The following is a 54779-nucleotide window of genomic DNA, read 5'->3' as shown; positions in this document are numbered from 1 at the left end:
TTGTCGTACTGGACGCGGGTGATCGCCGGCCCGTAGGTCTCCCCCGGGGTGATGTGCGTCAGCACGGTCCGTACGGCCGCGACGAACTCGTCGTGGATCCGCGCGTCGACCAGCAGCCGGGTACCCGCCATGCAGGACTGGCCGCCGTTGGGCAGGAACGCCTCGACGGCTCCCTGGGCGGCCCTGGCGAGGTCGGCGTCCGCGAACACGACGTTGGCCGACTTGCCGCCCAGCTCCAGCGTGAGCGGGATGACGCGGTCCGCGGCGATCCGGCCGATCTCGCGGGCGGCGCGGACCGACCCGGTGAACGCCACCTTGCGGACCCCGGGATGGCCGACGACCGCCGCCCCCACGGTGTCTCCCGTGCCGGTGACGACGTTCAGGACGCCGTCGGGCAGACCGCATTCGGTGGCGATCCGGGCCAGCCGGAGCGTGGTGGCCGAGGTGAACTCGGACGGCTTGGCCACCACGGCGTTGCCGGCCGCGAGGGCCGGGGCGATGGAGCGGGCCGCCTGGTTCAGGGGCGCGTTCCACGGAGTGATGACACCGACCACGCCGAGCGGCTCGCGCCGGGTGTACGCGTGGAAGCCCGGCCCTATGTTCACCACCTCGCCGCCTGGCAGGTTGACCAGCCCGGCGTAGAACTCGAAGTAGCGGGCGGCGCCCTCCACCTCCAGCGGGGACTGCCAGGCGGGCTTGCCGGTCTCGGCCGACTCCAGCTCCGCCAGAACGGCGGCCTCGTCGCGCAGCCGCTCCGCGACGGCGGCCAGCACCCGCCCCCGTTCGACCGGCTGCCGGTTCCACCAGCCGTCGACCGCCCCGGCCGCCGCCGAGACGGCCCGCGCCACGTCGGTGGCGTCGCCGAGGGCGATCTCGTGCACGACCTCGTCCTGTCCGGGAGAGGTGGACGGCAGCCAGTGACCGGATGCCGGGTCGACTTCCACGCCTGCGATCCAGTGGCCGTAGCGCTTCATCGGCGCGCTCCTCATAACGAGTGATGGAATGGACAACGGAGTGAATGAATTTTCATTCACTCCGCACCCTACCCCTCCGCCTTGACAAGATCGAGTGACTGAACGAAGTTTCACTGGTGACCATGCCCCCCGCTGCGACGGCCGACGAGACGCCCCTGCGCGGCAAAGTGATGGACGCCGCACTGGAGTTGTTCGACGAGCGCACCTGGGACGGCACCAACGTGCCCGAGATCGCCGCCCGGGCCGGGGTCGCGGTGGGCACGATCTACCGCTACTTCCCCAACAAGCAGGCGCTGGGCGAGGCGGTCTTCACCGAGGCGAAGGCCGCGTTCGCCGACACCGTGGTGACCGACGCCGTGCGCGAGGCCGATCCGGTGACCGCGATCGGCCTCGTCTGGCAGCATCAGGTCGCGTTCGCCCTGGCCTATCCCCAGGCGTTCTCGTTCCTCGAACACCAGGTGCACGGCTCGTACCTGCGGCCGCAGGCGTACGAGGTCGTCGACCGGCTCAACGCCGAACTGGTGGAGATCCTGCGGGCGGCGCAGGCGGCCGGTGCCGTCCGCGCCGGTGATCCGCAGGTGCTGCTCTCGATGGCGTTCGGTGCGTTCGTCGGGGTCACCAAGCACTCACGCGCCTCGGGGGTCCCGCTGGGCGAGTACGACCTGGAGGGCGTCCGGGAGGCCGTGATGAGCCTGATCGGGCTCACCGGCCCCGGCTCCCCGGACCCCGCCTAGGGCCCCGGGGCCCGTGCCTCAGGGCAGGTGGCGCACGACGTTCGTGCGGGCCAGTTCGAGGAGTTCGTCACCGCGCCCGGACAGCACGGTACGGGCGGCGTAGAGAGCAAAGCCCCTGACCTGGTCGAACTTGACCGTGGGCGGGACGGACAGCTCCTGCCGGGCGGTCATCACCTCCACCAGGGCGGGGCCCGGGTGGGCGAACGCGGTGCGCAGCGCCTCGCCCAGGTCGGCCGGGTGCTCCACCCGGCGGCCGTGGATGCCCAGGGCGGTCGCGACGTCGGCGAAGTTCGGGTTGTCGAGGTCGGTCCCGAAGTTCACCATGCCCTCGGCCTTCATCTCCAGCTCCACGAAGCTCAGGGCTCCGTTGTTGAAGACCACGATCTTCACCGGGTGCCGCTGCTGTCTCAGGGTGATCAGGTCGCCGAGCAGCATGGCCAGTCCCCCGTCCCCGGAGAGCGCGATCACCTGCCGGTCCGGGAAGGCGGACTGGGCGCCGATCGCCTGGGGCAGCGCGTTCGCCATGCTGCCGTGCGTGAACGAACCGATCAGCCTGCGGCGGCCGTTCATGGTCAGATAGCGCGCCGACCAGATCACCGGCGAGCCCACGTCCGGTACGAACACCGCGTCGTCGTCTGCGAGTTCGTCGACGACCCGGGCCAGGTACTGCGGGTGGACCGGGGTCCGGTCGTGGTCGTCGACGGCGAGCCGGTCCAGGGCGGCGCGGGCGCCGGTGTAGTGCTCGCGTGCCGTGTCGAGGTGCCGGGAGCCGGTCCTGGGGGCGAGCTTCGGGAGCAGGGCCTCGGCGGTGTCCCGGACGGTGCCGACGAGCGGCAGGTCCACCCGGGTGCGTCTGCCGATCTGCTCGCCGCGCACGTCCACCTGCACGGTGGTGGCGTGCTCGGGCAGGAACTGCCGGTAGGGGAAGTCCGTGCCGAGCATCAGGAGCGTGTCGCACTGCTCCGTCGCACGGTAGCCGGAGGTGAAGCCGAGCAGCCCGGTCATGCCGACGTCGTACGGGTTGTCGTACTCGACGTGCTCCTTGCCGCGCATGGTGTGGACGACCGGAGCGTGCAACGCCCCGGCGAGGCGCACCAGTTGGTCGTGGGCGCCGGCGCAGCCCGCGCCGGCCAGGATCGTGATCCGTTCCGAGTCGTTCAGCAGGGCCGCGGCGCGCTCGATCTCCTCGTCGGCGGGACGCACCACCGGCTTGGCGGGCCGGACGGTGGCGGCCTTGCGCGGGTGGTCGAGCCGGTGCAGCAGCACGTCGCCCGGGACCACGAGGACGGACACCCCGCTGCGCTCGACGGCGGTGCGCAGGGCGATGTCGAGGAGGCGGGGGAACTGCTCGGGCGTGGCGGCCAGTTCGCAGAAGTCGCTGCACTCCCGGAACAGTTCCTGGGGGTGGGTCTCCTGGAAGTAGCCGGTGCCGATCTCCGAGCCGGGGATGTGCGCGGCGATCGCGAGCACCGGGAGGCGGCTGCGCTGGGCCTCGAACAGCCCGTTGACCAGGTGGAGGTTGCCCGGTCCGCAGCTGCCGGCGCAGACCGCGAGCGAGCCGGTGACCGCGGCCTCGCCCGCGGCGGCGAACGCCGCCGCCTCCTCGTGCCGGTAGTGCTCCCAGGTCACCGAGGGGTTCCTGCGCAGGGCGTCGGTCAGTCCGTTGAGCGAGTCGCCGGGCAGTCCGTGGATCCGGGAGACGCCCGCGTCCCGCAGGCCGTCGACTATGAGGTCGGCGATGGTGTGCATCAACTTCCTTTCGTTGCGGCGGTGGTGCGGTGGTGCGGGCGCTCCCGGTCCGGTCCGGCTACTCGCCCAGCAGGCGGACGTCCGTCACGGAGTAGGACATCGAGGCCCGGAAGCCGGTGCCGGTGCGCACCGGGGCCAGGTCCGCCAGCTCCTCACCACGCGCCGGGAACAGGCTGATGTCGCCGGAGCCGACCCAGACGTCGGCGAGCTGCCGGTCGTCGAACTCCGCCATGACCAGCTCGTGCACGGCGGGCTTGTCGTACTGGCCGGCGGTCAGCGTCGGGAAGTGCCGGAGGTTGACCGTGGGCCGGAACAGCGCCGCGGGGTCGCCCGCCGGCTGCTCCAGGGTGACCCGCGCCTCGGCGAGGGTGTGCCCGGCCGCCGACAGGGACGCGCCGAACCTCCCGCCGGCGGCGAGTGACGGCGAGGCCTGGCCGGGCGAGGCGAAGACGCGGGTCTGGGCCACCGAGCCCAGCTTCTTCGGGAAACCCTGCACCCAGCCGCGGGCCAGGGCGAGGTCGTTGTCGACGTAGATGTACGGGCACCAGGAGACCGGCTCGCCCCCGAACCTGGCGTCCACCAGCAGCATGAACTCGCGGTACTGGCTGCGCACCGGGTCGAGGTACTCGTCGTGTCCCGCGGAGAACTGCCAGTCGACGAAGAGCGCCACCACCCGCCCGCCGGACCCGGTGTCGGGTGTCAGGCCCTCCGGGAGGGTCGCCGCGGCGGCCGCCGGGTCGGTCCAGAACTCGACGCCGACGATGTCACCGGCGTAGTGCCAGGGCGGGGCGGAGGCGAGGTTCGCCTCTCCGCGCGGCGACAGCGGGTAGGTGTAGCCCTTCAGCATGGGGGCCTCCGGAGAAGGTGGGCGTGCCGGAAGAGACCATGCTGCGCACCGGCACCGCCCCCCGGCTTGGGTCAAACGACTGCTTCGCGGTAGCCCGCGGCGTCCGGGCAGCCGGGCGGCTCCTCGTACCCGGCACCGTTCCCGGCCGCAGGGCTCTTCGGGTGTGCGGAGTCCTCCCGGCGCGCCGCGCCGCGTTCGCAGGAGGAGGCGAGCGGGTCGGCCACCGACTGCATCTGCTCGGCCAGCCGCTGGACCAGGGCGGGGTCCAGCTGGTCCATGACGCGCCTGCGCGCGCTGGCGAGATGCGCCGGATAGGCGTCGGCCAGCCGCAGCCGGCCGGCCTCGGTCAGCTCGGCCACGTACCCGCGGGCGTCCGTGCAGTGGCGGCGCTTGGTCACCAGGCCGTGGTCCTGCAGGCTCTCCACCACCCGGGTGATGCGGCTCGCGGACAGCGCCGCCGCCGTGGCCAGTTCGGTCATCCGCAGACTGCCGCCGTCGGCCTCGGAGAGCTTGGCCAGGATCTGGTACTGCGTCATCGACAGTCCCGTCGCGCAGACCAGATCCTCGTCGAGTGCCCGCGGAAGAGCCACCATCATCCGCTGCAGCGCACGCCAGAGGCGCTCCTCGTCACTGTTCAGTGGGCACGTGGGCTCCGGCGACCGCGTTGACACGTGTTGACCTCCCTACCTCGTCCTGCCCCACCACTGAAGCACACGATTACTTGCTTGACAAAGCATTTCGATGCGGTCCAAGATACTTGCCAAGGCAAGCAACAGCGCCGCAGCGGACCAGCCGCGCGACGCCAACCGAGAGGCCAGAAGGGCATGAGCGTCGAACTGCCCCCCGCAGGGACCTACACGGTCGATCCGGAGCGGTCGTCCATCGGCTTCACCACGCGGCACATGTTCGGTCTGGGCAAGGTGAACGGCACCTTCCGGGTGGAGTCGGCGAGCATCACGATCGCCGAGCCGGTCACCCGGTCGACCGCGCACGCCGTGATCGAGGCGGGCAGTTTCCACACCGGGACGCCACGCCGTGACGAGCACGTGCGCTCCGCCGCGTTCCTGCACGCGGATCGCCACCCCGGGATCCGGTTCGAGTCGACCGGGGTGAGCCGCGGCACGGGCGGCGCCTGGGTCGTCGAGGGTCACCTCACGGTCCGCGGGCACCGCGCGCCGGTCGAGCTGACGGTGGACTCCCTGTCCGTCGAGGACGGCTCACTGAAGATCTCGGCCTCGGCGACCGTCGACCGGTACCGCCACGGGCTGACCGCGGCGAAGGGCCTCGCGGCGCGTCTGCTGCGGCTCACCCTGTCCGCCACCGCCCATCCTGCGGCGTCCGCCGCCCAGAAGACCGAGGCGGCGTCCGCCGTCCAGAGCGCAGAACAGCGAGAGGAACTCCCCATGTCTCCCAAGATCGCGGTCATCTACTACTCGTCGACCGGTACCGTCCACGAGCTGGCCGAGGCCGTGGCCGACGGCGCCCGCAAGGAGGGTGCGGAGGTACGGCTGCTGCGCGTGTCCGAACTCGCGCCCGAGGAGGCCATCGCGAGCAACGACGCCTGGTCGGCCCATGCCGCGGCCACCAAGGACATCCCGATCGCCACCCAGGCCGACATCGAGTGGGCCGACGCCGTCGTCTTCGGCAGCCCCACCCGGTTCGGCAACATCGCCAGCCAGCTGAAGCAGTTCATCGACACGCTCGGCGGGCTGTGGGCGCAGGGCAAGCTGGCCGACAAGGTCTACAGCGGCTTCACCGCCACGGCCAGCGCGCACGGCGGCCAGGAGTCCACGCTGCTCGCGCTCTACAACTCCGTCCACCACTTCGGCGGCATCCTCGTCACCCCGGGCTACACCGACCCGGTGAAGTTCGTGGACGGCAACCCCTACGGCACCAGCCACGTCAACGGACAGGGCGCGATCCCCGTCGACGACACCGCCCGCGCCGCCGCCGTCTACCAGGGCAAGCGGGTGGCCACCGTCACCGCCCGTTTCAAGGCCGCGTAACCGACGACCGACGAGGGCCGCGCAGCGGACGGCCCACCGGGGACGGCCGTGTGCCCGGCGGCAGGGGGCTGCCGCCGGGCACACGGTCATGAAGGCGTTGTCCCATGGGCAACTCGGTGCACTGAGCGCTCCACCGGACATGCCGCGACATGCCGTCGGTGGACTGCGGCGCCGTCGTGGCGGGTCGCTCCCCCGAGTTCTCGGCTTCGCTCGAACCCGGGGGACCCCCGTCGCTGCGGCAGCCGCACATTCGATGCGGCCCCGCGCCCCTTCAGGGCGCTGCCGAACCGCAGGGTCAGGAGTCGCCCCGCCGGGCCAGCCACTCCTTCTCCTCGCCCGGTTCGGGCAGGACCAGGCCGCCTTCCACGGCGGAGCGGGCGGGGCCGTCCTGGAGCACGACCATGACGTGGCTCTCCGGTACGCCGGTGACGCGGGCGGCGGCGGAGGACAGCTCCAGCGCCAGCCGGGTCGCCTCCTCCTGCGGGTGTCCCCGGCGGACCCAGCCGGAGACGATCAGCGGGGCTCCGGGCTCCCCGCCGACGAAGACGCTGTCCGGCGGCGGCTCGGAGAAGATCACGTTGACGTAGGCCGGCGGCACATGGTTGATCGCCACATGGATCCGGGTGATCTCGGAGGCCAGCGCGGCCTTCGACCCACCGGTCAGCGTTCCCTGCGCTGCGGTGCAGATGTAGACGGGCATTTCGGCTCCTCAGCGGAGAGCGGCGGAATCGGAATCGCGCACGGCGACGACGGAAGGGCGGCGAGGGCCGTGATGGAAGCGGTGGTCCTGGGTGTGGACCGGAAGATCGTGCTGGAGTCGAGGCCCGAGCCCGGACTCCGTCCCGACCAGGTGATCGTGCAGGTCGACCTGTGCGGCATCTGCGGCAGCGACCTGCACGCGCCGCACCTGCCACAGGTCTACCGCGGCGGTTTCGTGATGGGCCACGAACCCTCGGGCCGTATCACCCGCGTGGGCGATGAGGCCGGGGACTGGAAGGTGGGCCAGCGGGTCGCCGTCAACCCGAACGGCAACGTGTGCGGCCACTGCACGTACTGCCTCTCGGGACGGCCCAACTTCTGCCGGCAGGCGACCATGGAGACCGCGCTCGGGCTGCAGACGGACGGCGCCCTCGCCCGGCGGATGGCCGTCTTCCCGGGCACCCTGCGGGCGCTGCCCGCGTCGATGGGGCGCCTGGCGGCCGCCTGGGTCGAGCCGACGGCCACCGCGCTGCGGGCCGCGGTCCTGGCCGGTGACCTGGGGGGCGCCACCGTGGCGGTGTTCGGCGGCGGTCCGATCGGCCAGCTGGCCTGCCGTATCGCCGTCCACCGGGGCGCGGGCCGGGTCGTCCTGGTGGAGCCGGCCCCGGAGCGCCGCCGCTTCGGCCAGGCCTCCGGCGCCGAGCTGACCCTGAGCCCGGCCGAGTCGGGTGCCGAACTCGCCGAGTCCACGGTGGACGTCGTGTTCGAGTGCTCGGGCAGCGCGGGGGCCCGGGCGGAGGCCCTGCGACTGCTGGCGCCAGGCGGGGTGCTGGTCAACGTGGGGGCGGGGCCCGGCGGCGGCTTCGACCCCGATGCCGTCCTGCTCAAGGAGATCACCATCCGTGGGTCGTTCGTGTACGGCTCCGAGTTCGACGACGCCGTCGGTCTGCTCGCCCGCGGTGACATCCGCGTCGACGACCTCACCACGGAGATCGTCCCGGTCGGCGAGGCCCTGCGAGCCATCGACGCCCTGCGCTCCGCCGAGGTCATGAAGGTGTTCGTGGCACCCAACGGCTGACACCACACTCCGACGGCCCAAGGTGTCCCGGCTTCGGTCATCCGACTGACGCCGGAACCGGGGTGCACGGTCATCCGGCCGCGCGCGGCACGGACCCGTCGTTTCAGCAGACCCTTCAGTCATCGGACGGAAGGCATGGCAACCGCGCCCGGGTCAGGATGGGACGGATCATCCCGATATCGGGCCCGGCACGAGAGCTGGCAGGCCGCCATGACCGCACAAGCCACCGTCCGAAGCGTGACCTACGATCTGCTGCGTTCCCTCGGACTCACCACCGTCTTCGGGAATCCGGGGTCCACCGAACAGCCGTTCCTGCAGGAGTTCCCGGAGGACTTCACCTACGTACTCGCCCTGCAGGAGGCCTCCGTCATCGCGATGGCGGACACCTTCGCCCAGGTCACCGGTCGGCCCGCGCTGGTCAACGTGCACTCCTCGGCCGGTCTCGGCAACGCCGTCGGCAACCTGGTCGCCGCCTACCACGGCAACACCCCGCTGATCGTCACCTCCGGCCAGCAGCACCGGGAACTGCTGATCGGCGAGCCCTACCTGGGCAACCGGGAGGCCACCACGCTGCCCAAGCCGTGGGTCAAGTGGTCGTACGAGCCCGCCCGCGCCGAGGACGTGCCCGAGGCGTTCCTGCGGGCCTATGCGATGGCCCTGCAGCCGCCCGCCGGTCCCGTCTACCTGTCCGTGCCGATGGACGACTGGAAGCGCCCGCTCTCCGGCTTCAGCCGTATGCGGACCTTCAGCAACCGGGTGGTGCCCGACCCGGACCGGCTGCGCACGTTCGCCGACCGCATCTCGGCCAGCAGCAGTCCGGCGCTGGTCTTCGGGCCGGAGGTCGACAAGGCCGGCGGCTGGGACGCGGCCGTCGCGCTCGCGGAGAAACTGCGCGCGGCCGTCTACGGCTCCCCGCTCCTCGACCGCGCCTCCTTCCCCGAGGACCACCCGCTCTTCCGCGGCCCCCTCGGTATGTCGGTCAAGACCATCAGCGACCGCCTGGAGGGGCACGACCTGGTGGTCGTGATCGGTGCGGAGGTCTTCCGCTACTACCCCTATGTCCCGGGCCCCTACCTGCCCGACGGCACCGAGCTCCTGCAGATCACCGGCAACCCCGACGTGGCCGCCGCGGCCCGCGTGGGCGACAGCCTGCTGGGCGACCCCAGGACGGCGATCGAGCTGCTCCTGGCCACCGTCGAGGACGGATCGGCCCGGACCGCCCCGCAGCCGATGGAGCGTCCCCGGGTGCTCCCGGAGGCACCGAACAGCCCGCTGACCCCGCCGGAGGTGTATGCCGCCCTGAGCAGCGTCAAGCCGACCGACGCGGTCATCGTCAACGAGTCGACCTCCACCATGGCCCAGCAGATCGAGTGGCTGCCCACCACCCGGACCGGGTCCTTCTTCGCCACCGCCAGCGGTGGCATCGGATGGGGCGTGCCGGCGGCCGTCGGGGTGGCCCTCGCCGACCGGCAGCGGGGTGTGTCCCGGCCGGTCGTCGGGCTGATCGGCGACGGCTCCTTCCAGTACTCCGTGCAGTCCGTCTGGACGGCGGCGCAGCACCGGCTGCCGGTCGTCTACGTCGTGATGCGCAACCAGGAGTACTCGATCCTCAAGTCGTTCGCGGTCCTGGAGGAGACGCCGGGCGTGCCCGGCCTCGACCTGCCCGGTCTCGACATCGCCGGTGTGGCCCGCGGTTTCGGCTGCCGAGCGGTCGACGTGGACACGACCGAGGACCTGCAGCGCGAGTTCAAGGCGGCCCTGACCGCGGACACCACCACCGTCATCGTGGTGGCCACCCAGCCGCAGAAGGCCATGCTGTGACCGGACCACGGGAGTAGCGGGAGCGGATCGGGAACACGGGAGCAGAGATGGATCTCGGACTGAAGGACCGCGTCTACATCGTCACCGGCGGCACCCGTGGTCTGGGCCTGGCCGCCGCCCGCGAACTGACCTCCGGCGGTGCCAAGGTGGTGGTCAGCGGGCGCAGCACGCACTCGCTGGCCGCGGCCGAGGCGGAGCTGGGCGGCCCCGGGCAGGCCGTCGGGGTGGTCGCCGACAACGCCGACGCCGGGACACCCGACCGGTTGACGGCGGCGGCGCACGAGGCGTTCAAGGGGCTGGACGGCGTGCTGATCAGCGTCGGCGGCCCGCCGACGGGCACCACGGACAGCATCGACGACGAACAGTGGCGGGCCTCCTTCGAATCGGGCTTCCTCGGCGCGGTGCGGTTGTCGCGGGCCGTCGCCGCGCGGCTCGGCGAGGGCGGGGTGATCGGTTTCGTCCTGTCGACCTCGGTGTACGAGCCGATCCCCGGCCTCGCCGTCTCCAACGCCCTGCGGCCCGCACTGGCCGGCTACGCGAAGACCCTCGCCGGGGAGGTGGGCCCGCGGGGCATCCGGGTGGTCGGGCTGGTCCCGGCCCACATCGGGACCGACCGGGCGCTCGAACTCCAGTCGATCACCGGCGACGCCGACACCACGGCCGCCGGCATCCCGCTGCGCCGCCTCGGCACCCCGGAGGAGTTCGGCCGTACCGCCGCGTTCCTGCTGTCCCCGGCCGCGGCCTACGTCACGGGCGCGATGGTGACGGTCGACGGCGGAACACGGGCCAGCTTCTAGGAACTGCCGCTTCCGAACTCTCCTTGACAGTACCCAACTTGACCATAATGCTTGCCGAAGAAAGCAATATGTTCAAGCGGGAGACCTCGATGACCACACACACCCCGGGCGGCGAGGGCACCGCACTTCGGGCCGTACTGGAAGGGTCCGCGTTCCAGGCGGACCCGCACGCGGTGCTGCGGCGGCTGACGGAGTCGGGGGCCGCGCACCGCTGCGAACCGGCCGGTGCGCCACCGCAGTTGCTCGTCACGGGGTACGAGGCGGCACGCCAGGTGCTCACCGATCCGCGGGTGTCCAAGCGCAGCGAGCGCGCAGGCCTTGAGCCCGGCTGGCTGATGAGCGGGGTCCGGGACGAGGTCGGGGTCGACTACATGCTGACCATGGACCCGCCCGACCACACCCGGCTGCGCAAGGTGGTGGCGCGTGCCTTCACCCCGCAGCGGGTCGAGGCGCTCCGGCCGCGGACCCGGGAGATCGCGTCCCGGCTGGCGGACGACGTACTGGCCGCGGAGGCGCCGGACCTGGTCGACGGCTTCGCCGCCCGCGTCCCCATCTCGGTGATCTGCGAACTGATCGGTGTGCCGCTGGGCGACTGGGACCGGTTCCGCTGGGCCTCGGAGCAGATCGTGGCCCCGGTCGCCGGTTCGGACCGGGTGGAGGCCTACGTATGGATGAGCGGGTATCTGGCGGAGCTGATCGCCGGGAAGCGGGCCGAGCCCGGACCGGACCTGCTGAGCGCGCTGGCCACTGACACCGGCGACGACCGGCTCACCGACCCGGAGCTGGTCGGCATGGCCTTCCTGCTCCTGATCGCCGGGTACGAGACGACCGCGAACCTGATCGGCGCGGTGCTCCTCGGCCTCGCCCGGCAGCCGGAGCTCCTCAAGGCGCTGCGCGCAGATCCGGGGCTGATCCCGGGGGCGGTCGAGGAGTTCCTGCGGCTGGACGGGCCGGTGCTGACGGCGACCGAGCGTTTCGCCACCGAGGACCTGCGGGTGGGCGAGGTGCCGGTGCGGCGCGGCGACATGCTGCTGGTGTCGCTGGCCGCGGCCGACCGTGACCCGGCCCGGTTCGAGGACCCGGACGCCTTCCGCCCGGACCGTCCGGCCGGCGGCCATCTCGCCTTCGGCCACGGCGTCCACCACTGCCTGGGCGCCCCGCTGGCCCGGATGGAGGCCGAGGTCGCGGTCACCGCGTTCGTACGACGGGTGGCGGGCCTGAGCCTGGCCGTGGCCGAGGCCGACCTGGAGTGGGCACCGGGCCTTTTGATGCACGGGGTACGGCGGCTGCCCGTGTCGGTCGTGGCCGCCGGGGGCATCGAGAGCACCGTGAGTTCCGTCTGAGCGGGTCCGGCAAAGTCCGCTGCGGTTCGGCAGCGCCCCGTAAGGGGCGCGGGGCTGTGTCAGTATCCGGCTCCGCCGCGTGGGCGCGACCAGCCACGGCGGCGCCGCAGCCGACACACGGCATATCGCGGCACTTCCGGCGGAGCGCTCAGACAGGCGCCGCCGGCACCAGCCGGCCCCGGGAGATGAGGGATGCCGCCTTCTTGAGGGGGCGGGCCCGCATGCTGACGCTGTAGCCGTCGATGCCCGAGGTCGCGGCGACGCGCGTGGTCAGGTAGCGGTAGAAGTCGTCGGGGTCCCGGGCGACGACGCTGACCAGCAGGTTGTACTCGCCGGTGACGGCCCCGGCGAACGGGACCTCCTCGTGGCGGGCGAACTCCTCGCCGACCCGCTCCAGATGGGCGGGGGCCACCCGCAGCCAGACGGTGGCGTTGAGGGGGTAACCCAGGTGCTCCGGCAGCAGTTCGACCTCGTATTCGAGGGTGCCGGAGCTCTCCAGCGCCTCCAGCCGACGAGCCACCCGGGCCGACGACCAGCCGGTGCGGTCGGCAAGGCGGGTGTGGGTGGTACGGCCGTCCTCGGCGAGGGCGTCGAGCAGCGGGGCGTCCTCCTCCGCGGGAGGCGGCGGGGGCGCGGCGGCGGGCGGCGGCCGTTCCGCCGTGAGCAGCCGTACCTGCTCGGCGTCGAGGCTGTCCCCGTAGCCGGTCCACTCTGCGGTGCCGGGAGCGCCGTACTCGTGCAGGAGCAGGTCGACGCTGACGTTCAGGACCGAGGCGGACCTCGGCAGCTGCCGGAAGAGGGCGTCGTCGCGCTCCGTGTCGAGCGGCGAGCGGATCACGCAGAAGATCTCCGAACCGCCCGATGCCAGATGGGCATAGGAGATGTCGGGGCGCCGGGCCAGGGCGTCGGCCAGCGGGCCGACCCGGTCCGGGCGGCAGCGGACCCGGGCCACCCACTGCGCGGAGCCGTACACCCGGGGGTTGACGAGTCCCAGCACGCGCAGCGTGCCGCTGCGGCGCAGCGCCTGGTAGCGGCGGGCCGCGGTCTGCTCGGAGACACCGGCCACCTCGCCGATCCGGCGGAAGGGCAGCCGGGGCGCGCACTGCAGGGCACGGAGGATCTTTCTGTCCACGATGTCGAGCATGGCGGAAGTCTGTCACGCGGAGACGGGCGGGATGGAGGTTTTGACAGCCGGAGGGCCTCTTGGTTGGTGGTTGCGGGTGTGCAGACCGGATGCTGTGGCGGCGGGTTTCCCCTCGGACACCCGTACGACACAGGCCGCCGGACACGCCGGTGGCCTTCGACCGCGGTGCGGTGCGCCGCGAAGGAGTATCTCCGTGAACGTCACGACACCGGCGAGCGGGCCGGTCGAGCGACGGGCGGCCACCATCGTGATGGCCTGCCTGGGCGTCTTCGTCGCCTATCTTCCGGTCACCACCGTCTCCGTGAGCCTGCCCGCCCTGCAGGCCGCGCTGAACGCCTCGACCTCCCAGCTGTCGTGGGTGCAGGACGCGTTCGTGCTGCCGATGGCCGCGTTCATCCTGACCGCGGGCGTCTTCGGGGACGTCCACGGGCGCAAGAAGGTGTTCCAGGCGGGCCTGCTGTTCTCGGCGGCGGGCGCGGTCACCGCCCTGTGCGCGCACTCGATCGAGGTCGTCTGGGCCGGACAGGCCCTGGCCGGCGTCGGCGCGGCCGCGCTGCTGCCGACCACGCTGGCGCTGATCAGCCATGCGGTGCCGGACCACCGGGAGCGCGGCAAGTTCATCGGTGTCTGGGCCACCTGCCTGATGGCGGCCCTGGCCGTCGGTCCGCTGATCGCCGGTGTGGTCGTCCAGCACTTCTCCTGGCGCTGGGTCTACCTGCCGAGCGTTCCCGTCGCACTCCTGGCCGTCGCCGTCGCGGCCCGGCAGCTGCCCGACTCGCGGGCACCGCACGGGCGCCGCCTGGACTGGCCCGGCCAGCTCACCGCCACGCTCGCGGTCACCGCGCTGGTGTACGGCGTGATCGAGGGCGGAGCGGGCTCGTTCACCGACGTCAAGGTGATGGTGGCGCTGTTCACGGCCGTGGTCGCCGGTGCCGGGTTCGTGCTGGCGGAGCGGCGCAGCGACAGCCCGATGCTGGACCTGAGCCTGTTCCGCAGCCCCGCCTTCACCGCCACCACGCTGGTCGCGATGACCAGCTTCCTGGCGCTCATCGGGTTCTTCTTCGTGCTCAGCCTCTACTTCGGCATGGTGCAGCGGCTCGACACCATGGCGGCGGCGTGGCGGCTGCTGACGGTCACCGGGGCGGCCCTGCTGGTCGGCGGGCCGGCCGGGCGGCTGATGCACCGGATATCGGCACGGGTGATGATCACCGGCGGTCTGCTGCTGGTCGCCGCCGCCCAGTTCGCGCTGACCGGTCTCGCCGTCGACACCTCGTTCGGCTCGGCGGCCTGGCGGCTCGCGCTGCTGGGTGTCGGGATGGGCTTCGTGATGACGCCGATGACCGCGACCGCGGTGGCCTCCGTGCCGTACCACCTGGCCGGCATGGCCGCCGCGGGCAACAACGCCTTCCGGCAGGTCGGCGGCGCCCTCGGCCCGGCCGTCCTGGGTGCGCTGCTCACCACCCGGGCCCTCGACGCGCTGCCGGGTCACCTCACCGACGCGGGGGTCACCGGCGCGACGCAGGACCGGGTCGTCTCGGTCGCGCAGGCGGACGGTCTGGGCGCGGTCGCCGGGCTGGACCTGGGCGCGCGGACCGGGCAGACGATGGGCGCGCTCGGCGACTCCTTCCTGGACGGAATGCGCCTGTGCCTGATCACGGCGGGCAGTCTGACGCTGCTGGCCGCCCTGGTCGCGGTGGTCCTGCTGCGCACGCCCCGGCAGCAAGGGACGCTCAGGGCGGCCGGCCACACCACGGCCTCGGCCGAGCAGGTCGTCCCGGCGACGCGGGGCGCCTGACGGCTCACCGCACCAGGCAGGGCCGTTTGGCGTCGAAGCTCCAGCCCTCCACGAGGTACTGCATCCCGGCCGCGTCGTCCCGACCCGCGCCGAGGCCCTGCTCCTCGTGGAGGGCGTGGGCCGCGAGCAGCCGGTCCATGTCGAGGCGGACGCCGAGGCCGGGGGCATCGGTGACGGCGACCTCGCCGCCGGTGATCCTCGGCGGTTCCACGGTGAGGCGCTCCTGTCCCTCCTGCCAGATCCAGTGCGTGTCCAGGGCGTTGTACTCGCCGGGGGCCGCGGCACCGCAGTGGGCCATCATGGCCAGCGAGATGTCGAAGTGGTTGTTGGAGTGGCAGCCCCAGGTCAGCCCCGTCTCGTGGCAGAGCTGCGCCACCCGCACCGACCCCCGCATGGTCCAGAAGTGCGGGTCCGCGAGCGGGATCGACACCGACTGCAGGGCGAGGGCGTGGGTGAGCTGCCGCCAGTCGGTGGCGATCATGTTGGTCGCGGTGGGCAGCCCGGTGGCCCGGCGGAACTCGGCGAGGATCTCGCGCCCGGAGTAGCCGCCCTCGGCCCCGCAGGGGTCCTCGGCGTAGGCGAGCGTGCCCAGCAGCGGACGGCACAGCTCGACGGCCTCGCGCAGGGTCCAGGCGCCGTTGGGGTCGAGGGTGATCCGGGCCTCGGGGAAGCGTTGCTTCAGCGCCTGTACGGCCTTGACCTCCTCGGCGCCCGCCAGGACTCCGCCCTTGAGCTTGAAGTCACGGAAGCCGTAGCGGTCGTAGGCCGCCTCGGCCTGCCGGACGATCGACTCCGGGGTGAGGGCCGCCTCGCGGCGGATCCGGTACCAGGGCACGTCCGAACCGGGTTCGCGCAGGTAGTCCAGGTCGGTGCGGTCGGGGTCGCCGACGTAGAAGAGGTAGCCGAGGACGCGTACCGAGTCGCGCTGCCTGCCGTCGCCGAGCAGGGCGGCGACGGGCACCTCCAGGTGCTGGCCGAGCAGGTCGAGCAGGGCGGACTCGACGGCGGTGACGGCGTGCACGGTGGTGCGCAGGTCGTAGGTCTGCTCCCCGCGGCCACCGGCGTCCCGCCCGGCGAACTCCTCCCCCATGGCCCGCAGCACCCGCTGGTAGTCGCCCAGCCGGGAGCCGACGACCAGCGGCCCGGCATCCCGCAGGGTCCGGGTGATCGCCTCCCCGCCGGGCACCTCACCGAGCCCCGTACGGCCCTCGGAGTCCTCGACGACCACGACGTTGCGGGTGAAGTACGGGGCGTGCGCACCGGAGAGGTTGAGCAGCATCGAGTCCCGGCCTGCCACCGGATACACGGAGAAACGAGTGACGAAGGGCTGTCTCATACGGAGACAGTATCTACATATGAAGATGAGCACCAGAGACGCGGGCCGGCTGCCCAGGTCATCGGGGGTGCGGGAGCAGTCGCCCGGCCGCGCCCGGTTCCGCGGCGGCCGCCGGGCCGCGGCTGCCCTGCCGGACAGGGCCCTGTCTCAACGGGCGCCCGGAGTGACCAGTCCCGTCTCGTAGGCGACGACTACCGCCTGGGCGCGGTCGCGCAGGGAGAGTTTGCCGAGGACACGGGAGACGTGGGTCTTGACGGTGGCCTCGGAGAGGTGGAGGCGGGCGGCCATCTCGGCGTTGGACAGGCCCTGGGCGAGCAGCCGCAGGACGTCGAGTTCGCGGGGGGTGAGGTGGGCGAGGTCGCGGTGCAGGGCGGCGGTGTCGGCACCGGCCCGGGCGAACCGTTCGACGAGGCGGCGGGTGATGGCGGGCGCCAGCAGCGCGTCACCGGACCGGACCGTGCGGACGGCGGCCGTGAGGTGCTCGGGCGTCACGTCCTTCAGCAGAAAGCCGCTGGCCCCGGCGGACAGCGCCGCGTACACGTACCGGTCGAGGTCGAAGGTGGTCAGCATGAGGATGCGCGGCGGGTCGGGGGCGGCGAGGATCCGGCGGGTCGCCTCCAGGCCGTCCAGCTCGGGCATCCGGATGTCCATCAGGACGACGTCGGGCCGGGTGCGCCGTACCGCGGCCACCGCCTCGCTGCCGTCCGTGGCCTCGGCGACGACCTCGATGCCGTCGGCGGCGAGGATCAGCCGGAAGCCGGTGCGCACCAGGGCCTGGTCGTCGGCGACGACGACCCTCGGCGGACCCGTCGGCGAACTCACCCGCGCTCCAGGGGTATCAGGGCGCGGATCCGGTAACCGCCCAGCGGACGCGGCCCGTTGCTCAGGGTGCCGCCGTGCACGGCGAGCCGTTCGCGCAGCCCGACCAGTCCGCGCCCGTTGCCGGTGGCGGCGGCCGGTCCTGGGGTGCCGCCGGAGTCGGTGACCTCGACGCGCAGTTCGTGCTCGGCGTAGTCGACGCGTACGTCCGCCCGCGAACCGGCCGCGTGTTTCAGGGTGTTGGTGAGCGCTTCCTGCACGACGCGGTAGGCGGTCAGCTCGACCCCGCCGGGCAGCGGCCGGACCGTTCCGGAGACCGACAGCTCGACGGGGGTGCCGGTGCCGCGGGTCCGGTCGATCAGGGGGCCGAGCCGTTCCAGACCCGGCTGCGGCTCCAGCTCCGTCTCCTCCGGGTCGTCCATCGTGAGCAGCCCCATCACCTGCCGCAGCTCCCCCATCGCCGTACGGCCGCCCGCCTCCACCGCGAGCAGCGCCTCGCGCGCCTGCTCGGGCGAACTGTCCATGATCTTACGGGCGGCGCCGGCCTGGATGACCATCACGCTGACATTGTGTGTCACGACGTCGTGCAACTCCCGGGCGATCCGGGCCCGTTCGTGCTCCACGGCACTGCGCAGCGCCTCGGCCTGCCGGCGCTCCACCTCCGCCAGCCGCAGCCGGCTCTCGGCCGCCCGCACCTTCCAGCTGCGCAGCCCGACCGTGGCCACGACCAGCGGCGCGGAGATCATCAGCGGCACGTACTGGGTGGGCACGGTCGGATCGACGCCGAAGGGCGTGTGCGGTACCGACTTCCCGATCACGAAGGTGAGGAGCACGGCCAGCGCGAGCGTGGCCGTCGCCGCCGGCCGGTAGGGGCTGTAGGCGGCCGCGCTGTAGGCGGCGACGACGCAGGCGTAGAAGGTGAGCCGGCTGACGTCGGCAGGAGTGAGCGCGTTCGCCATCAGCACGATCCACAGCGCGGCCAGCGGGTAGCGGCGGCGCCAGACGAGCGGCACGGAGGCCAGGAACACCAGGCAGACCAGCCCCGCCATGCTGTGCCGGTGGGCCTGGTCGTCGAGGTCACCGGTCGTGTAGTCGAGGGAGGAGACCAGGAGGATCAGGGCGAGGGCCGCGTCGAAGAGCCGGCCGCGCACGGTGGGCACGGGTACGGCACCGCTCGGCTCGGCCAGCGCGCGCAGTCGTAGCCGCTGCCGCTCCCGGATCGGCTCCCCCGTCCGCGTGGTCGTCATCGCCCCATTCTCGGCGCGTACCGCTCCCAGGGCATCCCTCCCCCGGCTACATCTGAAGGATGACCCGGCGCCCCATACCTCCGGCGGGGTAGGGCGATTACCCCCGGCGCCCGTCGTGCCGGCCCGGGCCCGTTCCCTAGCGTCGGCGGCCACCGAGGGACGGAGGCCCACCGATGACGGCACCGCTGATCGAACTGCGGGACGTGACCCGGCGTTACGACGCCGGACCGCCCGCGCTGCTGGACGTGACCCTGACCGTGGCACCCGGGGAGGCGGTCGCCGTGCTGGGTCCTTCCGGCAGCGGGAAGTCGACGCTGCTGAACCTGATCGCGGGCCTGGACCGGCCGGACGAGGGCACGGTGACCGTGGACGGCGTCCGGGTGGACGGGTTGGGCGAGGCGGGCGCGGCCCGCTACCGGCGGGCGCGGGTCGGGATGGTGTTCCAGTTCTTCAACCTGCTGGACGACCTGACCGTCGCCGACAACGTGGCGCTGCCGGCCCAACTCGCCGGAACGGGACGCCGCGAGGCCGTCCGCCGGGCCGGTGAACTGCTCGAATCCCTGGGCATCGCCGCGCAGGCGACCGCCTACCCCGGTCGGCTCTCCGGCGGCCAACGGCAACGCGTGGCCGTGGCCCGGGCGTTGATGAACCGCCCGGCACTGCTGCTGGCCGACGAGCCGACCGGTGCCCTGGACTCCGCATCCGGCGCCGACGTCGCCCGCCTCCTCAAGGAGCTCAACTCCGACGGCCAGACCCTCGTCCTGGTCACCCACGACCACGACCTGGCCCGGGCCTGCACCCGGCGCACGGTCCGTCTCGCCGACGGCGGGATCACCACCGACGTCACGACGGAGGCGGTCCGATGAGCGCGCTGCTCCGGGTCGTCCGGTCGGGCATGACCCGCCGCCGTACGCAGACCCTCGTCATCACCCTGGCCACCCTGTTGGCGGTGACGGCGTCCGTGCTGGCCGGTGCGCTGCTGGCGGCCTCCCGGGCGCCCTTCGACCAGGCCTTCGCACGCCAGCGAGGCGCCCAGCTCGCCGCGCAGTTCGACGCGCGCCGGGCCACGACGGCCCAACTCGCCGCCTCCGCGCACGCCCCGGGGGTGACGGATTCGTCCGGCCCGTTCCCGACGGCGACCGCCACGCCGGACCACGCGGGCGCCTTGTCGGTCGTCGGCCGCGCGCATCCCGGCGGGGCGGTGGACCGGGTCACGCTGACCGAGGGCCGGTGGCCACGGCGGACCGGCGAGATCGTACTCGCGGCGGACTCGGACGGCCCGCCCGTACACCTCGGGGAGACACTGGAGTTCCCCGGCCTGCCCGGCGGCCCGGCACTCACCGTGGTCGGTACGGCCCGCTCGGTGAGCCGTACCGCCGACGCCTGGGTGGTGCCCGCGCAGATCCCGGCACTCACCGGGTCCGGCCGCCCCGCCGGCTATCAGATGCTGTACCGCTTCGCCCACGCGGCCACCGGCGCGCAAGTCGCGAAGGACCGTGCGGCGGTGGCGGCGGCCGCGCCGAAGGGAGCGCTCACCAGCGCCCGGTCCTGGCTCGCCACAAGGCAGTTCGCGACCCGCGACACCGCTCTGTACGTCCCGTTCCTGGTCGCCTTCGGGGTGCTGGGCCTGGTGCTGTCGGCGCTGGTCGTCGGGAACGTGGTCGCCGGTGCGGTGGGCACCGGGCTGCGTCGCATCGGCGTCCTCAAGGCGGTCGGCTGCACTCCGGGGCAGGTCGTCCGCGCCTACGTCGCGCAGGCGCTCGGGCCGGCCGCGATCGGCACCGGACTGGGCGTGGCCGGCGGGCAGGCGGTCGCGGCGCCGCTGCTGGCGGACACCGCGGCCGTGTACGGCTCGGTCGGACTCGGGGTCTCCGCCGGCGTCGATCTGGCCGTCGCGGGCGGGGTGCTGGGCGTGGTCGCGGGCACGGCGTGGGTGAGCGCCTGGCGGGCGGGGCGGCTGCGCACGGTCGACGCACTGGCCGTGGGCCGCACCCCGGCACCGGGCCGCGGCCGCGTGGCCGCCCGGTTGGCCGCACGGCTGCCGGGGCCGCGGGCGGTGGGCCTCGGGCTGGCGCGGCCCTTCCACCGGCCGGCCCGGGCCGCCTCCATGGTCGCGGCGGTCGTCTTCGGCACGGCGGCGGTCACCTTCGCCGTCGGGATGGCCGCGTCCCTGGGGGAGGTGATCACGGCCAAGAACCACAACGCGGCGGACGTGACCGTGAGCGCCGAGCGGACGCAGCGCCCGGTACCCGTCGGGCCGGGCGCTCAACAGGTGACGGCCGCCCAGGCCACCGCGGTGCAGGCCGCGATCGCCGCCCAGCCGGGCACCCGCGACCAGTACGGCAGCGCCGAGACGGAGGCCAAGGTCACCGGGGTGACGGAGAGGGTGCCGGTGATCGCCTACGACGGTGACGCCTCCTGGGGCGGGTTCGTCATGGTGTCGGGGCGCTGGATCCGGGCGGCGGGCGAGGCGGTGGTGGCGACCCCGTTCCTGACCGCCAGCGGGGCCCGGGTGGGCGACACGGTCACCCTCACCGTGAACGGCTCGCCGGTGCGGACCCGGATCGTCGGCGAGGTCTTCGACGTCGGCGAGCAGGGCATGCGGCTGTTCACGGACCTGGCCTCGCTCCGGACCGCCGATCCGGACCTGCACCCCACCGACCGCGCCGTACGGCTCGCCCCCGGCACCGACCCGAAGGCGTACGTGCATCGCCTCGACGCGGCGCTGAAGTCGCTCGGCTTCACGGCCACCGCCGCCAAGTCGGTCAACGGCAGCGACAGCGTGGTCGCCCTCGACACGCTGGCGGCCGCACTCACCCTGATCCTGGTGGCGGTGGCCGGACTCGGGGTGCTCGGCGGGGTCGTCCTCGACACCCATGAGCGCATCCGCGACCTGGGCATCCACAAGGCGCTCGGGATGACACCGCGCCAGACGGTGACGCTGGTGATCGCCTCGGTGGTGCTGCCCGGCCTCGCGGGCGGCGCGCTCGGCGTCCCGCTGGGCCTGGTCGTGCACCGCACGGTCATGCCCGCCATGGGCGACAGCGCCGGACTGCGCCTGCCCGACGTGGTCCTCGACGTCTACCGGACGCCCGAACTGCTGCTGCTCGCCCTCGGCGGTACGGCGATCGCGGTCCTCGGCGCGCTGCTCCCGGCGGGCTGGGCGGCCCGCGTCCGGACGGCGAAGGCACTGCGCACCGAGTAGACCAACGCCCGGTTCTGGACGCGCCGGTGACACAGCGGTGAGACTGAGGGGTCCGCCGCCCCGGCCCCAGGAGGGTGACCATGGCCGACCCGACAGCGACGCCGCCGCGCGTCGAACTCACCCCGCAGGCCGCCGAACTGGTGCGCCGGCTGCACGCCGAGCACGGCCCGCTGATGTTCCACCAGTCCGGCGGCTGCTGCGACGGCAGCGCGCCCATGTGCTATCCGGACGGCGAGTTCCGCACCGGCGGCTCGGACGTGCTGCTGGCCGAGCTGGCGGTGGACGGCGTCGAGCAGCCGGTCACCTTCTGGATGTCCCGCAGCCAGTACGAGGTGTGGAGCCACACCCGGCTGATCGTGGACGTGGTACCCGGACGGGGGAGCGGCTTCTCCCTGGAGGCACCCGAGGGGGTGCGTTTCCTCACCCGTTCTCGCGTAGTCGACGCCTAGCAGCCCCGCCGGTCACTCTCGTCTGCTGCACTTCCCCGGAGTCCTGAGGAACTTGACGAGACATCAGGGGGTGCGGTGACGCATCGTCAGAGACGACTTGCAGCGACGACCCGAACTCTGTGCACGCTTCTCACCACGTCCGGCATGCTGGCCGGTGCGGCCCTCGCGGGGGCGGCACCGGCCGGCGCCGTGTCGGGCGTCAGGCACATCGCGTCCGGCATCGCCTACCGGCAGTTCGACGTCCCGGCGGCCAAGGGCACGGTCCACGCCCATCTGCTGACCGTCGACCTGACCGACCCGCACGTCCGCGTGGACCTGCTCTCCCCGGGCGCGGTGGCCGCACGGTCGCCGGTGTCCGCGATGGCGGACACGGCGGGCGCGGTCGCGGGCGTGAACGGCGACTTCTTCAACATCAACGAGAACCAGCACCCGGGCGTCGAGGCGACCGGTGCGAGCGTCGGTCCGGCGATCGCGCACGGCAGGGTGCTCAAGTCGGCGGTTCCGACGGCCCAGCGGTTCGGCCCGGCGCTGCCGCCCGGCACCGACACCACCGACGTCTTCGGCGTCGGCGTGGACCGCAGGGCCCGGCTCGACCGGCTGACGCTCTTCGGCACGGTCCGCACCCGCGACGCCACCCTCGCGCTGCGAGGGCTCAACCAGTACGCGTTGGCGCAGGGCTCCGTCGGCGCCTACACCGCCGCCTGGGGCTCGGCCTCCCGCAAGCGTGCCACCTGCGGCTCGGACAGCGACCGGGCCGCCGGGTGCAGCACGGACACCTACGAGGTGCGGATCCGCGCCGGCAAGGTCGTCGCCGCGTCCGCCACCCCGGGCAGCGGTGCGATCCCCGCCGGTACGACCGTCCTGCTGGGCCGGGAAGCGGGCGCGGACGAACTGCGCACCCTCTTCAAGGGCGAACGGGTCACGGTCCGCGAGCGCATGGTGGCGTCCGCCGCCCGGATCCCGTACCGCTTCGCGGTCGGCGGCTACCCGGTGCTGCGCGACGGCCGACCGCTGGCCGGGCTGAACGGCACCGCCTCGGCCGTGCGCACGGCCGTCGGCTACGCGAACGACGGGCGCAGGCTTCTGCTGCTGGCGCTGGACGGTGCGGTGGCCTACCGCAGCGGTATGACCATCGCCGAAGTAGCGGACGAGATGCGGCAGTTGGGAGCCGTCGACGCGTTCAGCCTGGACGGCGGCGGCTCCACGACGATGGTGGCCCGCACCGCGGGGGCGACGACGGTGAGCGTGCTCAACCACCCGACCGACAGCCCGGAGCGCGCCGTGGCGAACGGGATCGGGGTCTTCTGGAAACCCTGAGCGGGTGGCTCAGGGTTTCAGACTGCTGACCAGGTCGGCGGTCGCCGTGAGCCCGCTGGTGATGGTCGGCGCCATGCTGGTACTGGCCAGAAAGAACCCGAACAGCATGCAGACCAGGGCGTGCGAGATCTTCAGCGCGCCCTGGCGCATGAAGATCACGGCCAGCAACAGGAGCAGCAGCACCACAGAGATGGAAACGGCCATCGCGAACCTCCTCCGCCACGCCCGTTTCGGGGCGTTCGGCCGCAAGTGTGGCGTAGCGGAGGGTTGGCGCGTGCGGTTGACACGACCCCCGTTCGAGTGGTGTTACGACGTCGCGCGGGCGTCCAGGAAGGCCTCCAGGCCGGCCAGGTCGTCGGTGTTGAAGTAGTCGATGCCGGCGGCGAACAGCTCGCCCCACAGCGCGTCGCGGGCGGGGCCGGCCACGTCGGGGGTGTTCCAGAAGCGCACCGTCTGACCGTGTGCGTGCGCCTCGCCGATGATGTCGCGCAGCTTCTGCCGCTCGGCGTCGGGGAAGGCGCCCTCGCCGAGCCAGGTGAAGTTGAGCTGCCAGTTGTCGCTGATCAGCGGAACGAAGGAGGCGGGCGCGGAGGTGCCGAGGTCGGTGAGCCGGCCGTCGTAGAAGGCCCGGCGCACGGTCTGTGCCGCCATCGGCGTGCGGGCGGCGCGGTCACCGGAGATGACGTTGGTGACCGCACCGGGGACGACCCGGCCGTGGCGGTACGTCGTGAACAGGTGCGGGTAGCGCTGCAGATGCCGGTCAAGCTCCAGGTAGGTCGAGGAGCCCTCGGTCTTGATGTCGATCAGCAGTTGCAGCGGCTTGCGCCAACCCCGGTACACCGAACCGTGGTTGGCCTTGACGATCGCGGCCAGCGGGTCGAGGTAGAGGGATTCCAGGGTGCGGCTCGGGTCCAGGTCGTCCGCGGTGTGCCCGATGAGGAGCTGGTCGCCGACGAGGAAGATGTCGGCCTCGACGCTGCCGAAACGGTGGTCGAGGGCGTCGTGGAGGGGGTGGGTGTGCTCGTAGTCGTTGTGGGCGTGGGCACGCCACAGCGGCCGCCGGCTCCGGTGACCGCCGCCCGCCCACGCTTGCGCGCCGGGCAGCACGACGGCACCGGCGAGGGCGGCACCGAGGGTCGTGAGGGCTCTGCGACGGGTGGTGAGGGCCATGATGCTCTGCCTCCCTTGTAGGGCCATGAGGGACCGAAGGGAGTATGCGTTCGAACAGAGCCCAATTGATGCATCTGCGCAGGGATTTGGCTGGACTGCCACCCACGGTTCATGTCGCGCCCGAAGGGGCGCGGGGAACTGCGCGACCAGCCCCCACGCACCCGCAGCCGAAGACCGAAAATCAGGGCGCCTGAAGATCGACCAGTGCGCCCAATGCCTCCCGATGCGCCCCCGCCGTACCAAAGGCGATCGAATCAGCCTTGGCCCGCTTCAGATACAGATGGATCGGATGTTCCCAGGTCATCCCGATCCCTGCATGCAACTGCAGCGCCTCCTCAGCCGCATGCACGGCAACCGGCCCCGCGTAAGCCTGCGCAACGGCCACCGACACATCGGCGTCCTCACCGGAGGCCAGCGCGTCGGCCGCACCGCGCGCCGCCGCGCGAAGGTTCACCACCTCCAGCCACAGCTGCGCCAGCCGGTGCTTGACCGCCTGGAACCCGCCCACCGGCCGGTTGAACTGCTTGCGCTCCTTGAGGTACCGCACGGTCTCGGTCAGCGCCCATTCGGCGACGCCGAACTGCTCGGCGGCCAGCAGCCCGGCCCCGGCCCGCAGCGCACGCCGTACCGCGGGCTCCGCGTCGCCCACGCGGCGCCCCGCCGCCCCGTCCAGGGTCACCGTGGCGAGCGGCCGGGTCAGGTCGAAGGACACCTGCGGGGTGACGGTCACGGCGCCCGCCTCGACCGCGTACAGCCCGCCGTCGTCACCGGGCACCAGCAGCACGTCCGCGGCGACCGCGTCCGCGATCCCGGTCAGCTCACCGTGCAGGCGCCCGTCCTCGACGCGTACGGCGGTGAACGCGGCCCCCGGGGCGACGTGCAGCCCCACGGCGAGCGCCCCGACGGTCCGCCCGGACGCCAGCTTCCCGAGCAGTTCCTCGTCGTCGCAGGCCAGCAGCGCCTCGGTCGCCACCACGGCGCTGGTCAGATACGGCACGGGCGCCACCGCCCGCCCCAGCTCCTCCAGGACGACGGCGACTTCGCGGTGCGAGGCACCCTGGCCGCCCAGCTTCTCCGGTACCAGCAGGCCGGCGAGCCCCATGCCCTCGGTGAGGGCCCTCCAGGCGGCCGCGTCGTGCGGGACGTCCGACTCGGTGCGGGCGATGACGCCCGGCGCGTCGCAGTGGTCGGCGAGCAGATCCCGCACCGCGGCCCGCAGCGCCTCTTCCTCCTCCGAGTACAAAAGGTCGGGCTGTGTGCTCATCGGGCCAGGTCCTTCCAGGCGACGTCCTTGTCGGTGCGCGGCTCGGCCGGCAGGCCCAGGACGCGCTCGGCGACGATGTTCAGCAGGACCTCGCTGGTCCCGCCCTCGATGCTGTTGCCCTTGGCGCGGAGGTAGCGGTAGCCGGCGTCGCGGCCGGTGAAGTCGACCAGTTCGGGTCGGCGCATGGTCCAGTCGTCGTACAACAGGCCTTCTTCGCCCCGGAGTTCGACCTCCAGGCCGCTGATCTCCTGGTTGAGGCGGGCGAAGGCGAGTTTCATGCCGGCGCCCTCGGGGCCGGGCTGGCCCGCGACCAGCTGCTGGCGCAGCCGTTCGGCGGTGAGGCGGGCGACCTCGGACTCGACCCACAGCTTCAGCAGCCGCTGGTGCAGGTCGTGGGTGCGCAGTCCGGGGCGTTCGCGCCAGGTCTTCGCGACCGGGCCGATCATGCCGCCCTCGCGGGGCAGCCGCATGCCGCCGATGGCGACGCGCTCGTTGTTCAGCGTGGTCTGCGCGACCCGCCAGCCGTCGCCGATCGCGCCGAGGCGGCGGGAGTCGGGGATGCGGACGTCGGTGAGGAAGACCTCGTTGAACTCGGCCTCGCCGGTGACCTGCCGCAGCGGCCGGACGTCCACGCCCGGATCGGTCATGTCGCAGATGAAGTAGGTGATGCCGGCGTGCTTGGGCACGTCCGGGTCGGTGCGGGCGATGAGGATGGCCCAGCGGGAGTTGTGCGCGCCGGAGGTCCACACCTTCTGCCCGTTGACGACCCAGTCGTCGCCCTCGCGGACGGCCCGGGTGCCCAGCGCGGCCAGGTCGGAGCCGGCGCCCGGCTCGCTGAACAGCTGGCACCAGACCTCCTCGCCGATCCACAGCGGTCGCAGGAAGCGCTGCTTCTGCTCCTCCGTGCCGTACTTGAGGATGGTCGGCGCGGCCATGCCGAGCCCGATGCCGTTGCGGCGCGAGTCGTTGTCGGGGGCGCCGGCGGCCTCCAGCTCGGCGTCCACGACGACCTGGAGGGAGCGCGGGGCACCGAGGCCGCCGAGACCCTCCGGGTAGTGCACCCAGGCCAGCCCCGCGTCGAACCGGGCCTTGAGGAAGTCCGGCTTCTCGGTGGTGGCGGGCGGGTGAGCGGCCAGCAACTCGGCGGTGCGGCGCGTGAGTTCGGCAGCGTCGGTCATGCTGCGGCTCCCTTCGGCACGACGGTGACCCGGCCGGTGGTGACGCCGTCACCGACCCGCTGCACGGCCGCCGCGGCCCCGGACAGCGGGACCCGCTCGCTCACCAGGGGCTTGATGGCGCCCTTGGCGGCCAGCTCGGTGAGCTGCCGGTGGCAGTCCAGGATCAGCTTGGGGTTCTTGGTGGCGTACAGGCCCCAGTGCAGGCCCTGGATGGAGTAGTTCTTCACCAGGGCGTGGTTGAGCGCCGGGCTCGGGATGGTGCCGCTGGCGAAGCCGACGACCACGATCCGGCCCTCGAAGGCGACCACCTTGGTGGACTGGGTGTAGGCCTCGCCGCCGACCGGGTCGTAGATCACGTCGGCACCACGGCCACCGGTCGCCTCCTTGACGGCGGCGACGACGTCCTCGGCGCGCCGGTCGATGACGACGTCGCAGCCCTGCTCGCGGGCCACGGCGGCCTTGTCGGCGCCGCCGACCACGCCGATCACCCTCGCCCCGGCCGCCTTGCCGAGCTGGACGGCCGCGCTGCCGACCCCGCCGGCGGCGGCGTGCACGAGCAGTGTCTCGCCGGCCTGCAGGGCCGCCCGGCGGTGCAGGCCGAACCAGCCCGTCTGGTAGCCGATGTGCAGCGCGGCGGCCTCGGAGTCGTCCAGCGCGTCCGGGGCCGGCAGCAGCGCGGCGGCGTCCGCGACCGCGTACTCGGCGAAACCGCCGTACGGCAGGGCGGGGTTGGCGAGCACCCGGCGGCCGTCCTCGGTCTCGCCGCAGATCTCCACCCCGGGGGTGAACGGCAGCGGCGGGCGCACCTGGTAGTGCCCCCGGCACATCAGGACATCGGGGAAGTTGATGTTGGCGGCACGCACCCTGAGCAGCACCTGGCCGTCGCCGGGCGTGGGCAGCTCCACCTCCTGGAGCCGCATCACCTCGCTCGGCTCGCCGTTCTCGTGCACTTGCCATGCCTGCATGCGGTGCCTCCACGGGACTGCGTCGACTGCGTCGTCTGACCGGGGTCCATCGCATACTAAGCGGTCGCTTGCCCTCCAGGGAACAGCCGCCCGGGGAACGCCGGATTCGTCACGCCCTCTTCGGCCGCGCCCGTACGTGCATCCGCTCCCCCTGCGGCCCGAACAGGCTGAGGAACTCCACCGGCCCCTCCCCCGTCGACCCGAACCAGTGCGGCACCCGGGTGTCGAACTCGGCCGCCTCCCCCGGCCCCAGCACGACGTCGTGCTCGCCCAGCACCAGCCGCAGCTTCCCGGACAGCACGTACAACCACTCGAAGCCCTCATGGGTGCGCGGTTCGGGTTCGAGTTTCCGCTTCGGTTCGACCACCTTGAACGCCTGCAGGCCGCCGGGCTGCCGGGTGAGCGGCAGGAAGGTGCGGCCGAACCGCTCCATCGGCTTGGCCCGCACCCGGGGGTCGCCCGCCGGCGGGGCGCCGACCAGTTCGTCCAGGGGCACCTGGTGGGCCTGTGCGATCGGCAGCAGCAGCTCCAGGCTGGGCTTGCGCAGCCCGGACTCCAGCCGGGAGAGGGTGCTCACCGAGATGCCGGTGGTCTCGGAGAGGGCGGCGAGGGTGACCTCCCGCTCCTTGCGGAGCCGGCGCAGCCGGGGTCCCACACCTGCGAGGACGTCGTCCGTAGTCATGCCTGCATTGCAGTTTCGGCAAAGACGTTTGTCAATCCGGCAGCGTCCGGGCGACCCTCGGCGGCGGAGGTGGTCACCATGACCGATACGTACGAAGTGGTCGTCGTCGGCGGCGGCGCGGCCGGGCTGTCCGCCGCACTGGTCCTGGGCCGGGCCCGGCGCCGCACCCTGGTCGTCGACGCGGGCGAGCCGCGCAACGCCCCGGCGGCGCACATGCAGGGCTTCCTGTCCCGGGACGGCATGCCGCCCGCGGAGTTCCTGGCGGTGGGCCGGGAGGAGATCGCCCGGTACGGCGTGGAGCTGGTCCGGGACCGGGCGGTGGGCGTGGCCAAGGACGACTCGGACGGCTTCGCGGTGTCACTGGCGGGCGGCCGTACCGTCCGGTCCCGGCACCTGGTCGTCGCCACCGGCCTCAAGGACGAGCTCCCGCCCGTCCCCGGGGTGACCGAACGCTTCGGCCGGGATGTGGTGCACTGCCCGTACTGCCACGGCTGGGAGGTGCGCGACCAGGCGTTCGGCGTGCTGGCCACGACCCCGCTGAGTGTGCATCAGGCGCTGATGGTCACCCAGTGGTCCAAGGACGTGATCCTCTTCCTGCACCAGGTCGAGGAGGCCGAACTGACCGACGAGGACCTGCGCCGGCTGGCCGCGGCCGGGGTGCGGGTGGTGCCCGGTGCGGTGGCCGGGCTGCGCGTCGAGGACGACCGGCTCACGGGCGTGCAACTGGCCGACGGGGGCGTGCACGCGCGCGAGGCGCTGTTCGTCGCCCCGCGCCCGGTCCCGCAGAACGGCCTGCTGGTCGCGCTGGGCGCGGAGCTGGCGGAGACCCCCTTCGGCAGCTACCCGGTGACCGACGAGCGGGGCCTGACGACCGTGCCCGGGCTGTGGGCGGCCGGCAACGCGAGCGGCTTCGCCGAACAGGTGGTCAACGCGGCGAGCCGCGGCTACCGGGCCGGCGCGGCGATCAACGGCGAGCTGCTCTTCACTGACCTGGACGCGGCCGTGCGGGTGTAGTCCGGGCGCACCCGTTGCACCATGGCTGCATGCTGCTGACCCGGCTCGCCGAAGTGTCCCGGGAGATCGCCGCCACCGCGGCCAGGTCCCGCAAGACCGCCCTGCTCGCCGAGCTCTTCCGGGAGACGGCCCCCGACGACGTACCGGTCGTCATCCCCTACCTGGCCGGCCGGCTCCCGCAGGGCAGGCTCGGCGTCGGCTGGAAGGTGCTGAGCCGGCCCGTCGCACCGGCCGTCGCGCCATCCCTCACCGTCCGCGAGGTCGACGCCCGGCTGACCGACCTCGGCAAGGTCTCAGGTCCCGGTTCGCAGGCCGAACGCGCCCGGATCGTGGGCGAGTTGATGGGCGCCGCGACAGCGGAGGAACAGCGATTCCTGCTGGGGCTGATCACCGGCGAGGTGCGGCAGGGCGCCCTGGACGCGGTGGCCGTGGAGGGGCTCGCGCAGGCGACCGGCGCGGACGGGGCCGCCGTCCGCCGGGCGGTGATGCTCGCCGGGTCCCTCCAGACGGTGGCCGAGGCGCTGCTGGCGGACGGCCCGTCGGCCCTGGACCGCTTCCGGCTCACCGTCGGCCGCCCGGTACTGCCCATGCTGGCGCACACCGCCTCCTCGGTGGCCGAGGCGGTTCAGAAGCTGGGCGGCTGCGCGGTCGAGGAGAAACTGGACGGCATCCGGGTCCAGGTCCACCGGGAGGGCGACACGGTACGGATCTTCACCCGCACCCTGGACGACATCACCGACCGCCTTCCCGAAGTGACGTCGGCTGCGCGGGAGTTGAGGGGCGATCGGTTCATCCTGGACGGCGAGGTGATCTCCTTCGACGCGGACGGCCGGCCCCGCTCCTTCCAGGAGACGGCGGGCCGGGTCGGCTCCCGGACGGACGTGGCGAAGGCGGCACGGGAGATCCCGGTCTCCCCTGTCTTCTTCGACGCGCTCTCGGTCGACGGCCACGACCTGCTCGACCTCCCCTTCGCCGAACGGCACGCGGAGCTGGCCCGCCTGGTCCCCGAACCGATGCGGGTGCGCCGCACTCCGGTGTCCGGGCCCGAGGACACGCCGACCGCCGAGGAGTTCCTCGCCGCCACCTTGGAACGCGGCCACGAGGGCGTGGTCGTCAAGGCCCTGGACGCCCCCTACAGCGCGGGCCGCCGGGGCGCCTCCTGGCTGAAGGTCAAGCCGGTGCACGCCCTCGACCTGGTCGTCCTGGCCGCCGAGTGGGGCCACGGCCGCCGCACCGGCAGGCTGTCCAACCTCCACCTCGGCGCCCGCAACCCGGACGGCACCTTCGCCATGCTCGGCAAGACGTTCAAGGGCCTGACCGACGCGCTGCTGGAGTGGCAGACCGCCCGGCTCAAGGAGCTGGAGGTCTCGGACGACGGCTGGGTGGTGACCGTACGCCCCGAACTCGTCGTCGAGATCGCCTACGACGGCCTGCAGCGATCCACCCGCTACCCGGCGGGCGTCACCCTGCGCTTCGCCCGGGTGGTCCGCTACCGCGAGGACAAACGGCCGGAGGAGGCCGATACGGTGGAGACCCTGCTGGCCGCCCACCCGGAGGTACGGCGTTGACGGATCCGAAGCGAAGCGCCGGGCTGCTGTTGTTCCGGCATACCGGTGAGGGCCTTGAGGTGTTGCTCGGCCATATGGGCGGGCCGTTCTTCGCGAAGAAGGACGCGGGTGCGTGGACCGTCCCCAAGGGCGAGTACGAGCCCGACGAGACGGCCTGGGCGGCGGCCCGGCGCGAGTTCCAGGAGGAGCTGGGCCTGCCGCCGCCGGACGGCGAGGCGATCGGGCTGGGCGAGGTCCGGCAGACCAACGGCAAGATCGTGACGGCGTGGGCGATCGAGGCGGACCTGGACCCGGCCACGATCGAACCAGGCGTCTTCGTGATGGAGTGGCCGCCGCGGTCGGGCCGGATCCAGGAGTTCCCGGAACTGGACCGGGTGGCCTGGCTGACCCCCGACCGTGCCCGCGAGGTGATCGTCAAGGCCCAGGCCGCGTTTCTCGACCGGCTGGCGGAGCGCACGGGCTGAACAGAGCCTCCTACGTTGCGGTCGGCCCGGTCGCGCGGGAAGGTCGTAGCAAGCCCGCTCCCAGGGAGGTCAGCCATGCCCATCGCCACGGTCAACCCGGCGAACGGCGAGACGCTCGAAACGTTCGAGGCCATGGACGAGGACGAGCTCGAACGCCGGCTCGAACTCGCCGAGGCGACGTTCCGCACGTACCGCACGAGCACCTTCGCCGAGCGCGCCCGGCTGCTGCACCGGTCCGCCGACCTGCTGGACGCGGACCTGGACGACATCGCGCGCACCATGACCACCGAGATGGGCAAGCCGCTGAGGCAGGCCCGTGCGGAGGCCGCCAAGTGCGCGAAGGCGATGCGCTGGTACGCCGACCACGCGGCGGAGCTGCTGGCCGACGAGGAGCCGGCGGAGACGGACGTGAAGGACTCGGGCGCGTCCCGGGTCCGGGTGCGCTACCGCCCCGTCGGTCCGGTACTGGCGGTCATGCCGTGGAACTTCCCGCTCTGGCAGGTGGTCCGCTTCGCCGCGCCCGCGCTGATGGCGGGCAACGTGGGCCTGCTCAAGCACGCGTCCAACGTCCCGCAGACCGCCCTGTACCTGGAGGACCTGTTCCACCGGGCGGGGTTCACCGAGGGCTGCTTCCAGACCCTGCTGATCGGCTCCGGCGCGGTCGACGACATCCTGCGCGACGAGCGGGTGAAGGCGGCGACGCTCACCGGCAGCGAACCCGCGGGCCGCGCGGTCGCCTCCACCGCAGGCGAGATGATCAAGAAGACGGTCCTGGAACTGGGCGGCAGCGATCCCTTCGTGGTGATGCCCTCCGCCGACATCGACCGCGCCGCGAAGATCGCGGTGACCGCGCGGGTGCAGAACAACGGGCAGTCGTGCATCGCCGCGAAGCGGTTCATCGTGCACGCGGACGTCTACGACGCGTTCGCCGAGCGGTTCGTGGCGGGGATGGCGGCGCTGCGGACGGGCGACCCGATGGACGAGGAGACGGACGTCGGGCCGCTCGCGAGCGAGCAGGGCCGCAAGGATCTGGAGGAGCTGGTCGAGGACGCCAAGCGGTCGGGTGTGCAGGTGCTGTGCGGCGGGCAGCGGCCGGACGGGCCCGGCTGGTACTACCCGCCGACCGTCCTCGCCGGGATCCACCGCGACATGCGCATCCACCGCGAGGAGGCGTTCGGGCCGGTGGCCACGCTGTACCGGGCGGGGGACCTGGACGAGGCGATCCTCATCGCCAACGACTCGCCCTTCGGGCTGAGTTCGAACGTGTGGACGCGGGACGAGGCCGAGGTGGACCGGTTCGTACGGGACCTGGAGGCCGGCGGCGTGTTCGTCAACGGCATGACCGCCTCCCACCCGGCGTTCCCCTTCGGCGGGGTCAAGCGGTCCGGATACGGCCGTGAGCTGTCCGGGCACGGAATCCGGGAGTTCTGCAACATCACCACCGTTTGGCAGGGTGCGTGACGGTTGCACGGCTACGATCCCGGGTGTGAACCGCGAAGTGACCCTGCCTCTGATCGTCGACGACCGCGGTACCTTGCAGGTGGCCGCGGCCGACGTGAGTAAGTTGTTGCGGACGTTGGGGGCACGGTGGCTGCGTCTGGTGGAGGCCGACGAGGGCGGGCTGGACGAGGACACGGTGGCCGCTCTGACCATCGAGCTCGCAAAGCTCGCTGATCGGATCGACGTGGCTTGTATCGCCCACAGCAGTGGGGAGTGACGGTCGTTCGGCGGGTGCGGGTTAGTGGGGGTCGCTCGCGCCCACGCGGCGGCAGCCGCAAATCGATACAGCCCCGCGCCCCTAAAAGCGATCAGCTGAGCGACGTCCAGAACATCGCCTCGTACGCCTGGAGTAGACGGCCGTAGGCGTACACCCGCTTCTCGTCCAGGCGGCCGGTGTCCAGTCCCGCCTGCACCGCTGCCGTTGCCTGTACGTCCAGTGCCGGGGCCGGGGTCGCGAAGAGGTCGAAGAAGGCGCAGGCCTCGCCGGTGAAGCCGTAGTGCGTGCGCAGGCCCTTCGCGATGGTCGCGCAATAGGTGCCCCACGTCGCGAAGTTGGCCGTGATGGCGAGGACGGCGTCCGTCGGGGTTGCGTTGAGGGCGAGCCAGGAGATGTACGCCGGGTACGCCTGGCAGCCCGGTAGGGGCTCGTACGCTTGCATGCGCTCTTCATCCACTTCGCACGCCTCGGTGAACGCGCCCAGCCGCTCTGCCGCCAGTTCCTCGCCCTCGGCCAGCATGGTGAAGAACCCGGCGGCCGCCGGCTCCTCGGAGGCGCGCTGCGCCAGATGCAGGAACGCGCGTCGGTCGGCGGGGATCACTTGGTGTTGTTCCAGGGCAAGTGCGGCGAGTGTCTCCAGGCTCGCCCTGCCGCTGGCGACGAGGGGGACCAATGGATTGGCGTTCGGGTCCGGGGCAAGCTCTGACCTGGTCATCTTCAGCATTTCCGCGGCCGTGCCGGGCATCGCGTCCTCCTCGTACGGATAGCTCTGTGCTGCTCCGACCCTGACACGGGGTCACCGGTTCGGAGTAGTCCGGCGAGAGATCATCGCCCTCACGGGTGATCGTGAGGGAACCACCTCCTGAGGTGAACCACCTCTCTGACCGGTCGGGCCCAAACCCGCCGGAAGGCTGAAAGCAGGCACGGTTCATGGCGACTTTGTGCAAACCCTCAGTGTCGGTCCCGGAGTACGTGATCACGATGGAGGAGACGCTGGAACTGGCGCGCTCCCACCACGAGAACCACCCGCAGCTGCCGCTGGCGCTGAGACTGATCGAGAACACGGGCGTTCGCACCCGGCACATCGTGCAGCCGATCGAGGAAACCCTGAAGCACCCCGGCTTCGAGGAGCGCAACAAGCTCTACGAGGTCGAGGCCAAGGCCCGGGTTCCCGCAGTGATCCAGCGGGCGCTCGACGACGCCGAACTGCTCACCAGCGACATCGACGTGATCATCTACGTCTCGTGCACGGGCTTCATGATGCCCTCGCTCACGGCGTGGCTGATCAACGAGATGGACTTCGACTCCACGACCCGCCAGATCCCCATCGCGCAGCTCGGCTGCGCGGCCGGCGGAGCGGCGATCAACCGGGCGCACGACTTCTGCTCGGCGTACCCGGACGCCAACGCGCTCATCGTGGCCTGCGAGTTCTGCTCGCTGTGCTACCAGCCGACCGACCTCGGCGTCGGCTCGCTGCTCTCCAACGGCCTCTTCGGTGACGGCATCGCCGCCGCCGTGGTCCGCGGCAAGGGCGGCACGGGCGTCGAACTCGAACGCAACGGCTCGTACCTGATCCCGAAGACCGAGGAGTGGATCATGTACGACGTGCGGGCCACCGGGTTCCACTTCCTGCTGGACAAGCGGGTCCCGGCGACCATGGAGCCGCTGGCGCCGGCTCTCCAGGACCTGGCCGGACTGCACGGCTGGGACGCGTCCGACCTGGACTTCTACATAGTCCACGCGGGCGGGCCGCGCATCCTGGACGACCTGAGCAAGTTCCTCCAGGTCGACCCGCACGCCTTCCGGTTCAGCCGGGCCACGCTCACCGAGTACGGCAACATCGCCAGCGCCGTCGTCCTGGACGCACTGCGCCGGATGTTCGACGAGGGCGGTGCCGAGCACCAGGCGCGCGGCCTGCTGGCCGGGTTCGGTCCCGGCATCACCGCGGAAATGTCGCTGGGTCGCTGGCGGCGTTCGGACGAAGAGGCGGACTGACCTCGATGACACTCACCGAACCACTCGACTCCGCCGACGAGGCCCGCGGTGAGGCCGCCTGTCCGGTCCGGCACTGGGAGGTGCCGGACCTGACGGGGGTGGATTTCGACCCCACCCTGGCCGAGCTGATGCGGGAGGGTCCGGTCAGCCGGATCCAGCTCCCCAACGGGGAGGGCTGGGCGTGGCTGGTCACCCGGTACGACGACGTACGGATGGTGGCCAACGACCCCCGGTTCAGCCGCGAGGCCGTGATGGAGCAGCCGGTCACCCGGCTCGCCCCGCACTTCATCCCGGACCGCGGCGCGGTCGGCTTCCTGGACCCGCCCGACCATACGCGGCTGCGCCGCTCGGTGGCCTCCGCGCTCACCTCCAAGGGCGTGGAGCGGGTCCGGGAGAAGGCCCGCCGGATGCTGGACGAGCTCGTCGACGAGCTCGTCCAGGACGGCCCGCCCGCCGATCTCACGGCGACGATCCTGAGCCCGTTCCCCATCGCGGTGATCTGCGAGGTGATGGGCGTGCCGGCCGCCGACCGGCACACCATGCACGTCTGGACCCAGCTGATCCTGTCCTCCAGTCATGGCAAGGAGGTCAGCGAGAAGGCCAAGCGCGAGATGAGCGCCTACTTCGCCGACCTCGTCACCCTGCGCGAGGGAAGTACGGGCGAGGACGTGGCCTCCCTGCTGGGCGCGGCCGTGGGCCGCGGCGAGGTGACCCTGGAGGAGGCCGTCGGTCTCGCCGTCCTCCTCCAGATCGGCGGCGAGGCGGTCACCAACAACAGCGGGCAGCTGTTCTACCTGCTGCTGACCCGCCTCGACCTCCTCGACCGGCTGCGCACCGAGCCGGAGATCCGCCCCCGGGCGATCGACGAGCTCCTGCGCTACATCCCGCACCGCAGTGCGGTCGGGCTGTCCCGGATCGCCACGCGGGACGTGGACATCAAGGGCGTACGGATCCGCGCGGGCGATCCGATCTACGTCTCGTACCTGGCCGCCAACCGGGACCCGGACGTCTTCCCGGACCCCGAGACGATCGACTTCACCCGCAGCCCCAACCCGCACGTCTCCTTCGGGTTCGGCCCGCACTACTGTCCCGGCGGCCAGCTGGGCAGGCTGGAGGAGGAGCTGCTGGTCGACGCCCTCCTCGACCGGCTGCCCGGGCTGCGGCTCGCCGTGCCCCCGGAGCAGGTCCCCTTCAGAAAGGGTGCGTTGATCCGGGGACCCGAGGCACTACCGGTGACGTGGTGAGTGGCCCATGACGACGACCGAGGGACTCACGGAGGGACTCGCGGAGGGACTCCTCGTGCCACCAGGCCAGGGACGCGTGGTCCACACGCCGGCTCAGCGCGTCACGTTCAAAGTGACGGGCACACACTCGCGGATCGCCTCCACCTTCGAGGTGGAGGTCCCACCGGGGTTCGACGTGGGCGCCCATGTGCACACCCGGAGCGAGGAGTTGTTCTACGTGCTCGAAGGCGAGCTGGACGTCCTCGCCTTCGAGCCCCGGATCCGCACCCCCGACAACTGGCAGAAGTGGGAGTCGAGTTCGGGCACGAGGGTGGTGCGGGCGACTCCGGGTACGGTCATCGTCGTACCACCGGGGTGCCCGCACGCTTTCGCCAACCCGACGGAGACTCCGGCGAAGATGTTCTTCCAGGCATCGCCGCCGCCCGATCACGAGCGCTACTTCGAGGAACTCCTGGAGATCCTGGGCAGCGACGGTCCCCCGGACCACGAGGCGATCGAGGAACTCCGGAGCCGCTACGACATCGAGCAACTCACACCGTTGAAGCACCGGTGAGCCAGAGCGCTACCGGATCGGCATCCCCGACAAGGTCCGCGCAATCACCAGCCGCTGGATCTCACTCGTCCCCTCGAAGATCGTGTAGATCGCCGCATCGCGGTGCATCCGCTCCACCGGATACTCCCGCGTGTACCCGTTGCCGCCCAGGATCTGGATCGCCTGGGCGGTCACCTTCTTCGCCGTCTCGCTCGCGAACAGCTTCGACATCGACCCCTCGGCCGCGGTGAACGGCCTGCCGTTGATCGCCATCCAGGACGCCCGCCACACCAGCAGCCGGGCCGCGTCGACGGCCGTCCGCATGTCCGCGAGCTGGAAGGCCACCCCCTGGTTGTCGATGATCGGCCGCCCGAACTGCTCACGGGTCATGGCGTAGTCGAGCGCGACCTCGTACGCGGCCCGCGCGGTGCCCACCGCCATCGCCCCCACCGCAGGGCGGCTCGCTTCGAACGTGGCCATCGCCGCGTTCTTCACCCGCTCGCCGCCCGACTTCGCCCGTTCCCGGGCCCGGGCCAGGCGCTCGTCCAGCTTCTGCTTGCCGCCGAGCAGGCAGGAGCCGGGCACCCGGACGCCGTCCAGGACGACCTCGGCGGTGTGCGAGGCGCGGATCCCGTGCTTCTTGAACTTCTGGCCCTGGGAGAGCCCGGGCGTCCCCGGCGGGACGATGAAGGACGCGTGGCCCTTGGAACCGAGCTCCGGGTCGACGACCGCCACGACGACGTGGACGTTGGCGATGCCGCCGTTGGTCGCCCAGGTCTTCGTGCCGTTGATCACCCACTCGTCCTTGGCCTCGTCGTAGACGGCCCGGGTGCGCATGGAGGCCACGTCGGAGCCGGCGTCGGGCTCGGAGGAGCAGAACGCGGCGACCTTGACGTCGTTGGTGTCGCCGTACATCTGGGGGATCCAGGTGCCGATCTGCTCCTCGGTGCCGTTGGCGAGGACGCCGACGGCGGCGAGGCCCGTGCCCACGATCGACAGGGCGATGCCCGCGTCGCCCCAGAACAGCTCCTCCATGGCCATCGGGATGCCGAGGCCGGTGGGGTCGAAGTACTGCTGGGCGTAGAAGTCGAGGGAGTAGATGCCGACCTTCGCGGCCTCCTGGATGACCGGCCAGGGAGTCTCCTCACGCTCGTCCCATTCGGCGGCCGCAGGACGGATGACGTCGGCGGCGAAACCGTGCAGCCAGTCCCGGACCTCCTTCTGTTCGTCGTTGAGTTCCATGGTGAACTCGGCCATGACTCCTCCAGCGGCGGCGCATAATGTGTTACTAGCGGTAACCCGAGTCTGTTACTCGTCGGTAGGAAAAGTCAACTCCCAAGGTCACCTCGGCAGCCAGTTCGAGAGCGGTTGGCTGTCAGGTGTTAGTTTGCGCAGGCGTCACCGAAACAGCACGGGGTGGGGAGAGCACATGGACACCACGCAGCGGACCGAACAGCAGAGGTCCGCCGACCGCCGACGGCGCGAGCTGCTGGAGGCCGCCGACCGGGTGGTGCTGCGGGACGGCCCACAGGCTTCCATGAACGCCATCGCGGCGGAGGCGGGCATCACCAAACCCATCCTCTACCGCCACTTCGGCGACAAGAGCGGGCTGTACGCAGCGCTGGCCAAGCGGCACACGGACGCGCTGCTGAACTCGTTGCGGGCTGCGCTCGACGCTCCCGCGGAGCGCCGCGAGCGCGTCGAGGCGACCCTGGACACGTACCTCGCGGCGATCGAGGCGCGGCCTCAGGTGTACCGGTTCCTGATGCATCCCGCGGAGGGCGGCACGGGGACCGACCAGGGGTTCGACGTGGGGAAGCACTCGGCTCCGCTGTTGCGGCGGATGGGTGAGGAGCTGGCGCAGGTCATCGAGGACCGGCTGGATCTCGGGCCCGGGAGTCAGCAGCTGGCGCGGGTGTGGGGGCACGGGATCGTCGGGATGATGCATGCGGCCGGGGACTGGTGGCTCGGGGAGCGGCCGTGTACTCGTGCGGAATTGGTGAAGAGTCTGGCGGACCTGCTGTGGGGTCGGTTGGCGGCTGCGGGGGACAAGGTCGGGGGTCCGGGGTTCTGAGGGGTTCAGTTTCGGCTGACCGCCGGTGGGGGCTGGTCGCGCCCGCGCGGCGGCAGCCGCAAATCAAACACAGCCCCGCGCCCCTAAAGGACGGGGGGATGTCCTCACCGGTGCCAAGAGGACTTCGCCACCTGTCGCATCAGCTTGCGCTTGCGCCGGCCTGTGACGCGGTCGGCGTAGACGCGGCCTTCCAAGTGGTCGGTCTCGTGCTGGAGGCACCTCGCGAAGAAACCCGTGGCGTGGATCGTGATCGGCTCCCCCGTCGCCGTGAAGCCCTCGACCACCGCGTGGTCGTACCGCTCCGTGCCCGCCTCCAGGCCCGGCAGGGACAGGCAGCCCTCGGGGCCGCGGAGTGTCACGCCGTCCGCCGTCACCAGGCGCGGATTGACCACGTGGCCCAGGTGGCGGACGTCCTCGTCGTCGGGGCAGTCGAAGACGAACACCCGCAGCGGCTCCCCCACCTGGTTCGCCGCCAGGCCCACGCCCTCGGCCGCGTACATCGTGGCGAACAAGTCCTCCACCAGCCGGGAGAGTTCGGGGCCGAAGTCGGTGACCTCCGCGCAACGGGCGTGCAGAACGGGGTCGCCGAGCAGGGTGAGAGGCCGGACCCGCCCATGGGCGCCCGGAATGGAACCGTGTCGCATGGCCGCAAGGGTACGGTTCGGATCGGCCCCTGCTCGCCGCGCAGGCACGGGCCGGAATTCGGGTGTGCGAATGGATCTCGATAGGCTGACCTCACACCACGTTGCCGGATGGCTCAGGCGCGGCGCGTACGCAAGGAGGATCGAGAACTGATGGCAGGCAACTCGGACCCGCTCACGCCGCGGGCCAAGCTGGCCGTGACCGCGGGCAAGGCGGTCGCGGCGGCGTCCCGGGCGGCGGGTCGCGGCAGCGGCTCCGTGATCGGTGGCCGGGTCGCGCTCAAACTCGACCCCGACCTTCTCGCCCGGCTCGCCCAGAACCTGGACGTCACCCTCGTCTCGGCGACGAACGGCAAGACGACGACCACCCGGCTCATCGCCGAGGCGCTGAAGGCCGCGGGGCCGGTCGTGTCCAACGCGCTCGGGGCCAACATGCCGGCCGGCATCACGTCGGCGCTGGCGGGTGGCTCGGAGTCCAAGTTCGGTGTCATCGAGGTCGACGAGAAGTACCTCGCCGGGGTGGCCCGGGACACCGACCCCAAGTGCATCGCGCTGCTCAACCTCTCCCGCGACCAGCTCGACCGCGCCGCCGAGACCCGGATGCTCGCCGAGAACTGGCGGGAGGGCCTGGCCGGCACCAAGGCCGTCATCGTGGCGAACTGCGACGACCCGCTGGTGGTGTGGGCCGCGTCCTCCTCCCCCAACGTGATCTGGGTCGCCGCGGGGCAGATGTGGAAGGACGACGCCTGGTCCTGCCCGTCCTGCGGCGGCGTGATGCAGCGGCCAGGCGACGACTGGTTCTGCGGTGAGTGCGGGTTCCGGCGGCCGACGCCGAGCTGGGTGCTCTCCGGGGACCACGTCCTCGACCCGCACGGATCCGCCTGGCCGATCCACCTGCAGCTGCCGGGGCGCGCCAACAAGGCGAACGCGGCCTCCTCGGCCGCCGTCGCCGCCGTCTTCGGGGTGCCGCCGCAGGTCGCCCTGGAGCGGATGTACCAGGTGCAGGCCGTGGCGGGACGCTACGACGTCGTGCAGTTCCAGGGGCGCGAACTGCGTCTGCTCCTTGCCAAGAACCCGGCCGGCTGGCTGGAGACGTTCTCGCTCATCGACCCGCCGCCGGCGCCGGTGATCCTCTCGGTGAACGCGCGCGGCGCGGACGGCACCGACACCTCCTGGCTGTGGGACGTGGACTACACGCGCCTGACCGGTCACCCGATCTTCGTGCTCGGCGACCGCAAGCTGGACCTCGCGGTGCGTCTGGAGGTCGCGAACCAGCACTTCCAGGTCTGCGACACCCTCGACCAGGCCGTCCAGATGTGCCCGCCGGGCCGGATCGAGGTCATCGCGAACTACACCGCGTTCCAGGACCTGCGCCGCCGCGTCGGCAACTGACCACGAAGGACGAACAGTTCATGAGCGACAACCAACTGCGGCTGGTGTGGATCTACCCCGACCTGCTCAGCACCTACGGCGACCAGGGCAACGCGCTCGTCGTGGAGCGGCGGGCCCGGCAGCGCGGTCTCGACGTGGCCCGGCTCGACGTCCGCAGCGACCAGCCGATCCCGACCTCCGGCGACATCTACCTGATCGGCGGCGGTGAGGACCGTCCGCAGCGGCTCGCCGCCGAGCGGCTGCGCCGGGACGGGCACCTGTACCGGGCGGTGGAGAACGGCGCGATCGTGTTCTCCGTCTGCGCCGGTTACCAGATCCTCGGGCACGAGTTCATCAACGACCTCGGGCAGCGGGAGCCGGGCCTCGGCCTGCTCGACGTGACGACCGTGCGCGGCACCGGCGAGCGGTGTGTCGGCGACGTCCTCGCCGACATCGACCCGCGCCTCGGGCTGCCCCCGCTCACCGGGTTCGAGAACCACCAGGGCGTCACCCAGCTCGGCCCCACCGCCCGCCCCCTCGCCCGGGTCCAGCTGGGCAAGGGCAACGGCACCGGGGACGGCACGGAGGGCGCGTACAACGACACCGTCTTCGGCACGTACATGCACGGGCCCGTCCTCGCCCGCAACCCGCTCATCGCGGACCTGCTGCTGAAACTGGCGCTCGACGTGAACGCGCTGCCGCCGATCGACGACCACTGGTACGAAGCGCTCCGCAACGAGCGCATCGCGGCCGCTCAGCAGCCCGCCTGACCCTACTGGAACGGCCGGTTCCGGGGCCCGCCTGACACGGTGTCCGCTCACATGTGCGGGCCCGTCCAGCAGGCGGACGCCCGGTGCGGAATGACCCCCTTGCGCCGGTAGGGTGGCCGCGATGTCAGCCGGACAGCGTGGTCCGGTCTCCGGCCCACGTGGAGAAGGTTGTTTCGGGCTATGCGCATTGGTGTCCTCACGTCCGGCGGCGACTGCCCCGGCCTGAACGCCGTCATCCGGTCCGTCGTGCACCGTGCCGTCGCCGACCACGGCGACGAGGTCATCGGCTTCCGGGACGGCTGGAAGGGCCTCCTGGAGTGCGACTACCTCAAGCTCGACCTCGACGCCGTGGCCGGCATCCTGGCCCGCGGCGGCACCATCCTCGGGTCCTCCCGGGTCCAGCCCTCGCATCTGCGGGACGGCGTGGAGCGGGCCAGGGGCCACGTCGCCGAGCTCGGGCTCGACGCGATCATCCCGATCGGCGGTGAGGGCACCCTGAAGGCGGCCCGGCTGATGTCCGACGCCGGGCTGCCGATCGTGGGCGTGCCGAAGACCATCGACAACGACATCGCCGTCACCGACGTGACCTTCGGCTTCGACACGGCCGTGGGGGTCGCCACCGAGGCGCTCGACCGGCTGAAGACCACCGCCGAGTCCCACCAGCGGGTGCTCGTCGTGGAGGTCATGGGCCGGCACACCGGCTGGATCGCCCTGCATTCCGGCATGGCGGCCGGCGCCCACGCCATCGTCGTACCGGAGCGGCCCTTCGACATCGAGGAGTTGGCCCGCCGGGTCGGCGAGCGGTTCGAGGCGGGCAAGCGGTTCGCGATCGTCGTCGCGGCGGAGGGGGCCAAGCCGAAGGCGGGCACGATGGCCTTCGACGAGGGCGGCAAGGACGTCTACGGCCATGAGCGGTTCGCCGGGATCGCCCGGCAGCTCTCCGTCGAGCTGGAGCAGCGGCTCGGCAAGGAGGCACGGCCGGTCATCCTCGGGCATGTGCAGCGGGGTGGGACGCCGACCGCGTACGACCGCGTCCTGGCGACGCGGTTCGGGTGGCATGCGGTGGAGGCCGTGCACCGGGGGGAGTTCGGTCGCATGACCGCGCTGCGGGGGACGGACATCGTGATGGTGCCGCTGGCGGAGGCCGTGGAGACGTTGAAGACGGTGCCGACGGAGCGGTACGAGGAAGCGGAGACCGTGCTTTAAGGGTTGCGGTTGTGTGTTGTCTGCGGGTGTGTGGGGGCTGGTCGCGCAGTTCCCCGCGCCCCTGACGGGGCGCTCCAGTGGCCCCGGTCGTAAGAGTTGCCGACGGCGGTTCTAGTCTTGTGGGCGGCAGTAAACGCACAACCCCCCACGAATCAGGAGCCGGCGGATGGATCACAGCGGGCACGGCATGACCATGGATCTGCCGCCGTTCACGCTGGGGCGCGGACTGGAGTGGTCGGCGGATCCCTTCTTTCTTGTCGCTTGTGTCGCCGGGCTCGCACTGTACGGATGGGGTGTGGTGCGGCTGCGGCGGCGCGGGGACTCGTGGTCCGTGGGTCGGACCGTGTCGTTCGTCCTCGGGGTGCTCACCATCATGCTCGTGATGTGCACCAGGCTGAACGATTACGGGATGGTCATGTTCAGCGTGCACATGGTGCAGCACATGATCATCAGCATGCTGTCGCCCATCCTGATCCTGCTGGGCGCCCCGGTGACCCTGGCGCTGCGCGCGCTGCCCGTCGCCGGGAGGGGCCGGAAGGGGCCGCGTGAGCTGCTGCTGGCCCTGCTGCACAGCCGGTACATGCGGATCGTCACCCATCCCGCCTTCACCATCCCGCTGTTCATCGCGAGCCTCTACGCGCTCTACTTCACCCCGCTGTTCGACTTCCTGATGGGCTCGAAGGCCGGGCACATCGCGATGATGGTGCACTTCCTCGCCGTCGGTGTCGTCTTCTTCTGGCCGATCATCGGCGTCGACCCGGGACCGAACCGGCCGGGGTATCTCATGCGCATGCTGGAGCTGTTCGCGGGCATGCCGTTCCACGCGTTCTTCGGCATCGCGCTGATGATGGCGTCGGAGCCGATGGTCGAGACGTTCAAGAATCCGCCCGCCTCGCTCGGTATCGACGCGCTCTCCGACCAGAACGCGGCCGGCGGAATCGCCTGGGCGTTCAGCGAGGTCCCGTCCGTACTGGTGCTGATCGCCCTGCTGTTCCAGTGGTACGGCTCCGAGCAGCGCCAGGCCCGGCGCCAGGACCGGGCCGCCGACCGGGACGGCGACAAGGAACTCGAGGCGTACAACGCCTATTTGGCCTCATTGCACGCACGCAAGGGCTGAAAGGCTTCTCATTCAGTAGCATAAGGCGCGAGAGGCCAAAACCGCCGGGGGGAGCGGTGATGACACTTCGCGCTTTTCTGCACAGGGCGTGTGTGCTCGTGGTTCTGATTCCGCTCCTGGTGCTCGGCGGATGCGGCCGGGCTTCGCCCCGGTCCGTGGTCGAAGCGGTGGCCGCCGGTGTTTCCACGCTGAATCCATTCGTCGACGAGCACCAGGGACTCGGGCACGACGTCCAGGTCCGTTCGCTGCCGGTGCGGGGGCATATCCAGCAGGGTGACTCGCCCGGGCTTTACGGCGGCACCCGGCAGCCGACGATCTGTGACGTCGAGAAACTCAAGGAATTCCTCACCGATCCCGCGAATCACCGCAAGGCACAGGCATGGGCCGGTGTCCTCCACATCACCACCGCGCGGATTCCGGATTATCTCGACCGCCTCACCCCTGTTCTCCTGCGTCACGACACTCTCGTGGAGAACCACGACTACAAGGACGGCACCGCCACCCCCTTCAATTCCCTGCTCCAGGCCGGAACAGCCGTGCTGGTCGACAGGCAGGGACAGCCCACCGTGAAATGCTCATGCGGAAATCCGCTCCTGCCGTTCAAGGGCGACCCGGGGCGTGTCAAGGTCGAGTTCCGCCATGGCAACAAGAAGTGGCCCGGCTACGACCGCGACGAGGTGACGACCGTACGGCCCACCGCACGGCCGCTGGAGCGGCTCGCGCTGGTGGATGTCACCGACCCCGCACGGGGCATCGAGCGGCCGGTGGGGACGGGGGGCGCGCGGGACACCGTGTTCCGCACCGGTGACCGGCACGCGGTGCCCGAGGTCGCGGGGACCTCCTTCGGGGAGGCGAGCCGGCTGCTCGCGGACGCGGGGCTGACCGCCGCGGCCGACGGTCCGGAGCTGCCGCCCGACGACGCCCGGGTGCTGGGCTCTGATCCGGTGGCAGGGACACGGCTGGCGTTCGGGGAGTACGTGACGCTGCGCGTGGCCGAGGGCGACGGCTCGGACGGGCCGTCGCCCTCGGCGCCCCCGGCATCCTCGGCGTCCTCCGGAACCGTCGGCGGGGACTCGGACTCACCCTCGCCACCCACTTCGTCCTCGGCGTCGGCGGACACCTCCCCGGTCGTATCACCGTCGCCGTCGCCGTCGCCGTCCGCGCCTTCGTCACCGTCGTCCGCGCCGACGTCGCCGTCACCGTCGTCCTTCGTGTCGCCTTCGTCCGTCTCGTCGGACACGTCGTCGGCCCCCGCCACAGACCCGGTCACGGACCCCGTCACACCGTCCAGCGCCGTCGCGACGTTCTCTTCGAGCCCGGCGGCGCCCTCGGAGCCGCCGCCCGTCACCCAGACCGCCGGCAGTGAACCGGCGAGTGATGCGCCCGCGCCGGACGCCGGAGGCGACGGCGCGAGCGAGGTGTGACAGCTGACCCGGGAGTGACCGGATGTATCGAGGAACACCGACGTCGGGCGGGGGCCGGGTCGTCGCCGGCCGGTATGTGCTGCTGAACCGACTGGGCAGCGGCGGGATGGGGCATGTCTGGCTCGCCCACGACATGAGACTGGAGTGCGAGGTCGCGCTCAAGGAGATCGTGCTGCGGGACGCGGACGAACGGGACCGCACGGCCCGGGTCGCGCGGGCCCGGACGGAGGCGCGGAACGCGGCCGGACTGCGCGGCCATCCGCATGTGGTGACCGTGCACGACGTGCTGGAGCACGAGGGCCTGCCCTGGATCGTCATGGAGTACGTGCCGGGCGCGACCGATCTGCAGGAGCTCATGGTGCGGCACGGTCCGGTGTCGCCTGCCGAGTGTGCCCGGATCGGCCTCGGCGTCCTCGATGCCCTGACCGCCGGGCACGAACGGGGCGTGCTGCACCGGGACGTGAAGCCGGCGAACATCCTGCTCGCCCCGGACCGCACGGGCGCGCCGTACGCCCGGGTCCTGCTGACGGACTACGGCATCTCGGTGCAGCCCGACGCCGGGCACACCCGGTACACGCTGCCGTCGGCGCTGGTCGGCACCTCGGGATATCTGGCGCCGGAGCGGGCCACGGGCGGGCCGCCGACACCGGCCGCCGACCTGTTCTCCCTGGGGTGCACGCTGTATTTCGCGGTGGAGGGGCGGGGGCCGTTCGAGCGGGGTTCGCAGCTGGCGGAGATCACCGCCGTGGTGACCGAGGAGCCGGATCCGCCGGTGCGGGCGGGTGCGCTGGCCCCCGTGCTGGCGACGATGCTGGCCAAGGATCCGGCGCGGCGCATCCCGGCGGCCGAGGCCGAGGCCGCGCTGTCGCTGATCGTGTCGTCCCGGGCGGAGGCCTACGACCGTACCCGGACCGCTCCCGGTTCCGTGCCGCCCCGGGGCGCCTCCCCCGAGGCGCCTGACGTCGTCGCGGGCGGCCCGGGCCGGGACCGGCCGTCCGCGCCTTCTCCCGGCCACCGGCGACGACCGCTCCCCCGGGCGCTGCGGGCCGCCCTCGCCGCCGCCCTGGGTCTGGTGCTCGCCCTGACCGGGGTCTGGTGGGCCGTGGCGCATCAGGGCGCCGGTTCCACGGCCGAGCCCTACGGCGGCACGGTGGGGCTCGCCCGTCCTCTCAAGGCGGGTGACTGTGTCGTCGCCGAGTGGGGCAGCGGGACGCGCTTCGCCGGGACCCCGACGCTCACTGTCGACCCGACCTGTGCGGACCGGGCGCCGGACGGTCAGGTGATGACGTCCGTGCTGGTGGCGTCGGCCGCCGAGGCGCGGGCACAGGGGTCCGCCGGGTGCGCGGAGCGGACCAGGGTGCTGCGCAGCAGGCTGGCGGACGTGCGGTCCGTCGCCGTCGTACCGAGCGAGGCGGGGTTCGAGGCGGCCGGGGGGCGGGTCGCGTGTCTGGTGCTGGGGGCGCACGGACCGCTGTACGGGCCGTTGGACGGGTTCCGCAAGGAGGGGGCCGCGTTCACGGATGTGGGCACCATGCAGAAGCGGGACTGTCTGCGGGTGCCGCCCGCGCGGACCGCCCTGCTCGTCGCGTGCTCGGGGCCGCACGATCAGGAGGTGCTCGGGTTCACGCGGCTGGGAGCCGGCCTGACGCTCGCGCAGGCGGCGAAGCAGCAGGACGCGGCCTGTGCGCGGGACGTGCCGCCCGGGGACTACGGATTCGATCCCTCCGTGTACCAGGCGGCCTCCTTGGTCGGCGAGCTGATGTGGAAGACCGGCGCTCATTTCGTCGTGTGCACCGTCAGGAAGCAGAACGGGGGCACCATGGAGGGAGACGGACCATGAGGAGGGTGTCGCGATGCCCGGTTCTGCGAACGGCTCGAACGGTGCCACCAAGGCGATGGGTGTTCTCACCGTCGGGGGGCTGGTGGTGGTGACGGCCTACACGGTGGCGCTCGGCAGCAACGGCTGGCTCTGGTTCGGCTGGGTGGTGCTGGGCCTGCTGACACTGGCGATGGTGGCAACCCAGAGCAACTGACACAGGTCGGCTGAAGCGCCCCGAAGGGGGCGCGGGGCTGTATTGAATGTGCGGCTGCCGCCGCGTGGGCGCGACCAGCCACAACGGCGCCGCAGACGAACGACGACCCCACACGGCGCTTCCAGCGGAGCGCCTAGTGCACGCCCGGCTGGTACTTGGGCAGCCGGGCGGTGATCTTCATGCCCGCGCCCAGGGCGGTCTCGATGACGAGGCCGTGGTCGTCGCCGTAGACCTGGCGGAGCCGGTCGTCGACGTTGGACAGGCCGATGCCGCCGGAGGGGCTGGTCTCGCCGGCGAGGATGCGGCGCAGCAGGACCGGGTCCATGCCCGCGCCGTCGTCCTCGATGACGACCAGGGCCTCGGCGCCCTCGTCCTGGGCGGTGATCTGGATGTGGCAGGTGCCGGTCTTGCCCTCCAGGCCGTGTTTGACGGCGTTCTCGACCAGGGGCTGCAGGCAGAGGAAGGGCAGGGTGACCGGGAGCACCTCGGGGGCGATCTGCAGGGTGACCGTGAGGCGGTCGCCGAAGCGGGCCCGGACCAGCGCCAGGTAGTGGTCGATGGCGTGGAGTTCGTCGGCGAGGGTGGTGAAGTCGCCGTGCCTGCGGAACGAGTAGCGGGTGAAGTCGGCGAACTCCAGCAGCAGTTCGCGGGCCCGCTCGGGGTCTGTGCGGACGAACGAGGCGATCACCGCGAGCGAGTTGAAGATGAAGTGCGGGGAGATCTGGGCGCGCAGGGCGCGGATCTCGGCCTCGATGAGGCGGGTCCGGGAGCGGTCCAGGTCGGCCAGCTCCAGCTGGACGCTGACCCAGCGGGCGACCTCGCCGGCCGCCCGGACCAGGACGGCGGACTCGCGTGGGGCGCAGGCGACCAGGGTGCCGTGGACGCGGTCGTCGACGGTGAGGGGGGTGATCACGGCCCAGCGGACCGGGCAGTCGGGCATCTCGCAGTGCAGCCGGAAGGCCTCGCCGCGGCCGGACTCCAGTGGTCCGGGGAGCCGTTCCATGATCTCGGTGCGGTGGTGGTCGCCGACGCCGTCCCAGACCAGCAGGTTCTCGTGGTCGGTGAGGCAGAGGGCGTCGGTGCCGAGCAGGGTGCGCAGCCGGCGGGCCGAGCGGCGGGCGGTCTCCTCGGTGAGGCCCGCGCGCAGCGGGGGTGCGGCGAGGGCGGCGGTGTGCAGGGTCTCGAAGGTGGCGTGCTCGACGGCGGTGCCGAGGCCGCCGAGGCTCTCGGGGCGTGCGGTGCGGCGGCCGAGCCAGAAGCCGGCGGCGAGCAGCGGGAGTACGGCCACGCAGAGACCGGCCAGGAACCCGGTCACGCCTTCACCTCCGCGCGCAGCTCTTCCGGCAGGTGGAAGCGGGCCAGGATCGCGGCTGTTCCGGGCGGTACCCGGCCGGGGGTCGCCAGGGAGACCAGGATCATGGTGAGGAAGCCCAGCGGTACCGACCAGAGCGCCGGCCAGGCCAGCAGGGCGTGCAGGTCACCGGTGCCCGGCAGGTCGGCCATCGTCGCGGCCACCGCGCAGAACGCCGAGCCGCCCCCGGCCAGCATCCCGGCGGCCGCACCGGGCGGGGTCAGCCGGCGCCACCAGATGCCGAGGACCAGCAGCGGGCAGAAGGAGGAGGCGGACACGGCGAAGGCCAGGCCGACGGCGTCGGCGACCGGCAGGCCGCCCACCAGCACGCTCGCGGCGAGCGGTACGGCCATGGCGAGGACCGTCCCCAGCCTGAAGTGCCGTACGCCGCGCGACGGGAGGACGTCCTGGGTGAGGACGCCGGCGACCGCCATGGTGAGGCCGGAGGCGGTGGAGAGGAACGCGGCGAAGGCGCCGCCCGCCACCAGCGCGCCGAGCAGGTCGCCGCCGAGGCCGCCGACGACCCGGTCGGGCAGCAGCAGGACGGCGGCGTCCGTCTCGCCGGTGAGGGTGAGCTCGGGGGTGTAGAGGCGGCCGAGGGCGCCGTAGACGGGCGGCAGCAGGTAGAAGAGGCCGATCAGGGCGAGGACGGCGACCGTGGTGCGGCGGGCGGCGACGCCGTGCGGGCTGGTGTAGAAGCGGACGACGACGTGCGGCAGGCCCATGGTGCCGAGGAAGGTGGCGAGGATCAGGCCGTACGTGGCGTACAGCGGGCGTTCCTCGCGGCTCTCGGCGAGCGAGGTGGACATGCCGCCGTTGGTGCCCCGGTCGGTGGCGGGGACGCGGGTGCCCTTGGCGAAGGTCAGGCGGGTGCCGGCGGTGATGCGGTGGGTGCCCTCGGGGAGGGTGACCCTGGTGTCCTCGTGCGGGCGGCCGTCGACCGTGCCGGTGACGGTGACCGTGAGCGGGCGGTCGAGCCGGAGGGAGAGGGTGTCCTTGACGTCCACCACCCGCTGGGTGCGGAAGGTGGCCGGTTCGTCGAAGGCGTGGACGGGCGCGCCGGCGCGCTGCCAGGCGAGGACGAGGAAGAGGGCGGGGACGAGCAGGGCGGTGAGTTTCAGCCAGTATTGGAAGGCCTGCACGAAGGTGATGCTGCGCATGCCGCCGGCGGCCACGGTGGCGACGACGACCACGGCGACGATGAGCCCGCCGAGCGCGTCGGGGGCGCCGGTGAGGACCGACAACGTAAGTCCGGCGCCCTGGAGTTGGGGCAGCAGGTAGAGCCAGCCGACGCCGACGACGAACGCCCCGGCCAGCCGTCGTACCGGCTGCGAGGCGAGCCGGGCCTCGGCGAAGTCGGGGAGGGTGTAGGCACCGGAGCGGCGCAGCGGGGCGGCGACGAAGAGCAGGAGGACGAGGTAGCCGGCGGTGTAGCCGACCGGGTACCAGAGCATGTCGGGGCCCTGGACGAGGACCAGTCCCGCGATGCCCAGGAAGGAGGCGGCGGAGAGGTACTCGCCGCTGATCGCGGCCGCGTTGAGGCGGGGGCCGACGGTGCGTGAGGCGACGTAGAAGTCGGACGTGGTCCGGGAGATGCGCAGCCCGAAGGCGCCCACGAGGACGGTCGCGACGACGACGAGGGCCACCGCCGGGACGGCATAGCTGGAGTTCATCTGGCCTCGTCGGGGCTGGAGTTCATCGGTCCTGTCGGTCCTCGACGAGGCGGACGAAGTCCTCCTCGTTGCGTTCGGCGCGGCGCACGTACCAGCGGGCGAGGAGGATCAGCGGGGCGTACAGGCAGAAGCCGAGCACCAGCCACTCCAGGCGGCGCGTCTGGGGAGCGGCGGCGAAGACCAGCGGGAGCGGGCCGACGAGCAGGACCAGGACGGCGAACACGACCAGGGCGACGCGCAGTTGGCTGCGCATGAGGGAGCGGACGTAGGTGTGGCCGAGGGTGGTCTGCTCGTCGATCTCGGTGCGCGGCCGGTAGTAGCCGGAGGTGCGGCGGCTGCGGCGGGGCGGGCCGGTGACGGTGACCCGGCGCTCGGCGGGGTCCGCGGCCACCGTCAGGCCCTCCTCATCAGCAGGTCCCGTAGCTCGCGGGCGTGCCGCCGGCTGACCTGGAGCTCCTCGGTCCCGACCAGGACGCTCACCGCGCCCGCGTCCAGGCGGAGTTCGCCGATGTGGCGGAGCGCGACCAGGTGGCGGCGGTGGATGCGGACGAAGCCGCGGGAGCGCCAGCGGTCCTCCAGGGTGGACAGCGGGATGCGGACCAGGTGGCTGCCGCGGTCGGTGTGCAGACGGGCGTAGTCGCCCTGGGCCTCGACGTGCGTGATGTCGTCCACCGTCACGAACCGTGTCACGCCGCCCAGTTCGACGGGTATGTGGTCGGGGTCGGGTTCGTGCACGGGTATCCGGGGTGCGGTGCCGCGCAGTTCGGCGGCCCGGCGTACCGCTTCCGCGAGACGTTCCTTGCGGACCGGCTTCAGGACGTAGTCGACCGCCTTGAGGTCGAAGGCCCGTACCGCGAAGTCCTCGTGGGCGGTGACGAAGACGACCAGCGGGGGCCGGGCGAAGCCGGTGAGCAGCCGGGCCAGGTCCAGGCCGTCCAGGCCGGGCATCTGGACGTCGAGGAAGACGACGTCGATGGCCTCGGGGCCCTGGGGCCCTGACTCCAGTGCGCGGGTGATGCGGCGCAGCGCCTCGGTGGCGTCCCCGGCGCCCTCGACGCTTCCGATGCGCGGATCGGCGTGCAGCAGATACAGCAACTCCTCCAGCGAGGGGCGTTCGTCGTCGACGGCGAGGGCGCGCAGCATGAACGGAGTGTAGGCGGCGGAACGCGGCGCTGGACATGTGCCGGACGTGGACGTTCGCGGCGGACGAAGTGGTGTTCCCGAACTGTCTTCGCCCGTGGTTACAGTGCGGTCATGAACAGCGGCACCGTCCCCTTCGACGATCTCGACCGGAAGATCACCACCGCGTTGATGGCGAACGCGCGGACCAGTTTCGCCGAGATCGGCGCGGCCGTCGGGCTCTCCGCGACGGCCGTGAAGCGGCGGGTCGACCGGCTCCGCGAGACCGGTGTGATCACCGGGTTCACGGCCACCGTCACCCCGGCGGCCCTCGGCTGGCGCACGGAGGCGTACGTCGAGGTGTACTGCGAGGGCGCGGCCCCGCCGCGGCGGCTCGCGGAGGTGGTCCGCAACCATCCGGAGATCACCGCGGCCATGACGGTGACCGGCGGCGCGGACGCCCTGCTGCATGTGCGGGCCCGGGACGTGGACCACTTCGAGGAGGTGCTGGAGCGGATCCGGGTGGAGCCCTTCATCCGGAAGACGATCAGCGTGATGGTGCTGTCGCATCTGCTCCCGGAAAGCCCGGAGGCCGGGGCCACGCACCCGGTACCGGAGTAAACGCACCGATGCTGCGTTTGTACGACCGGAGACGCAGCGTTCCTGCGCAGACGCGCAACATTTGTTTCTTGTCGTCCGTATCCGACGCTTTCTACCTTGGTGTCAACCCTCAGTCGACACCGCGGGAAAGCGGAGGAACCCCTCTGTGTCCGAAAGCCGTGTGCAGCGCCCTCGGCGCTTTCTTGTCTGCGAACCCAGACATTTCGCCGTGCAGTACGCGATCAATCCCTGGATGAACCCCGACACCAGGGTCGACGTCGACCTGGCCCGGGAGCAGTGGACCGCGCTGATCAGCGCCTACCGCGCCCATGGCCACAGTGTCGACCGGCTGGAGCCGGTGCCCGGCCTGCCCGACATGGTGTTCGCCGCGAACTCGGCGGTCGTCGTCGGCGGCCGCGTCTTCGGCTCGCTCTTCCATGCTCCCGAGCGGCGCCCCGAGTCCTCCCACTACGACCTCTGGTTCAAGACCGCGGGCTATGACGTGCACCGTCCGGGCTCGGTCGTCGAGGGCGAGGGCGACCTGGTCTGGACGGGCCGGTACCTGCTCGCCGGCACCGGTTTCCGCACCAGCCGCGAGGCGCACCGGGAGGCCCAGGAGTTCTTCGGCCACCCGGTGATCAGCCTGACCCTGGTGGACCCGTACTTCTACCACCTGGACACGGCGCTGTTCGTCCTGGACGACGAGAACATCGTTTACTACCCCGAGGCCTTCTCCCCCGGCAGCCGCGAGGTACTGCGCCGGCTGTTCCCGGACGCGGTGCTCGCCACCCGCGACGACGCCATGGCGTGGGGCCTGAACTCCGTCTCCGACGGCCGCCACGTCTTCATCGCGCCGCAGGCCGAGGCGCTCGCCGCCCGGCTCGCCGACCAGGGCTACGAGCCCGTCCCCGTCGACCTGTCGGAGTTCCACAAGGCAGGCGGCGGCATCAAGTGCTGCACCCAGGAAATCCGCTGAGGACCAGGAGATCCCCCTGATGACCGCACCCGCACGCGCACGCACCTCCGCCGAGCTGATCGAGGCGGAGGGACCGGTCCTCGCGCACAACTACCACCCGCTGCCCGTCGTCGTGGCCCGCGCCGAGGGCACGTGGGTGGAGGACGTCGAGGGCCGCCGCTACCTCGACATGCTGGCCGGTTACTCGGCCCTCAACTTCGGCCACCGCCACCCGGCACTGATCGAGGCCGCGCACCGCCAGCTGGACCGCCTCACCCTCACCTCGCGCGCCTTCCACAACGACAGGCTCGCCGAATTCGCCGAACGGCTCGCGGAGTTGACCGGCCTGGACATGGTGCTCCCGATGAACACCGGCGCCGAGGCGGTCGAGTCCGGCATCAAGGTGGCCCGTAAATGGGCGTACGACGTGAAGGGCGTCCCGGCCGACCTGGCCACGATCGTCGTCGCCGCGGACAACTTCCACGGCCGCACGACCACGATCGTCAGCTTCTCCACCGACGAGACCGCCCGCGCGGGCTTCGGCCCGTTCACGCCGGGCTTCCGGATCGTGCCGTACAACGACCTGGCCGCGCTGGAGGCGGCGGTCGACGAGACCACTGCGGCCGTGCTGATCGAGCCCATCCAGGGCGAGGCGGGGGTGCTCATCCCCGACGACGGCTATCTGACCGGAGTCCGGGAACTGACCCGCCGCAAGGGCTGCCTGTTCATCGCCGACGAGATCCAGTCCGGCCTCGGCCGCACCGGCCGTACCCTCGCCGTCGACCACGAGGACGTCGTCCCGGACATGCTGCTGCTCGGCAAGGCGCTGGGCGGCGGGATCGTGCCGGTGTCGGCGGTGGTGGCCCGGCGGGAGGTGCTGGGGGTGCTGCACCCCGGCGAGCACGGCTCGACGTTCGGCGGCAACCCGCTCGCGGCGGCGGTCGGCACCGCGGTGGTCGAGCTGCTGGAGAGCGGCGACTTCCAGCGCCGGGCCACCGAGCTGGGCGTGGTCCTGCGGGACGGCCTGGCGGAGCTGGTCGGCAGGGGCGTGGTCGGCTTCCGCTCGCGCGGGCTGTGGGCGGGCGTCGACGTGGACCCCGCGATCGGCACCGGTCGGGAGATCGGCGAACGCCTGATGCGCGAGGGCGTGCTGGTCAAGGACACCCACGGCTCCACGATCCGGCTGGCCCCGCCGCTGACCGTCACGGCGGAGGAACTGCGGTCGGCGCTGGGATCGTTGGAGAAGGTGCTCGCAGCGTAGGCCGGGGAGGAGCCGGGGGGCGGGGCGGCCG

The 54779-nt window shown here is 72.0% G+C and carries 52 protein-coding genes and 1 pseudogene (1 of these 53 running past the window's edge); 31 read left to right on the top strand and 22 right to left on the bottom strand.

Features of this window, described 5'->3' with window-relative positions; all coding sequences use genetic code 11:
- A protein-coding gene (locus tag ACFWPS_RS29385; RefSeq protein ID WP_383710011.1) for an aldehyde dehydrogenase family protein crosses the window boundary here: on the bottom strand, positions 1-974 show its 5' portion. Its footprint begins 454 nt before the window's first position; only the first 974 of its 1428 coding nucleotides appear in the window; the start codon lies at positions 972-974; its stop codon lies off the left edge, out of view.
- Between the two features lie 122 nt (positions 975-1096).
- On the opposite strand from ACFWPS_RS29385, the gene ACFWPS_RS29380 reads away from it, so the two are divergent.
- Complete coding sequence (locus ACFWPS_RS29380) at positions 1097-1708, top strand: TetR/AcrR family transcriptional regulator (protein WP_383710008.1); 612 nt, start codon at positions 1097-1099, stop codon at positions 1706-1708.
- Between the two features lie 18 nt (positions 1709-1726).
- Here the strand turns inward: ACFWPS_RS29380 and poxB are convergent, their stop codons facing one another.
- The 3 genes from poxB to ACFWPS_RS29365 form a co-directional block, all read right to left on the bottom strand.
- A complete protein-coding gene (poxB, locus tag ACFWPS_RS29375) occupies positions 1727-3457 on the bottom strand; it encodes a ubiquinone-dependent pyruvate dehydrogenase (protein ID WP_383710005.1) in 1731 nt (576 codons plus the stop codon).
- Positions 3458-3515: 58 nt separating this feature from the next.
- Entirely contained in the window at positions 3516-4304 is a 789-nt protein-coding gene (locus ACFWPS_RS29370; protein ID WP_383710002.1) for an acetoacetate decarboxylase family protein, read from the bottom strand.
- Between the two features lie 71 nt (positions 4305-4375).
- Positions 4376-4900: a MarR family winged helix-turn-helix transcriptional regulator gene (locus ACFWPS_RS29365; RefSeq protein WP_383710000.1), complete on the bottom strand. Its 525-nt coding sequence runs from the start codon at positions 4898-4900 to the stop codon at positions 4376-4378.
- A gap of 228 nt (positions 4901-5128) precedes the next feature.
- Between ACFWPS_RS29365 and ACFWPS_RS29360 the strand changes: the two are divergent.
- Both ACFWPS_RS29360 and wrbA read left to right on the top strand, forming a co-directional pair.
- Positions 5129-5572 (top strand): annotated as a pseudogene (locus ACFWPS_RS29360) (YceI family protein); the annotation flags it as partial.
- Positions 5573-5707: 135 nt separating this feature from the next.
- Positions 5708-6310 carry an NAD(P)H:quinone oxidoreductase gene (gene wrbA / locus ACFWPS_RS29355; RefSeq protein ID WP_383710086.1) on the top strand — a complete coding sequence of 201 codons (603 nt, stop codon included), beginning with the start codon at positions 5708-5710 and terminating at the stop codon, positions 6308-6310.
- A gap of 295 nt (positions 6311-6605) precedes the next feature.
- On the opposite strand, the gene ACFWPS_RS29350 is transcribed toward wrbA, so the two are convergent.
- A complete protein-coding gene (locus tag ACFWPS_RS29350; RefSeq protein ID WP_383709997.1) occupies positions 6606-7010 on the bottom strand; it encodes a tautomerase family protein in 405 nt (134 codons plus the stop codon).
- Positions 7011-7082: 72 nt separating this feature from the next.
- Here ACFWPS_RS29350 and ACFWPS_RS29345 point away from each other — a divergent pair, with 72 nt between their 5' ends.
- The 4 genes from ACFWPS_RS29345 to ACFWPS_RS29330 all read left to right on the top strand — a co-directional run bounded on the left by ACFWPS_RS29345 (position 7083) and on the right by ACFWPS_RS29330 (position 12048).
- Positions 7083-8087, top strand: a complete 1005-nt coding sequence (locus tag ACFWPS_RS29345) for a zinc-binding dehydrogenase (protein ID WP_383709995.1) — start codon at positions 7083-7085, stop codon at positions 8085-8087.
- A 237-nt stretch (positions 8088-8324) separates the two neighbouring features.
- Positions 8325-9908, top strand: a complete 1584-nt coding sequence (mdlC, locus tag ACFWPS_RS29340) for a benzoylformate decarboxylase (protein WP_383709992.1) — start codon at positions 8325-8327, stop codon at positions 9906-9908.
- 47 nt (positions 9909-9955) lie between these two features.
- Positions 9956-10705: an SDR family NAD(P)-dependent oxidoreductase gene (locus tag ACFWPS_RS29335; protein ID WP_383709989.1), complete on the top strand. Its 750-nt coding sequence runs from the start codon at positions 9956-9958 to the stop codon at positions 10703-10705.
- A gap of 89 nt (positions 10706-10794) precedes the next feature.
- On the top strand, positions 10795-12048 hold the full coding sequence (locus tag ACFWPS_RS29330) for a cytochrome P450 (RefSeq protein WP_383709986.1): 1254 nt from the start codon (positions 10795-10797) through the stop codon (positions 12046-12048).
- A 148-nt stretch (positions 12049-12196) separates the two neighbouring features.
- Here the strand turns inward: ACFWPS_RS29330 and ACFWPS_RS29325 are convergent, their stop codons facing one another.
- Positions 12197-13192 carry an Lrp/AsnC family transcriptional regulator gene (locus ACFWPS_RS29325; RefSeq protein WP_383709984.1) on the bottom strand — a complete coding sequence of 332 codons (996 nt, stop codon included), beginning with the start codon at positions 13190-13192 and terminating at the stop codon, positions 12197-12199.
- 193 nt (positions 13193-13385) lie between these two features.
- Between ACFWPS_RS29325 and ACFWPS_RS29320 the strand changes: the two genes are divergently transcribed.
- Positions 13386-14987, top strand: coding sequence for an MFS transporter (locus ACFWPS_RS29320; RefSeq protein WP_383709981.1), 1602 nt, complete (start codon positions 13386-13388; stop codon positions 14985-14987).
- Between the two features lie 4 nt (positions 14988-14991).
- Here ACFWPS_RS29320 and ACFWPS_RS29315 read toward each other — a convergent pair whose 3' ends face one another.
- The 3 genes from ACFWPS_RS29315 to ACFWPS_RS29305 form a co-directional block, all read right to left on the bottom strand.
- Positions 14992-16323 carry an enolase C-terminal domain-like protein gene (locus ACFWPS_RS29315; protein WP_383709978.1) on the bottom strand — a complete coding sequence of 444 codons (1332 nt, stop codon included), beginning with the start codon at positions 16321-16323 and terminating at the stop codon, positions 14992-14994.
- A 147-nt stretch (positions 16324-16470) separates the two neighbouring features.
- Positions 16471-17145 carry a response regulator gene (locus tag ACFWPS_RS29310; RefSeq protein WP_383709975.1) on the bottom strand — a complete coding sequence of 225 codons (675 nt, stop codon included), beginning with the start codon at positions 17143-17145 and terminating at the stop codon, positions 16471-16473.
- Positions 17142-18389 carry a sensor histidine kinase gene (locus ACFWPS_RS29305; RefSeq protein ID WP_383709972.1) on the bottom strand — a complete coding sequence of 416 codons (1248 nt, stop codon included), beginning with the start codon at positions 18387-18389 and terminating at the stop codon, positions 17142-17144. The genes ACFWPS_RS29310 and ACFWPS_RS29305 overlap by 4 nt, the downstream gene beginning before the upstream one ends.
- A 173-nt stretch (positions 18390-18562) precedes the next feature.
- Between ACFWPS_RS29305 and ACFWPS_RS29300 the strand changes: the two genes are divergently transcribed.
- The 4 genes from ACFWPS_RS29300 to ACFWPS_RS29285 all read left to right on the top strand — a co-directional run bounded on the left by ACFWPS_RS29300 (position 18563) and on the right by ACFWPS_RS29285 (position 23360).
- The gene (locus ACFWPS_RS29300) at positions 18563-19255 is read left to right on the top strand and encodes an ABC transporter ATP-binding protein (RefSeq protein WP_383709970.1); all 693 of its coding nucleotides are present in this window, start codon (positions 18563-18565) and stop codon (positions 19253-19255) included.
- Entirely contained in the window at positions 19252-21594 is a 2343-nt protein-coding gene (locus ACFWPS_RS29295; protein WP_383709968.1) for an FtsX-like permease family protein, read from the top strand. The genes ACFWPS_RS29300 and ACFWPS_RS29295 overlap by 4 nt, the downstream gene beginning before the upstream one ends.
- Positions 21595-21674: 80 nt before the next feature.
- The gene (locus ACFWPS_RS29290) at positions 21675-22043 is read left to right on the top strand and encodes a DUF779 domain-containing protein (RefSeq protein WP_383709965.1); all 369 of its coding nucleotides are present in this window, start codon (positions 21675-21677) and stop codon (positions 22041-22043) included.
- Positions 22044-22187: 144 nt separating this feature from the next.
- Positions 22188-23360, top strand: a complete 1173-nt coding sequence (locus tag ACFWPS_RS29285; RefSeq protein ID WP_383709963.1) for a phosphodiester glycosidase family protein — start codon at positions 22188-22190, stop codon at positions 23358-23360.
- A 9-nt stretch (positions 23361-23369) separates the two neighbouring features.
- Here ACFWPS_RS29285 and ACFWPS_RS29280 read toward each other — a convergent pair whose 3' ends face one another.
- From ACFWPS_RS29280 to ACFWPS_RS29255, 6 genes are all read right to left on the bottom strand, one after another.
- Entirely contained in the window at positions 23370-23564 is a 195-nt protein-coding gene (locus tag ACFWPS_RS29280; RefSeq protein ID WP_089105410.1) for a hypothetical protein, read from the bottom strand.
- A gap of 102 nt (positions 23565-23666) precedes the next feature.
- Complete coding sequence (locus ACFWPS_RS29275; protein ID WP_383709960.1) at positions 23667-24530, bottom strand: phosphatidylinositol-specific phospholipase C/glycerophosphodiester phosphodiesterase family protein; 864 nt, start codon at positions 24528-24530, stop codon at positions 23667-23669.
- Between the two features lie 181 nt (positions 24531-24711).
- The gene (locus tag ACFWPS_RS29270; RefSeq protein ID WP_383709958.1) at positions 24712-25794 is read right to left on the bottom strand and encodes an acyl-CoA dehydrogenase family protein; all 1083 of its coding nucleotides are present in this window, start codon (positions 25792-25794) and stop codon (positions 24712-24714) included.
- Positions 25791-26972, bottom strand: coding sequence for an acyl-CoA dehydrogenase family protein (locus ACFWPS_RS29265; protein ID WP_383709956.1), 1182 nt, complete (start codon positions 26970-26972; stop codon positions 25791-25793). The genes ACFWPS_RS29270 and ACFWPS_RS29265 overlap by 4 nt, the downstream gene beginning before the upstream one ends.
- Complete coding sequence (locus ACFWPS_RS29260) at positions 26969-27937, bottom strand: NADPH:quinone oxidoreductase family protein (protein ID WP_383709954.1); 969 nt, start codon at positions 27935-27937, stop codon at positions 26969-26971. Before ACFWPS_RS29260 ends, ACFWPS_RS29265 begins: the two co-directional genes overlap by 4 nt.
- A 109-nt stretch (positions 27938-28046) precedes the next feature.
- Positions 28047-28619 (bottom strand): helix-turn-helix domain-containing protein, encoded by a 573-nt coding sequence (locus ACFWPS_RS29255; protein WP_383709952.1) that lies wholly within the window; start codon positions 28617-28619, stop codon positions 28047-28049.
- Positions 28620-28697: 78 nt separating this feature from the next.
- Between ACFWPS_RS29255 and ACFWPS_RS29250 the strand changes: the two genes are divergently transcribed.
- The 5 genes from ACFWPS_RS29250 (at position 28698) to ACFWPS_RS29230 (ending at position 33382) form a co-directional block, all read left to right on the top strand.
- Positions 28698-29633 carry an NAD(P)/FAD-dependent oxidoreductase gene (locus ACFWPS_RS29250; RefSeq protein ID WP_383709951.1) on the top strand — a complete coding sequence of 312 codons (936 nt, stop codon included), beginning with the start codon at positions 28698-28700 and terminating at the stop codon, positions 29631-29633.
- 29 nt (positions 29634-29662) lie between these two features.
- Entirely contained in the window at positions 29663-31201 is a 1539-nt protein-coding gene (locus ACFWPS_RS29245) for an ATP-dependent DNA ligase (protein ID WP_383709948.1), read from the top strand.
- Entirely contained in the window at positions 31198-31665 is a 468-nt protein-coding gene (locus tag ACFWPS_RS29240; protein WP_383709945.1) for an NUDIX domain-containing protein, read from the top strand. Before ACFWPS_RS29245 ends, ACFWPS_RS29240 begins: the two co-directional genes overlap by 4 nt.
- 75 nt (positions 31666-31740) lie before the next feature.
- Positions 31741-33126 (top strand): NADP-dependent succinic semialdehyde dehydrogenase, encoded by a 1386-nt coding sequence (locus ACFWPS_RS29235; RefSeq protein WP_383709942.1) that lies wholly within the window; start codon positions 31741-31743, stop codon positions 33124-33126.
- A 25-nt stretch (positions 33127-33151) separates the two neighbouring features.
- The gene (locus ACFWPS_RS29230; protein WP_089105419.1) at positions 33152-33382 is read left to right on the top strand and encodes a DUF6213 family protein; all 231 of its coding nucleotides are present in this window, start codon (positions 33152-33154) and stop codon (positions 33380-33382) included.
- 91 nt (positions 33383-33473) lie between these two features.
- Here ACFWPS_RS29230 and ACFWPS_RS29225 read toward each other — a convergent pair whose 3' ends face one another.
- Complete coding sequence (locus tag ACFWPS_RS29225) at positions 33474-34127, bottom strand: transcriptional regulator (protein ID WP_383709939.1); 654 nt, start codon at positions 34125-34127, stop codon at positions 33474-33476.
- A 185-nt stretch (positions 34128-34312) separates the two neighbouring features.
- Between ACFWPS_RS29225 and ACFWPS_RS29220 the strand changes: the two genes are divergently transcribed.
- The 3 genes from ACFWPS_RS29220 to ACFWPS_RS29210 are packed head-to-tail and all read left to right on the top strand — an operon-like array spanning position 34313 to position 37174.
- The gene (locus ACFWPS_RS29220) at positions 34313-35377 is read left to right on the top strand and encodes a type III polyketide synthase (protein ID WP_383709936.1); all 1065 of its coding nucleotides are present in this window, start codon (positions 34313-34315) and stop codon (positions 35375-35377) included.
- A gap of 5 nt (positions 35378-35382) precedes the next feature.
- Positions 35383-36621, top strand: a complete 1239-nt coding sequence (locus ACFWPS_RS29215) for a cytochrome P450 (protein ID WP_383709934.1) — start codon at positions 35383-35385, stop codon at positions 36619-36621.
- A 7-nt stretch (positions 36622-36628) separates the two neighbouring features.
- A complete protein-coding gene (locus ACFWPS_RS29210) occupies positions 36629-37174 on the top strand; it encodes a cupin domain-containing protein (protein WP_383709932.1) in 546 nt (181 codons plus the stop codon).
- Positions 37175-37183: 9 nt separating this feature from the next.
- Here ACFWPS_RS29210 and ACFWPS_RS29205 read toward each other — a convergent pair whose 3' ends face one another.
- Positions 37184-38410 (bottom strand): acyl-CoA dehydrogenase family protein, encoded by a 1227-nt coding sequence (locus ACFWPS_RS29205; protein ID WP_383709929.1) that lies wholly within the window; start codon positions 38408-38410, stop codon positions 37184-37186.
- 172 nt (positions 38411-38582) lie between these two features.
- Between ACFWPS_RS29205 and ACFWPS_RS29200 the strand changes: the two genes are divergently transcribed.
- A complete protein-coding gene (locus tag ACFWPS_RS29200; RefSeq protein ID WP_383709927.1) occupies positions 38583-39227 on the top strand; it encodes a TetR family transcriptional regulator in 645 nt (214 codons plus the stop codon).
- Between the two features lie 104 nt (positions 39228-39331).
- Here ACFWPS_RS29200 and def read toward each other — a convergent pair whose 3' ends face one another.
- Positions 39332-39871, bottom strand: coding sequence for a peptide deformylase (gene def / locus ACFWPS_RS29195; RefSeq protein WP_383709925.1), 540 nt, complete (start codon positions 39869-39871; stop codon positions 39332-39334).
- A gap of 150 nt (positions 39872-40021) precedes the next feature.
- Here def and ACFWPS_RS29190 point away from each other — a divergent pair, with 150 nt between their 5' ends.
- From ACFWPS_RS29190 to ACFWPS_RS29160, 7 genes are all read left to right on the top strand, one after another.
- Positions 40022-41260, top strand: coding sequence for a MurT ligase domain-containing protein (locus ACFWPS_RS29190; RefSeq protein WP_383709922.1), 1239 nt, complete (start codon positions 40022-40024; stop codon positions 41258-41260).
- A 20-nt stretch (positions 41261-41280) separates the two neighbouring features.
- On the top strand, positions 41281-42009 hold the full coding sequence (locus tag ACFWPS_RS29185; RefSeq protein ID WP_383709919.1) for a type 1 glutamine amidotransferase: 729 nt from the start codon (positions 41281-41283) through the stop codon (positions 42007-42009).
- Positions 42010-42189: 180 nt separating this feature from the next.
- Entirely contained in the window at positions 42190-43215 is a 1026-nt protein-coding gene (locus ACFWPS_RS29180; protein WP_383709916.1) for a 6-phosphofructokinase, read from the top strand.
- A gap of 166 nt (positions 43216-43381) precedes the next feature.
- Entirely contained in the window at positions 43382-44332 is a 951-nt protein-coding gene (locus tag ACFWPS_RS29175; RefSeq protein WP_383709913.1) for a cytochrome c oxidase assembly protein, read from the top strand.
- A gap of 98 nt (positions 44333-44430) precedes the next feature.
- Positions 44431-45756 carry a DUF6777 domain-containing protein gene (locus ACFWPS_RS29170; protein ID WP_383709911.1) on the top strand — a complete coding sequence of 442 codons (1326 nt, stop codon included), beginning with the start codon at positions 44431-44433 and terminating at the stop codon, positions 45754-45756.
- 22 nt (positions 45757-45778) lie between these two features.
- On the top strand, positions 45779-47596 hold the full coding sequence (locus ACFWPS_RS29165; protein ID WP_383709908.1) for a protein kinase: 1818 nt from the start codon (positions 45779-45781) through the stop codon (positions 47594-47596).
- 13 nt (positions 47597-47609) lie between these two features.
- Positions 47610-47789, top strand: coding sequence for a hypothetical protein (locus ACFWPS_RS29160; RefSeq protein WP_089105431.1), 180 nt, complete (start codon positions 47610-47612; stop codon positions 47787-47789).
- 133 nt (positions 47790-47922) lie between these two features.
- Here ACFWPS_RS29160 and ACFWPS_RS29155 read toward each other — a convergent pair whose 3' ends face one another.
- From ACFWPS_RS29155 to ACFWPS_RS29140, 4 genes are read right to left on the bottom strand one after another with little or no spacing between them, the layout of a single operon-like run.
- The gene (locus ACFWPS_RS29155) at positions 47923-49104 is read right to left on the bottom strand and encodes a sensor histidine kinase (protein ID WP_383709906.1); all 1182 of its coding nucleotides are present in this window, start codon (positions 49102-49104) and stop codon (positions 47923-47925) included.
- A complete protein-coding gene (locus tag ACFWPS_RS29150) occupies positions 49101-50813 on the bottom strand; it encodes a cation acetate symporter (RefSeq protein ID WP_383709903.1) in 1713 nt (570 codons plus the stop codon). Before ACFWPS_RS29150 ends, ACFWPS_RS29155 begins: the two co-directional genes overlap by 4 nt.
- Positions 50814-50835: 22 nt before the next feature.
- Positions 50836-51204: a hypothetical protein gene (locus ACFWPS_RS29145; protein WP_383709901.1), complete on the bottom strand. Its 369-nt coding sequence runs from the start codon at positions 51202-51204 to the stop codon at positions 50836-50838.
- 2 nt (positions 51205-51206) lie between these two features.
- A complete protein-coding gene (locus ACFWPS_RS29140; protein WP_383709899.1) occupies positions 51207-51956 on the bottom strand; it encodes a LytR/AlgR family response regulator transcription factor in 750 nt (249 codons plus the stop codon).
- Between the two features lie 111 nt (positions 51957-52067).
- On the opposite strand from ACFWPS_RS29140, the gene ACFWPS_RS29135 reads away from it, so the two are divergent.
- The 3 genes from ACFWPS_RS29135 to rocD all read left to right on the top strand — a co-directional run bounded on the left by ACFWPS_RS29135 (position 52068) and on the right by rocD (position 54748).
- Positions 52068-52553: an Lrp/AsnC family transcriptional regulator gene (locus ACFWPS_RS29135; RefSeq protein WP_361298191.1), complete on the top strand. Its 486-nt coding sequence runs from the start codon at positions 52068-52070 to the stop codon at positions 52551-52553.
- Between the two features lie 145 nt (positions 52554-52698).
- Complete coding sequence (gene ddaH, locus ACFWPS_RS29130) at positions 52699-53508, top strand: dimethylargininase (protein WP_383709896.1); 810 nt, start codon at positions 52699-52701, stop codon at positions 53506-53508.
- Between the two features lie 19 nt (positions 53509-53527).
- Positions 53528-54748, top strand: a complete 1221-nt coding sequence (gene rocD / locus ACFWPS_RS29125; RefSeq protein ID WP_383709893.1) for an ornithine--oxo-acid transaminase — start codon at positions 53528-53530, stop codon at positions 54746-54748.
- Positions 54749-54779 lie beyond the last annotated feature (31 nt).

The organism is Streptomyces sp. NPDC058457 (assembly GCF_042720695.1).
In the GTDB taxonomy this organism is placed as follows: domain Bacteria; phylum Actinomycetota; class Actinomycetes; order Streptomycetales; family Streptomycetaceae; genus Streptomyces.
This window is presented reverse-complemented; position numbering and strand designations above follow the sequence as displayed.

What these genes read in the sequence shown, in the direction of transcription:
- ACFWPS_RS29175 (WP_383709913.1), top strand. Translation starts at nt 43,382, where the DNA reads ATGGATCACAGCGGGCACGGCATGACCATGGATCTGCCGCCGTTCACG.
- ACFWPS_RS29270 (WP_383709958.1), bottom strand. Translation starts at nt 25,794, where the DNA reads ATGAGCACACAGCCCGACCTTTTGTACTCGGAGGAGGAAGAGGCGCTG.
- ACFWPS_RS29140 (WP_383709899.1), bottom strand. Translation starts at nt 51,956, where the DNA reads ATGCTGCGCGCCCTCGCCGTCGACGACGAACGCCCCTCGCTGGAGGAG.
- poxB (WP_383710005.1), bottom strand. Translation starts at nt 3,457, where the DNA reads ATGCACACCATCGCCGACCTCATAGTCGACGGCCTGCGGGACGCGGGC.
- ACFWPS_RS29225 (WP_383709939.1), bottom strand. Translation starts at nt 34,127, where the DNA reads ATGCCCGGCACGGCCGCGGAAATGCTGAAGATGACCAGGTCAGAGCTT.
- ACFWPS_RS29255 (WP_383709952.1), bottom strand. Translation starts at nt 28,619, where the DNA reads ATGACTACGGACGACGTCCTCGCAGGTGTGGGACCCCGGCTGCGCCGG.
- ACFWPS_RS29245 (WP_383709948.1), top strand. Translation starts at nt 29,663, where the DNA reads ATGCTGCTGACCCGGCTCGCCGAAGTGTCCCGGGAGATCGCCGCCACC.
- ACFWPS_RS29325 (WP_383709984.1), bottom strand. Translation starts at nt 13,192, where the DNA reads ATGCTCGACATCGTGGACAGAAAGATCCTCCGTGCCCTGCAGTGCGCG.
- ACFWPS_RS29285 (WP_383709963.1), top strand. Translation starts at nt 22,188, where the DNA reads ATGCTGGCCGGTGCGGCCCTCGCGGGGGCGGCACCGGCCGGCGCCGTG.
- ACFWPS_RS29250 (WP_383709951.1), top strand. Translation starts at nt 28,698, where the DNA reads ATGACCGATACGTACGAAGTGGTCGTCGTCGGCGGCGGCGCGGCCGGG.
- ACFWPS_RS29345 (WP_383709995.1), top strand. Translation starts at nt 7,083, where the DNA reads ATGGAAGCGGTGGTCCTGGGTGTGGACCGGAAGATCGTGCTGGAGTCG.
- wrbA (WP_383710086.1), top strand. Translation starts at nt 5,708, where the DNA reads ATGTCTCCCAAGATCGCGGTCATCTACTACTCGTCGACCGGTACCGTC.
- ACFWPS_RS29380 (WP_383710008.1), top strand. Translation starts at nt 1,097, where the DNA reads ATGCCCCCCGCTGCGACGGCCGACGAGACGCCCCTGCGCGGCAAAGTG.
- ACFWPS_RS29210 (WP_383709932.1), top strand. Translation starts at nt 36,629, where the DNA reads ATGACGACGACCGAGGGACTCACGGAGGGACTCGCGGAGGGACTCCTC.
- ACFWPS_RS29235 (WP_383709942.1), top strand. Translation starts at nt 31,741, where the DNA reads ATGCCCATCGCCACGGTCAACCCGGCGAACGGCGAGACGCTCGAAACG.
- ACFWPS_RS29190 (WP_383709922.1), top strand. Translation starts at nt 40,022, where the DNA reads ATGGCAGGCAACTCGGACCCGCTCACGCCGCGGGCCAAGCTGGCCGTG.
- ACFWPS_RS29165 (WP_383709908.1), top strand. Translation starts at nt 45,779, where the DNA reads ATGTATCGAGGAACACCGACGTCGGGCGGGGGCCGGGTCGTCGCCGGC.
- ACFWPS_RS29160 (WP_089105431.1), top strand. Translation starts at nt 47,610, where the DNA reads ATGCCCGGTTCTGCGAACGGCTCGAACGGTGCCACCAAGGCGATGGGT.
- rocD (WP_383709893.1), top strand. Translation starts at nt 53,528, where the DNA reads ATGACCGCACCCGCACGCGCACGCACCTCCGCCGAGCTGATCGAGGCG.
- ACFWPS_RS29275 (WP_383709960.1), bottom strand. Translation starts at nt 24,530, where the DNA reads ATGGCCCTCACCACCCGTCGCAGAGCCCTCACGACCCTCGGTGCCGCC.
- ACFWPS_RS29200 (WP_383709927.1), top strand. Translation starts at nt 38,583, where the DNA reads ATGGACACCACGCAGCGGACCGAACAGCAGAGGTCCGCCGACCGCCGA.
- ACFWPS_RS29330 (WP_383709986.1), top strand. Translation starts at nt 10,795, where the DNA reads ATGACCACACACACCCCGGGCGGCGAGGGCACCGCACTTCGGGCCGTA.
- ACFWPS_RS29260 (WP_383709954.1), bottom strand. Translation starts at nt 27,937, where the DNA reads ATGCAGGCATGGCAAGTGCACGAGAACGGCGAGCCGAGCGAGGTGATG.
- ACFWPS_RS29205 (WP_383709929.1), bottom strand. Translation starts at nt 38,410, where the DNA reads ATGGCCGAGTTCACCATGGAACTCAACGACGAACAGAAGGAGGTCCGG.
- ACFWPS_RS29280 (WP_089105410.1), bottom strand. Translation starts at nt 23,564, where the DNA reads ATGGCCGTTTCCATCTCTGTGGTGCTGCTGCTCCTGTTGCTGGCCGTG.
- ACFWPS_RS29295 (WP_383709968.1), top strand. Translation starts at nt 19,252, where the DNA reads ATGAGCGCGCTGCTCCGGGTCGTCCGGTCGGGCATGACCCGCCGCCGT.
- ACFWPS_RS29135 (WP_361298191.1), top strand. Translation starts at nt 52,068, where the DNA reads ATGAACAGCGGCACCGTCCCCTTCGACGATCTCGACCGGAAGATCACC.
- ACFWPS_RS29150 (WP_383709903.1), bottom strand. Translation starts at nt 50,813, where the DNA reads ATGAACTCCAGCTATGCCGTCCCGGCGGTGGCCCTCGTCGTCGTCGCG.
- def (WP_383709925.1), bottom strand. Translation starts at nt 39,871, where the DNA reads ATGCGACACGGTTCCATTCCGGGCGCCCATGGGCGGGTCCGGCCTCTC.
- ACFWPS_RS29265 (WP_383709956.1), bottom strand. Translation starts at nt 26,972, where the DNA reads ATGACCGACGCTGCCGAACTCACGCGCCGCACCGCCGAGTTGCTGGCC.
- ACFWPS_RS29180 (WP_383709916.1), top strand. Translation starts at nt 42,190, where the DNA reads ATGCGCATTGGTGTCCTCACGTCCGGCGGCGACTGCCCCGGCCTGAAC.
- ACFWPS_RS29220 (WP_383709936.1), top strand. Translation starts at nt 34,313, where the DNA reads ATGGCGACTTTGTGCAAACCCTCAGTGTCGGTCCCGGAGTACGTGATC.
- ACFWPS_RS29215 (WP_383709934.1), top strand. Translation starts at nt 35,383, where the DNA reads ATGACACTCACCGAACCACTCGACTCCGCCGACGAGGCCCGCGGTGAG.
- ACFWPS_RS29370 (WP_383710002.1), bottom strand. Translation starts at nt 4,304, where the DNA reads ATGCTGAAGGGCTACACCTACCCGCTGTCGCCGCGCGGAGAGGCGAAC.
- ACFWPS_RS29350 (WP_383709997.1), bottom strand. Translation starts at nt 7,010, where the DNA reads ATGCCCGTCTACATCTGCACCGCAGCGCAGGGAACGCTGACCGGTGGG.
- ACFWPS_RS29365 (WP_383710000.1), bottom strand. Translation starts at nt 4,900, where the DNA reads ATGATGGTGGCTCTTCCGCGGGCACTCGACGAGGATCTGGTCTGCGCG.
- ACFWPS_RS29305 (WP_383709972.1), bottom strand. Translation starts at nt 18,389, where the DNA reads ATGACGACCACGCGGACGGGGGAGCCGATCCGGGAGCGGCAGCGGCTA.
- ACFWPS_RS29335 (WP_383709989.1), top strand. Translation starts at nt 9,956, where the DNA reads ATGGATCTCGGACTGAAGGACCGCGTCTACATCGTCACCGGCGGCACC.
- ACFWPS_RS29290 (WP_383709965.1), top strand. Translation starts at nt 21,675, where the DNA reads ATGGCCGACCCGACAGCGACGCCGCCGCGCGTCGAACTCACCCCGCAG.
- ACFWPS_RS29300 (WP_383709970.1), top strand. Translation starts at nt 18,563, where the DNA reads ATGACGGCACCGCTGATCGAACTGCGGGACGTGACCCGGCGTTACGAC.
- ACFWPS_RS29185 (WP_383709919.1), top strand. Translation starts at nt 41,281, where the DNA reads ATGAGCGACAACCAACTGCGGCTGGTGTGGATCTACCCCGACCTGCTC.
- ACFWPS_RS29315 (WP_383709978.1), bottom strand. Translation starts at nt 16,323, where the DNA reads ATGAGACAGCCCTTCGTCACTCGTTTCTCCGTGTATCCGGTGGCAGGC.